Annotated in this window: 43 protein-coding genes; 21 read left to right on the top strand and 22 right to left on the bottom strand. The window is 72.2% G+C overall.

Going from position 1 to position 51,327, the window contains the following annotated elements; all coding sequences use genetic code 11:
• The 3 genes from ACZ5DC_RS28150 to glgB all read left to right on the top strand — a co-directional run.
• A partial coding sequence (locus ACZ5DC_RS28150) for an alpha-glucosidase C-terminal domain-containing protein (protein ID WP_356132224.1) occupies positions 1-515 on the top strand: 515 nt, incomplete at its 5' end.
• Positions 516-612: 97 nt separating this feature from the next.
• Positions 613-2,007, top strand: a complete 1,395-nt coding sequence (locus tag ACZ5DC_RS28145; protein ID WP_468657191.1) for a maltokinase N-terminal cap-like domain-containing protein — start codon at positions 613-615, stop codon at positions 2,005-2,007.
• Entirely contained in the window at positions 2,004-4,445 is a 2,442-nt protein-coding gene (gene glgB, locus ACZ5DC_RS28140; RefSeq protein ID WP_468657189.1) for a 1,4-alpha-glucan branching enzyme, read from the top strand. The genes ACZ5DC_RS28145 and glgB overlap by 4 nt, the downstream gene beginning before the upstream one ends.
• A gap of 442 nt (positions 4,446-4,887) precedes the next feature.
• Here the strand turns inward: glgB and ACZ5DC_RS28135 are convergent, their stop codons facing one another.
• The 3 genes from ACZ5DC_RS28135 to ACZ5DC_RS28125 form a co-directional block, all read right to left on the bottom strand.
• Complete coding sequence (locus ACZ5DC_RS28135; protein WP_468657187.1) at positions 4,888-7,128, bottom strand: HelD family protein; 2,241 nt, start codon at positions 7,126-7,128, stop codon at positions 4,888-4,890.
• A gap of 170 nt (positions 7,129-7,298) precedes the next feature.
• Positions 7,299-8,072 carry a DUF2127 domain-containing protein gene (locus tag ACZ5DC_RS28130; protein WP_468657185.1) on the bottom strand — a complete coding sequence of 258 codons (774 nt, stop codon included), beginning with the start codon at positions 8,070-8,072 and terminating at the stop codon, positions 7,299-7,301.
• A 104-nt stretch (positions 8,073-8,176) separates the two neighbouring features.
• Positions 8,177-9,850 carry an MFS transporter gene (locus tag ACZ5DC_RS28125; RefSeq protein WP_468657183.1) on the bottom strand — a complete coding sequence of 558 codons (1,674 nt, stop codon included), beginning with the start codon at positions 9,848-9,850 and terminating at the stop codon, positions 8,177-8,179.
• Between the two features lie 138 nt (positions 9,851-9,988).
• On the opposite strand from ACZ5DC_RS28125, the gene ACZ5DC_RS28120 reads away from it, so the two are divergent.
• Entirely contained in the window at positions 9,989-10,603 is a 615-nt protein-coding gene (locus tag ACZ5DC_RS28120) for a TetR/AcrR family transcriptional regulator (protein ID WP_468657181.1), read from the top strand.
• A 134-nt stretch (positions 10,604-10,737) separates the two neighbouring features.
• On the opposite strand, the gene ACZ5DC_RS28115 is transcribed toward ACZ5DC_RS28120, so the two are convergent.
• On the bottom strand, positions 10,738-12,126 hold the full coding sequence (locus ACZ5DC_RS28115) for a cation:dicarboxylate symporter family transporter (RefSeq protein ID WP_468657179.1): 1,389 nt from the start codon (positions 12,124-12,126) through the stop codon (positions 10,738-10,740).
• Positions 12,127-12,280: 154 nt separating this feature from the next.
• On the opposite strand from ACZ5DC_RS28115, the gene ACZ5DC_RS28110 reads away from it, so the two are divergent.
• Positions 12,281-13,900 (top strand): sensor histidine kinase, encoded by a 1,620-nt coding sequence (locus tag ACZ5DC_RS28110; protein ID WP_468657177.1) that lies wholly within the window; start codon positions 12,281-12,283, stop codon positions 13,898-13,900.
• Entirely contained in the window at positions 13,897-14,589 is a 693-nt protein-coding gene (locus tag ACZ5DC_RS28105; protein ID WP_468657175.1) for a response regulator, read from the top strand. The genes ACZ5DC_RS28110 and ACZ5DC_RS28105 overlap by 4 nt, the downstream gene beginning before the upstream one ends.
• Here the strand turns inward: ACZ5DC_RS28105 and ACZ5DC_RS28100 are convergent.
• A complete protein-coding gene (locus ACZ5DC_RS28100) occupies positions 14,471-16,663 on the bottom strand; it encodes a tetratricopeptide repeat protein (protein ID WP_468657173.1) in 2,193 nt (730 codons plus the stop codon). The two genes, ACZ5DC_RS28105 and ACZ5DC_RS28100, sit on opposite strands and share 119 nt — an antisense overlap.
• Positions 16,660-17,217, bottom strand: a complete 558-nt coding sequence (locus ACZ5DC_RS28095) for a hypothetical protein (protein ID WP_468657171.1) — start codon at positions 17,215-17,217, stop codon at positions 16,660-16,662. Before ACZ5DC_RS28095 ends, ACZ5DC_RS28100 begins: the two co-directional genes overlap by 4 nt.
• 36 nt (positions 17,218-17,253) lie before the next feature.
• Here ACZ5DC_RS28095 and ACZ5DC_RS28090 point away from each other — a divergent pair, with 36 nt between their 5' ends.
• The 5 genes from ACZ5DC_RS28090 to ACZ5DC_RS28070 all read left to right on the top strand — a co-directional run bounded on the left by ACZ5DC_RS28090 (position 17,254) and on the right by ACZ5DC_RS28070 (position 23,423).
• Positions 17,254-18,102, top strand: coding sequence for a 5'-methylthioadenosine/S-adenosylhomocysteine nucleosidase family protein (locus tag ACZ5DC_RS28090; RefSeq protein ID WP_468657169.1), 849 nt, complete (start codon positions 17,254-17,256; stop codon positions 18,100-18,102).
• 163 nt (positions 18,103-18,265) lie between these two features.
• Positions 18,266-20,176 carry a tetratricopeptide repeat protein gene (locus tag ACZ5DC_RS28085; protein WP_468657207.1) on the top strand — a complete coding sequence of 637 codons (1,911 nt, stop codon included), beginning with the start codon at positions 18,266-18,268 and terminating at the stop codon, positions 20,174-20,176.
• Between the two features lie 168 nt (positions 20,177-20,344).
• Positions 20,345-21,736, top strand: coding sequence for an extracellular solute-binding protein (locus tag ACZ5DC_RS28080; RefSeq protein WP_468657167.1), 1,392 nt, complete (start codon positions 20,345-20,347; stop codon positions 21,734-21,736).
• Positions 21,733-22,596, top strand: coding sequence for a carbohydrate ABC transporter permease (locus ACZ5DC_RS28075; protein ID WP_468657165.1), 864 nt, complete (start codon positions 21,733-21,735; stop codon positions 22,594-22,596). The genes ACZ5DC_RS28080 and ACZ5DC_RS28075 overlap by 4 nt, the downstream gene beginning before the upstream one ends.
• Positions 22,596-23,423, top strand: a complete 828-nt coding sequence (locus tag ACZ5DC_RS28070; RefSeq protein ID WP_468657163.1) for a carbohydrate ABC transporter permease — start codon at positions 22,596-22,598, stop codon at positions 23,421-23,423. The genes ACZ5DC_RS28075 and ACZ5DC_RS28070 overlap by 1 nt, the downstream gene beginning before the upstream one ends.
• 106 nt (positions 23,424-23,529) lie before the next feature.
• Here ACZ5DC_RS28070 and ACZ5DC_RS28065 read toward each other — a convergent pair whose 3' ends face one another.
• Entirely contained in the window at positions 23,530-24,555 is a 1,026-nt protein-coding gene (locus tag ACZ5DC_RS28065; RefSeq protein WP_468657161.1) for an ATP-dependent 6-phosphofructokinase, read from the bottom strand.
• Between the two features lie 192 nt (positions 24,556-24,747).
• Here ACZ5DC_RS28065 and pta point away from each other — a divergent pair, with 192 nt between their 5' ends.
• From pta to pyk, 3 genes are all read left to right on the top strand, one after another.
• A complete protein-coding gene (gene pta / locus ACZ5DC_RS28060; RefSeq protein WP_468657159.1) occupies positions 24,748-26,850 on the top strand; it encodes a phosphate acetyltransferase in 2,103 nt (700 codons plus the stop codon).
• Complete coding sequence (locus tag ACZ5DC_RS28055; protein WP_468657157.1) at positions 26,847-28,058, top strand: acetate kinase; 1,212 nt, start codon at positions 26,847-26,849, stop codon at positions 28,056-28,058. The genes pta and ACZ5DC_RS28055 overlap by 4 nt, the downstream gene beginning before the upstream one ends.
• Positions 28,059-28,142: 84 nt before the next feature.
• Entirely contained in the window at positions 28,143-29,570 is a 1,428-nt protein-coding gene (gene pyk / locus ACZ5DC_RS28050; protein ID WP_468657155.1) for a pyruvate kinase, read from the top strand.
• A gap of 97 nt (positions 29,571-29,667) precedes the next feature.
• Here the strand turns inward: pyk and ACZ5DC_RS28045 are convergent, their stop codons facing one another.
• From ACZ5DC_RS28045 to ACZ5DC_RS28030, 4 genes are all read right to left on the bottom strand, one after another.
• Entirely contained in the window at positions 29,668-31,143 is a 1,476-nt protein-coding gene (locus ACZ5DC_RS28045) for a hypothetical protein (protein WP_468657153.1), read from the bottom strand.
• Positions 31,144-31,237: 94 nt separating this feature from the next.
• Positions 31,238-31,828, bottom strand: a complete 591-nt coding sequence (locus ACZ5DC_RS28040) for a DUF6114 domain-containing protein (protein WP_468657151.1) — start codon at positions 31,826-31,828, stop codon at positions 31,238-31,240.
• Positions 31,829-31,945: 117 nt separating this feature from the next.
• The gene (locus tag ACZ5DC_RS28035) at positions 31,946-32,584 is read right to left on the bottom strand and encodes a DUF6230 family protein (protein WP_366751835.1); all 639 of its coding nucleotides are present in this window, start codon (positions 32,582-32,584) and stop codon (positions 31,946-31,948) included.
• A 624-nt stretch (positions 32,585-33,208) separates the two neighbouring features.
• Positions 33,209-34,180, bottom strand: a complete 972-nt coding sequence (locus ACZ5DC_RS28030; protein ID WP_468657149.1) for a tetratricopeptide repeat protein — start codon at positions 34,178-34,180, stop codon at positions 33,209-33,211.
• 210 nt (positions 34,181-34,390) lie between these two features.
• On the opposite strand from ACZ5DC_RS28030, the gene ACZ5DC_RS28025 reads away from it, so the two are divergent.
• Positions 34,391-35,071 (top strand): TetR/AcrR family transcriptional regulator, encoded by a 681-nt coding sequence (locus ACZ5DC_RS28025; RefSeq protein WP_468657147.1) that lies wholly within the window; start codon positions 34,391-34,393, stop codon positions 35,069-35,071.
• On the opposite strand, the gene ACZ5DC_RS28020 is transcribed toward ACZ5DC_RS28025, so the two are convergent.
• The 8 genes from ACZ5DC_RS28020 to ACZ5DC_RS27985 form a co-directional block, all read right to left on the bottom strand.
• Positions 35,068-36,768 carry an acyl-CoA mutase large subunit family protein gene (locus ACZ5DC_RS28020; protein WP_468657145.1) on the bottom strand — a complete coding sequence of 567 codons (1,701 nt, stop codon included), beginning with the start codon at positions 36,766-36,768 and terminating at the stop codon, positions 35,068-35,070. The genes ACZ5DC_RS28025 and ACZ5DC_RS28020 overlap by 4 nt on opposite strands.
• A gap of 75 nt (positions 36,769-36,843) precedes the next feature.
• Positions 36,844-37,182 (bottom strand): DUF3817 domain-containing protein, encoded by a 339-nt coding sequence (locus tag ACZ5DC_RS28015; RefSeq protein WP_366751839.1) that lies wholly within the window; start codon positions 37,180-37,182, stop codon positions 36,844-36,846.
• A gap of 42 nt (positions 37,183-37,224) precedes the next feature.
• Positions 37,225-37,734, bottom strand: a complete 510-nt coding sequence (locus ACZ5DC_RS28010) for a MarR family winged helix-turn-helix transcriptional regulator (protein ID WP_468657143.1) — start codon at positions 37,732-37,734, stop codon at positions 37,225-37,227.
• Between the two features lie 169 nt (positions 37,735-37,903).
• Positions 37,904-38,554, bottom strand: a complete 651-nt coding sequence (locus tag ACZ5DC_RS28005) for a TetR/AcrR family transcriptional regulator (RefSeq protein ID WP_366751841.1) — start codon at positions 38,552-38,554, stop codon at positions 37,904-37,906.
• Positions 38,551-39,231, bottom strand: coding sequence for a DUF4166 domain-containing protein (locus tag ACZ5DC_RS28000; RefSeq protein WP_468657140.1), 681 nt, complete (start codon positions 39,229-39,231; stop codon positions 38,551-38,553). Before ACZ5DC_RS28000 ends, ACZ5DC_RS28005 begins: the two co-directional genes overlap by 4 nt.
• Complete coding sequence (locus tag ACZ5DC_RS27995) at positions 39,228-39,980, bottom strand: hypothetical protein (protein ID WP_468657138.1); 753 nt, start codon at positions 39,978-39,980, stop codon at positions 39,228-39,230. Before ACZ5DC_RS27995 ends, ACZ5DC_RS28000 begins: the two co-directional genes overlap by 4 nt.
• A 141-nt stretch (positions 39,981-40,121) precedes the next feature.
• Positions 40,122-40,415, bottom strand: a complete 294-nt coding sequence (locus ACZ5DC_RS27990; RefSeq protein WP_133025253.1) for an MTH1187 family thiamine-binding protein — start codon at positions 40,413-40,415, stop codon at positions 40,122-40,124.
• Positions 40,412-40,756: a DUF3817 domain-containing protein gene (locus ACZ5DC_RS27985; protein WP_366751845.1), complete on the bottom strand. Its 345-nt coding sequence runs from the start codon at positions 40,754-40,756 to the stop codon at positions 40,412-40,414. The genes ACZ5DC_RS27990 and ACZ5DC_RS27985 overlap by 4 nt, the downstream gene beginning before the upstream one ends.
• 153 nt (positions 40,757-40,909) lie before the next feature.
• On the opposite strand from ACZ5DC_RS27985, the gene ACZ5DC_RS27980 reads away from it, so the two are divergent.
• From ACZ5DC_RS27980 to ACZ5DC_RS27965, 4 genes are all read left to right on the top strand, one after another.
• Positions 40,910-41,542 (top strand): AIM24 family protein, encoded by a 633-nt coding sequence (locus ACZ5DC_RS27980; RefSeq protein ID WP_468657205.1) that lies wholly within the window; start codon positions 40,910-40,912, stop codon positions 41,540-41,542.
• 1 nt (position 41,543) lies between these two features.
• Positions 41,544-42,194 (top strand): AIM24 family protein, encoded by a 651-nt coding sequence (locus ACZ5DC_RS27975; protein WP_468657136.1) that lies wholly within the window; start codon positions 41,544-41,546, stop codon positions 42,192-42,194.
• Positions 42,191-43,000 (top strand): AIM24 family protein, encoded by an 810-nt coding sequence (locus tag ACZ5DC_RS27970; protein ID WP_468657134.1) that lies wholly within the window; start codon positions 42,191-42,193, stop codon positions 42,998-43,000. The genes ACZ5DC_RS27975 and ACZ5DC_RS27970 overlap by 4 nt, the downstream gene beginning before the upstream one ends.
• A gap of 92 nt (positions 43,001-43,092) precedes the next feature.
• Positions 43,093-43,569 carry a MarR family winged helix-turn-helix transcriptional regulator gene (locus ACZ5DC_RS27965; protein ID WP_468657132.1) on the top strand — a complete coding sequence of 159 codons (477 nt, stop codon included), beginning with the start codon at positions 43,093-43,095 and terminating at the stop codon, positions 43,567-43,569.
• Positions 43,570-43,615: 46 nt separating this feature from the next.
• Here ACZ5DC_RS27965 and ACZ5DC_RS27960 read toward each other — a convergent pair whose 3' ends face one another.
• From ACZ5DC_RS27960 to ACZ5DC_RS27950, 3 genes are all read right to left on the bottom strand, one after another.
• The gene (locus ACZ5DC_RS27960; protein ID WP_468657130.1) at positions 43,616-44,893 is read right to left on the bottom strand and encodes an MFS transporter; all 1,278 of its coding nucleotides are present in this window, start codon (positions 44,891-44,893) and stop codon (positions 43,616-43,618) included.
• A gap of 668 nt (positions 44,894-45,561) precedes the next feature.
• Complete coding sequence (gene meaB / locus ACZ5DC_RS27955) at positions 45,562-46,518, bottom strand: methylmalonyl Co-A mutase-associated GTPase MeaB (RefSeq protein ID WP_366759177.1); 957 nt, start codon at positions 46,516-46,518, stop codon at positions 45,562-45,564.
• Positions 46,519-46,596: 78 nt separating this feature from the next.
• The gene (locus ACZ5DC_RS27950; protein ID WP_366751851.1) at positions 46,597-47,805 is read right to left on the bottom strand and encodes an acetyl-CoA C-acetyltransferase; all 1,209 of its coding nucleotides are present in this window, start codon (positions 47,803-47,805) and stop codon (positions 46,597-46,599) included.
• A gap of 149 nt (positions 47,806-47,954) precedes the next feature.
• Between ACZ5DC_RS27950 and mce the strand changes: the two genes are divergently transcribed.
• Both mce and scy read left to right on the top strand, forming a co-directional pair.
• Positions 47,955-48,395, top strand: a complete 441-nt coding sequence (mce, locus tag ACZ5DC_RS27945) for a methylmalonyl-CoA epimerase (RefSeq protein ID WP_366751852.1) — start codon at positions 47,955-47,957, stop codon at positions 48,393-48,395.
• Positions 48,396-48,601: 206 nt separating this feature from the next.
• Positions 48,602-51,327 (top strand): polarized growth protein Scy (gene scy / locus ACZ5DC_RS27940; RefSeq protein WP_468657127.1); only part of this gene is annotated, 2,726 nt, incomplete at its 3' end.

The raw sequence follows: 51,327 nt of genomic DNA, 5'->3' as shown, positions 1-51,327 counted from the left end.
ACGAGATCGGCATGGGCGACAACATCTGGCTCGGCGACCGCGACGCCGTGCGCACCCCCATGCAGTGGACCCCCGACCGCAACGCCGGCTTCTCGTCCTGTGATCCGGGACGCCTGTTCCTGCCCGCGATCATGGACCCGGTCTACGGCTACCAGGTCACCAACGTCGAGGCGTCCATGGCCTCGCCCTCCAGTCTGCTGCACTGGACCCGCCGCATGATCGAGATCCGCAAGCAGAATCCTGCCTTCGGACTGGGGTCCTACACCGAGCTGCCGTCGTCGAACCCGGCGGTGCTCGCCTTCCTGCGCGAGTACGAGGACGACCTGGTGCTGTGCGTCCACAACTTCTCCCGCTTCGCCCAGCCCACGGAGCTGGACCTGAGCCGGTTCGGCGGGCGGCATCCCGTCGAACTGTTCGGCGGGGTCAGGTTCCCGGCGATCGGCGAGCTGCCGTACCTGCTCACCCTCGCGGGACACGGCTTCTACTGGTTCCGGCTGCGCAGGGAACCCGTATAGCGCGGGCCCGGGTGGGGCGCGGCGGCGTTTCCACCGCCCCACCCGGGGCACGCAGTAGTAACACCCCGACGCCCCCCGGGGAAAGGACGTGACGCCCATGGCGGAAACGGTCACCACTTCCGGCACCACCGGTATCCTCCTCGCCTCGCTCGACCCCCTGCTGCGCGCCTGGCTGCCCCGGCAGCGCTGGTTCGCGGGCAAGGGCCGTCCGGTCACCGGGTTCACCCCCGTGTCCGTCACCGAACTGCTGCCTCCCGACGGCCGGCTGGGCCTCTACCACCTGCTGGTGCGCGTCCACCAGGCCGACGTGCCCGGAGCCCCGGCGCACCCGGGCGACTGCTACCAGCTCCTCATAGGCGTGCGCGAGGCGCTGCCGCCCCGGCTGGCGCCCGCGCTGATCGGACATGTGACCGAGGGCCCGCTCGCCGGACGCACGGTGTACGAGGCCCTGCACGACACCCGGCCCGCCGAAGTGCTCCTGGAGGCCCTGCGCACCCAGGCCCGCGTCGGCGGGCTGCGCTTCGAGCGAGACCCGGCGCAGGAGATCCGGGCCGGCCTCGTGCCCCGGCTGATGACCGCCGAACAGTCCAACTCGTCCGTGGTCTACGGAGATACGTTTATCCTGAAGCTGCTGCGCCGGGTGGTTCCCGGCGTCAACCCCGATCTGGAGCTCCCGCTCGCCCTGGCCCGCGAGGGCTGTCCGAGGGTCCCCGCGCCGACGGCCTGGCTGCACGCCGAGGTGGCGGCGGACACGTACGTCCTTGCCGTGCTCCAGCCGTATGTGAGCGGCGCCTCCGACGGCTGGGAGCTGGCGCTGCGCGAACTGGCCAAGGGCGAGGACTTCGCGGCCGAGGCCCGCGCGCTGGGCCGGGCCACCGCCGAGGTGCACACCGCGCTCGCCCGGGCCCTGCCGACGGTCACCCTCGGCCACGCCCAGCTGGAGTCGCTGGTCGACGGCATGACCGAGCGGCTGGCGGCGGCCGTGCAGGCGGTGCCGGCGCTGCGGCCGTACGAGGACGGGCTGCGCTCGGCGTACCAGGCGCTCGGCACGCTCGCCGCCGAGGGCCGCACCTGGACCGCCCAGCGCGTCCACGGCGATCTGCACCTCGGCCAGTGCCTGCGCTCGCCGTCCGGCGCCTGGTCGCTGATCGACTTCGAGGGCGAACCGGCCCGCCCGCTGGCCGAGCGGCGCATGCCGCAGCCGCCGGTGCGGGACATCGCGGGGATGCTCCGCTCCTTCGACTACGCGGCCCACTCGGCGACCCCGCCCACCCCGGACTGGGCGCACACCTGCCGGGCCGCCTACTGCTCCGGGTACGCGGAGGTGGCCGGCCGCGATCCGCGTACCGACCCGGTGATGCTGCGGGCCTACGAGACCGACAAGGCGGTCTACGAGGTCGTCTACGAGGCCCGGCACCGGCCCGACTGGCTCCCCGTACCGCTGAGCGCGGTGCGCCGCCTCGCCCTGCCCGACCAGGAGGCTCGTCCGTGACCCCCAAGGGACACAAGGAATCCAAGGCCCGCAAGGAAGCCAAGGCCAAGAAGGAGTCCGCGGCCAGGAAGAAGGCCGCCGCCGGGAAGCCGCCCGCGCCGGAGGTCCCCGCGCAGGCGGCGGCCCCCGCCGCGGAGGCGCCCGCGCAGACCCCGGCCGCGGAGGTCCCGGCGCAGGCCCCCGCGGTGGAGCCGCCCGCACGGACACCGGCCGTGGAGCCGCCCGCGCCGGCCCCCCTCGCGGAGGTCGCCGTGTCCCCGGCCCTCGACGCCGGCGACCGCGCGCGGCTGCTGCACGGCATCCACCACGATCCGCACTCCGTGCTGGGCGCGCACCCGGTGCCGGGCGGGGTGGCCTTCCGCGCGTTCCGCCCGTACGCGCGGGCGGTCACCGTGGTCTCGGGCGAGCTGCGGACGGAGCTGCACGACGACGGCGACGGCTTCTTCTCCGGCCTGCTCCCGCTCACCGAGGTCCCCGTCTACCGGCTGCTGGTGACGTACGACGGCACGGTCCACGAGACCGAGGACGCCTACCGCTTCCTGCCCACCCTCGGCGAGCTGGACCTGCATCTGATCGGCGAGGGCCGGCACGAGCAGCTGTGGCGGGCGCTCGGCGCGCACGTCACCACCCACCAGGGCGTCACCGGAACCCGGTTCGCGGTGTGGGCGCCCAACGCGCGGGGCGTGCGGGTCACCGGCGGGTTCAACTTCTGGGACGGCACCGGCTTCCCGATGCGCTCGCTCGGCGGCACCGGGGTCTGGGAGCTGTTCGTGCCGGGGATCGGCGAGGGCGAGCTGTACAAGTTCGAGATCACCCGCCCGGACGGCTCGCGCACCCTGCGCGCCGACCCGATGGCCCGCCGTACCGAGGTGCCGCCCGCCACCTCCTCGATCGTGCACGCCTCGCACCACGAGTGGGGCGACGCGGAGTGGCTGGCGCACCGGGCGGACTCGCCGGTGCACGAGGCCCCCTTCTCGGTGTACGAGGTGCACCTGCCGTCCTGGCGGCCCGGGCTGACCTACCGCCGGCTGGCCGAGCAGCTGCCGGCGTACGTGAAGGAGATGGGCTTCACCCACGTGGAGCTGATGCCGGTCGCCGAGCACCCTTTCGGCGGCTCCTGGGGCTACCAGGTCACCGGGTTCTACGCGCCGACGGCCCGGCTGGGCACCCCCGACGACTTCAAGTACCTGGTGGACAAGCTGCACCAGGCGGGCATCGGGGTGCTGATGGACTGGGTGCCGGCGCACTTCCCGCGCGACGACTGGGCGCTCGCGGAGTTCGACGGGCGTCCGCTGTACGAGCACCACGACCCGCTGCGGGCCGCCCATCCCGACTGGGGCACGCTGGAGTTCGACTTCGGCCGGCGTGAGGTGCGCAACTTCCTCGTCGCGAACGCCGTGTACTGGTGCGAGGAGTTCCACATCGACGGGCTGCGCGTGGACGCGGTCGCCTCGATGCTCTACCTGGACTACTCGCGCGAGCCGGGCCAGTGGACGCCCAACGAGCACGGCGGCCGGGAGAACCTGGACGCGGTGGCCTTCCTCCAGGAGATGAACGCCACCGTGTACCGGCGCTGCCCGGGCGTGGTGACCATCGCGGAGGAGTCCACGGCCTGGGACGGCGTCACCCGGCCCACCCACCACAAGGGCCCGAGCGGCTTCGGCGGGCTCGGCTTCGGACTGAAGTGGAACATGGGCTGGATGCACGACTCGCTCCAGTACATGAGCCACGACCCCGTGCACCGCGCGTACCACCACCACGAGATGACGTTCTCGATGGTGTACGCCTACAGCGAGAACTACGTCCTGCCGATCTCCCACGACGAGGTCGTCCACGGCAAGCGGTCCCTGGTGTCGAAGATGCCCGGCGACTGGTGGCAGCAGCGGGCCAACCTGCGCGCCTACCTCGGCTTCATGTGGGCCCACCCCGGCAAGCAGCTCCTCTTCATGGGCCAGGAGTTCGCCCAGGGCGCCGAGTGGTCCGAGGCGCACGGCCCCGACTGGTGGCTGCTCGACCCGGCGTACGGCGCCGAGGCGGACCACCGGGGTGTCCGGGACCTCGTCCGGGACCTGAACGCCGTATACCGGGCGACCCCGGCGCTGTGGCAGCGGGACACCGACCCGGCGGGCTTCGAGTGGATCACCGGGGACGCGGCGGACGACAACGTCTTCGCGTTCCTGCGCCACGACGCCGAGGGCGCCCCGCTGCTCGCGGTCTGCCACCTGGCCCCGGTGGTCCGCCCCGACTACCGCCTCGGGGTGCCGGAGGAGGTGCCGGCCTGGGTGGAGGTCCTCAACACCGACGCGGCCCGCTACGGCGGCGGCGACGTGACCCGCCCGGACGTCGTCAAGCCCGAGCCCCAGCCCTGGCACGGCCGCCCGGCGAGCATCCGGCTGACCCTGCCCCCGCTGGCGACGGTGTGGCTGCGCCCGGCCTGACCGGGTGGCACGCGCCTGGCGTGTGCCGTGGCCGCTCTCCTGCCGGGCGGCCGCGGCACCCAGGTGACGTGGCGGGGCGGAGGGGCGCCTCCCACGGCCACCGGACCGGTCCCGTGGACCCTCGCGGAGCCCTTCCAGGTCGTCGCCGCCCGGATCGGCGCCGGCCACGCTGATCGCCGCCGGCGCCCCCATGCACACCTGCCGGGGCGCCGGGCACTGCGACGGCGGCCTTGCCGGCTCCTCCCGGCCGGGCGACCGCTGGTTCTTCCGGGCGGAACCCGCGGGCTGGAAACCGGTCTTCGAGAGCGCTGCCGGGGGCTCGGGGCGGTCCGGCGCCACGTCCCGCGGTTCCCGGTCGCGCCGTGCGCGGAGCCGGCCCCGCCGTCCGCCACGCCGCACCCGAGCCACCCACCGGCGGCGGGTGGCGGCTCCGCCCCGGCCGCTACGGCGCGGTGACGCCCGTGGCCAGCCCGTCCGGGAGCTCGTCCGTGTAGAGGACCCCGAGCCGCTGGGTGGCCCGGGTCAGGGCGACGTACAGGTCGCTCGTGCCGTAGGCGCCCGGCTCGACCACCAGGACGGAGTCGAATTCGAGGCCCTTGGACTGCCGGGGGTCGAGCAGGACGACCGTCCGGGTCAGGTCGGGTTCGGCGCCGGCGGTGACGCCGTCCAGGCGGGCGGCGAGGGCACGGTGCAGACCGCGCGGGGCGATCACCGCCAGCCGGCCCTCCGCCGGGGTCAGCTCGGCGACCGCCTTGGCGACCGCGCCGGGCAGGGCGTCGGTGACCTGCCGCACCCAGGGGCGCTCACCGGTGGAGCGGACGGAGCTCGGCGGCGCGAAGCCCGGGTCCTCGGCGCGGACCACGGCCGCCGCCAGGTCCATGATCTCCGCCGGGGTGCGGTAGTTGACGCCCAGGCGGGTGTGCTCCCAGCGGTCCTCGACGTAGGGCGCGAGGATGTCCGCCCAGGAGCCGACGCCGGCCGCCTCCGCCGTCTGCGCGGGGTCGCCGACCAGGGTCATCGAGCGGGTCGGGCTGCGCCGCATCAGCAGCCGCCAGGCCATCGGCGACAGCTCCTGCGCCTCGTCCACGATGATGTGCCCGAACGCCCAGGTGCGGTCGGCGGCGGCCCGCTCGGCGGCGCTGCGGTGGTCGGTCTCCTCGTGCCGCTCGGCGAACCGCTCGGCATCGATGATGTGGTGCGCGGACAGGACCTCGGAGGCGTCCGGGTCGTCCTCCTCCTTGTCCTCGAACTCGTAGGTGCGGGAGGCGTAGGAGACGTCCAGGACGCCCTGGGCGTAGGCCACCTGCGTCTCGCGTTCGCGTTCGGCGCGGGCGCGCGCCACCCGGTCGTCCTCGCCGAGGAGTTCGGCCGCCTCGTCCAGCAGGGGCACGTCGGCGACGGTCCAGGCGCGGGTCACCGGGCGGCGGATCGCGTCGGCGTCCTGCTTCGGCAGGTAGCCGTCGGGCTCGGCGAGGAAGTCGGCGACCAGCCGCTGCGGGGTGATCCGCGGCCAGAGCTGGTCGACGGCGTCCCAGACCTCGGGGTTCTCGGCGAGTTCGTCCCGGATCTGGGTGATGTCGGAGGCGTCGAGCAGGCTGCTGCCGTCGTAGGGGTCGGTGCCCACGCGCTCGGCGTACAGCTCGGTGAGGGTGTTGAGGATGTGCCCCTCGAAGTACTCGCGGGCGGCGTTGTGTGGCAGCTTGGCGGCGCGGGTGCGCTCGCGGGCGACGTTCACCAGGCCGTCGTCCAGCATGAGGACCTCGCGGTCGTGCTCGATCGCGATGACCGGGTCGGGCAGGGCCTGCCGGTCGCGTACGACGGCGGCGAGCACGTCGGCCATGCCGGCGCGGCCCTTGACGGCGGCGGCCTCGGGGGTGTCGGCGGCGGTGGCCTTCACGCCGGGGAACAGCTCGCCGACCGTGGCCAGCAGCACTCCGGTCTCGCCGAGGGAGGGCAGCACCTCGCCGATGTAGCCGAGGAAGGCCGGGTTCGGGCCGACGATGAGGACCGCGCGGCGGGCCAGCAGCTCGCGGTGCTCGTACAGCAGGTAGGCCGCGCGGTGCAGGGCCACCGCGGTCTTGCCGGTGCCGGGGCCGCCCTCCACGACCAGCACGCCCCGGTGCGGTGCCCGGATGATGCGGTCCTGGTCGGCCTGGATGGTCTGCACGATGTCGCTCATCCGGCCGGTGCGGGCCGAGTTCAGCGCGGCCAGCAGGACGGCGTCGCCGCTCGGGTCCTCGTGCCCGGTGCGGGTGGCGTCGCCGAGGTCGAGGATCTCGTCGTGCAGGGAGGTGACGGTCCGGCCCTCGGAGGCGATGTGCCGGCGGCGGCGCAGGCCCATCGGGGTGTGGCCGGTGGCCAGGTAGAAGGGGCGGGCGACGTCGGCCCGCCAGTCGATGAGGACCGGGGTGCGCTCGGCGTCGTCCTCGCGCAGCCCGATCCGCCCGATGTGGTGCTTCGTGCCGTCGGCGAGGTCGATCCGGCCGAAGCAGAGCGAGCCGTCCACGGCGTTCAGCGCGGCGAGCAGCCCCGAGCGCTCGGCGACCAGGATGTCCCGCTCCAGCCGGGCCTGCATGGGCTTGTCGCCCTGGGCGAGCGCGTCGGCGACGGAGGTCTCGGCCTCGCCGCGCAGCACGTCCACGCGCGCGTACAGTCCGTCGATGAATTCCTGCTCGTGTCGCATTTCATCATCTGGAAAGTCGGTGTTTGACAATTCCGCTCCCGCCCGGATATACTGTGCTCAGTGAATTGCTTCGGGACTCCTGAAAAACGAAGTCACGAATCACTGAATATACGCACAGCAATCCCCCGGGCGCAATTGCCCAGGGGATTTTTTGATGGGCCGGGCCGGGTCTACAGCGGTGCGTGCGCCATGCCCGCCGACTCCTCGACCTCCATCAGCGAGGCGCTGTGCCGTTCCTCCTCGAACTTACGGCGCCCGCCACGCAGTCCGAAGAGCCGCTTGGTCAGGGCGATGTACAGGACCGCGAGGACGTTCAGCACGAGCGTGGCGATCTTCAGCCAGCTGATGTGCTCGGTGAGTTCGTAGATCTCCAGTGGCAGGAAGGCGGCCGTCGCGACCACCGTCAGGTATTCCGCCCACCGCTTGGCGTACCAGAGGCCGACCGCCTCGATCAGTTCGATCAGCGCGTAGGCCAGCAGCAGTCCGGCGACCAGCAGCAGGGTGGAGTGCCGGTAGCCGAACGCCTTCTGCACGGACCCGACGACCGGCGAGTGGTCCAGGTCGTAGTGGAAGTGCCGGAAGACCGGCCGGAAGACGTCCAGGTACTCGTCGAACAGGCGGCGCACCGCGTCCTGGCTGTTGCTGAACTTCCACACCGCGACCGCGACCAGCACGATGAACACCCCGCGCACGGCACGCTCGACGGCGAGGAAGCGCAGGACGAACAGGTCGCGGAGCACCGTGCCGCGCGGCACCAGCGGCGCGTCGGCGGCCGGTCCCGAGCCGCGCGGCTCGCCGAGCACGAAGTCACCGCAGCGCAGGCACCGCCAGACGTCCCCGAGCGCGGTCCGCGCGTGCAGCCGGACGCGCAGCCGGGGGTCGTCCGGCGCGTAGGTCACATGGCCCTTGCGCGCGCAGGTCCGCCGGTCCCAGTCGATCTTCATCCGCCACGCCTCCGCACTCGTATGGACACCACCCGTACGGACGTCATACACGAACGTGCCGTTCCGGTTGACCCGGAACGGCACGGACGAGGGGAGGCGGGCGGTCACTCGGCCGCGCTGTCCACCAGTTCCCGCTCCTCGGTCGCGGCCTGCCCGGCACCGGCCTCGCGGCCCGGCAGCAGGACGGCCACCAGGACGGTGCCGACGCCGAGGATCACCGCCCCGACCAGACTGGTGTGGGCGACCGCGTCGGAGAAGGCGGAGCCCACCGCGTCGGCCATCTGCCGGGCGCCGGCGGCCAGCTCACCGGCCTGCTGCTTGAGCTGCGCGGCCTGCTGCGGGTCGCTCGCCTGCTGGGCCCGCGCGGCGGCCTGCTGCGCCTTCTCGCCGATGCCCTGAGCGACGGCGTACCCGGCGCCGACCGAGTCCTGCGCGGTGTTCAGGGCGCTCGCCGGGAGCTTGCTGCCGGCCGTGGCGTCGGACAGGTGGTCGCCGTACGACGTGGCCAGCAGCGAGCCGAGGATCGCGATGCCGAGCGAGCCGCCCAGTTCCAGCGAGGTGTCGTTGACGGCGCCGCCGACGCCCAGCTCGGACTCCGGGAACGCGCCCATGATGGCGTCGGTGCAGGGCGAGAGGGCGAGGCCGATGGCGAGGCCCAGGATGACCAGGGGCGCCACGAAGTCGCCGTAGCCGGAGCCGGCGTCCACCCGGGTGAGCAGGGCGAGGGCGGTCGTGCCGCCGGCCATGCCCGCGCCGACGGTCCACCTCATGCCGACGCGCGGGGTGAGCCAGCCGGTCAGGGCCGAGCCGACGAAGACGGCGCCGGCGAGCGGCAGCATGCGCACACCGGTCTGAAGGGCGTCGTAGCCGAGGACGAACTGGAGGTGCTGGGTGAGGTAGTAGAAGGCGCCGAAGACGGCGAGGAAGAACAGGGCGACGGCGAGGTTGGAGCCGGCGAAGCGGCGGCCGGTGAAGCGGCGCACGTCCAGGATCGGGCGCGGGTGGCGCAGCTCCCACAGCACGAAGGCGACCAGGCCGACGCCCGCGACCACCGCCGCCGCGACGGCCTTGGCGCCCCAGCCGAAGTGCGGCCCCTCGATGATCATGTAGACGAGCGCGCCGGTCCACAGCACCGACAGCAGTCCGCCGACGTAGTCGATGCGGTCGTGGTGGCCGGCCCGCGAGGGCGGGACGAGGACGAGGGCGGCGACGAGCGCGACGGCCGCGACGGGCACGTTGATCAGGAAGGTCGAGGACCAGCCGTGGTCGCGCAGCAGGGCGCCGGCGACGACCGGCCCGGCGGCGATGGCGAGCCCGGCGGTGGCGGTCCACAGCGTGATCGCCTTGGCCCGCTCGGCGCGCGGGAAGGTCGCGGCCAGCAGGGAGAGCGTGGCGGGCATGATCAGCGCGGCGCCGACGCCCATCACGGCCCGGGCCGCGATGACGGTGGCCGCGCTGTCGGCGAGGTACCCGAAGACGGCCCCGCCGCCGAACACCAGCAGGCCGAGGACGAGCGCCCCGCGCCGGCTGTACTTGTCGCCGATGGCGCCGAGCAGCAGCATCAGCGCCGCGTAGGGGACGGTGTAGCCGTCGATCACCCACTGCAGGTCGGCGCTGGAGAGCCCGAGGTCCCGGGTCATGTCGGGGGCCGCGACCGTGAGGGCGGTGTTCGCCATCACGATGATCAGCAGGCTGAGGCAGAGCACCAGCAGCGCCCACCACCGGCGGGCGTAGGGGCGGTCCGTCCTTTCGACCGGTTCGGTCATGACGAGTCGCATGGCAGGGGTCGCCTTCCTCGGGTACGCGACAGGACTTGCACAGCGGCGTGCAATTGCACAACCATGTGCAATGTACGCTGCTGCACAACACTGTGCAAGTCGACCGGATGACGCCCGGCAAACCTCCGGGGAGGCACAATGACCGCCATGACCACGGGTAACACCAGCCGCGCCGATGCCAACCGGCGCCGCATCCTCGACGTCGCCCTCGCCGAGCTGCTGCGCGATCCGGACGCCTCCATGGACCAGATCGCCCGCGCGGCCGGGGTCGTGCGGCGGACGGTCTACGGCCACTTCCCCAGCCGTGAGGCGCTGATCAGCACCCTGGTCGACGGAGCCGTGGAGGCGCTGGCGGACGCGGACTCCCGGGCCTGCGCCGGCGTGAGCGACCCTGCGGAGACGGTGGCCCGCTCGGTGCTCGCCCTGTGGCCGGTCGCCGACCGCTACCGGCTGCTGATCGCGCTCGCCCAGCGCACGGTCACCGTGCAGGGCATCCGCGAACGCCTCGCGCCCCTGCGCGAGAACAAGATCCGGCTCCTCCAGCGCGGCCTGGACGAAGGCGTCTTCAGCTCCCCGCTGCCCGCGCCGGCCCTGGCGTACGTGCACGAGCAGATGCTGTTCGCGGTGATGGAGGCGGTGAACGACGGGCTGCTGGCAGCGCGGGAGGCGGGCCGCTCCGCCACGGTCGCCGTCCTGACCGCGGCGGGCGTGCCCGCCGCACGGGCCACCGAGCTGGTGGCCGGGGTGTCGTAGCGGAAGCAGGTCCCGGAGCCGGAAGAGGGAGCCGGGCGGCCGGGGCACGGGGGGAGCCTCGGCCGCCCGGCGGCGGTACCCGGACGCCCGGCCCGGGTTCAGGCGGGGCCGGACGTCCGGAACTACGGGGTGGATCAGGCCTTGGCGAGTTCCTTCTCGCCGTCCTCCCGGGGCTCGGGAACCTCCCGCACCCCGGCCTCGCCCTCGTCCAGCAGGGTGGTCTCGTCGAACGGCAGCTCGCCGGCCAGCACCCGCCGCACCCGGACCTTGTCGATCTCCTTGGTCCACGTGCCGACCAGCACCGTCGCGACCGCGTTGCCCGCGAAGTTCGTCAGCGCCCGCGCCTCGCTCATGAACCGGTCGATGCCGACGATCAGCCCGACCCCGTCCACCAGCGCCGGCTTGTGCGACTGCAGACCGCCGGCCAGGGTGGCGAGGCCGGCGCCGCTGACACCGGCCGCGCCCTTCGAGGCCAGCAGCAGGAACAGCAGCAGCGGGATCTGCTCGCCGACCGACATCGGCGTGCCCAGCGCGTCCGCGATGTACAGCGACGCCATGGTCATGTAGATCATCGTGCCGTCGAGGTTGAACGAGTACCCGGTCGGCACGGTGATGCCGACGACCGGCCGGCTGACGCCCAGGTGCTCCATCTTCGCGATCAGCCGCGGCAGCGCGGACTCCGACGAGGAGGTCGACAGGATCAGCAGGAACTCGCGGGCGAGGTACTTGAACAGGGAGAAGACGTTCAGGCCCGCGACGGCCCGGAGCAGCGCGCCGAGCACGACGAAGACGAACAGGAAGCAGGTGACGTAGAAGCCGAGCATCAGCACGGCGAGGCTCTTGAGCGCGTCGACGCCGGCCGAGCCGACCACCGCCGCGATGGCGCCGAACGCACCGATCGGCGCCGCCCACATCACCATGGACAGGATGCGGAAGACGAGCCGCTGGATGTGCTCGATGCCGCGCAGCACCGGCTGTCCGGCCGAGCCCATGGCCTGGAGCGCGAACCCGGCGAGCAGGGCCACCAGCAGCGTCTGGAGCACCTGGCCCTCGGTGAAGGCGGAGACGAACGTGGTGGGGATGATCGACAGCACGAAGTCCACGGGCGGCAGCGCGTCCGGGGACACCTGGCCGTGCCCGGTCGCCTTGATGGCGTTGGTGATGTGCAGCCCGTCGCCCGGGTGCAGCACGTTGCCGACGACGAGCCCGATGGCGAGCGCGACGAGCGACATCACGAGGAAGTAGCCGAGGGCGATGCCGCCGACGGCACCGACCTTGGCGGCCTTCCGTACCGATCCGATACCGAGCACGATCGTGCAGAAGATGATCGGCGAGATCATCATCTTGATCAGGTTCACGAACCCGGTGCCCAGCGGCTTCAGCTCCATGGCGGCATCGGGCCAGATCAGGCCCACGCCGATGCCGAGCGCGACCGCCACGATCACGGCGATGTACAGGTAATGGGTCCGGTCCCGCTTCACGCGGGGTGCGGCAGGTGCCGTATCGGGGGTGCTGGCGGCCACGACTGCCCTCCTTGACGTCTTCGTCGGCGAACAACCGGCGTGCGGCTCACGTCCGGGCGTTTCTGGGGAATGCCGTGACTATCTCCCGGCCTGTGAGGGCGGTCACCCTTCCGTTCATTTAGTTCACGCTTAACCGGAGAGGCACACTGCTGACATGCGCCTCCCCACCCTCCCGCGGCCCCGGAGCCTGGCCGGCCAGCTGTTCGCCATGCAGGCCGTGCTGATAGCGGTGGTCGTGGCCGGGTACGCGCTGTTCACCTACGTCAGCGACCAGCGGCAGGCCGAGGACGCCGCCGCCCGGCAGGCCACGGCGGTGGCCCGGTCGATCGCCGACTCCCCCTCGGTCCGCGAGGCGATCCGCACCCCCGACCCCACGGCCCGGCTGGAGCCGTACGCCCTCCAGGTCATGCGGGACGCCAACGTCGACTTCGTGACGATCATGAATCCCTCCGGCATCCGCTGGACCCACCCCGACTGGAACGAGATCGGCAAGCGCTTCCTCGGCAACATCGGTCCCGCGCAGCACGGCCGTACCTTCACCGAGACCTACACCGGCACGCTCGGCGCGTCCGTCCGCGCGGTCACCCCCATCTCGGACAACGGCCGGATCGTCGGCCTGGTGAGCGCCGGCATCAAGGTGGAGACCATCAGCGCCCGGGTCCAGGACCAGGTCACGGCCCTGCTCGGGGTGGCGGGCGTGGCCCTGCTGCTGGGCGCGGTCGGCACGTACGTGATCAACGCCCGGCTGCGCCGCCACACCCACGGCATGAACGCCACCGAGCTGAGCCGGATGCACGACTACCACCAGGCGGCGCTGCACGCCGTCCGCGAGGGGCTGCTGATGCTGGACGGCCGGTACCGGGTGGCGCTCATCAACGACGGCGGCCGGGACCTGCTGGGCGTGGGCCCCGAGGAGGACGTGGTCGGCCGCTCGGTGGCCGACCTGGGCCTGCCCGCCCCGCTGACGGGCGCCCTGCTGTCCTCCCAGCCCCGGGTGGACGAGGTGCACCTGACGGCGTCCCGGGTGCTCGTCGTGAACACGTCCCCGGTGTCGGGCGGCGAACACCGGGGCACGGTCGTCACGCTCCGCGACGTCACCGAACTCCAGTCGCTGATGGGCGAACTGGACTCGGAGCGGGGCTTCACCCAGGCGCTGCGCTCGCAGGCGCACGAGGCCGCCAACCGCCTGCACACGGTCGTCTCGCTGATCGAGCTGGGCCGGGCCGAGGAGGCCGTGGAGTTCGCCACGGCCGAGCTGGAGCTGGCGCAGGCCCTGACCGACCAGGTGGTGGCGGCGGTCGGCGAGCCGGTGCTGGCCGCGCTGCTGCTCGGCAAGACCGCGCAGGCGAACGAGCGGGGCGTGGAACTCGTGGTCTCACCGGACAGCCGCCTGGACGACGGCCTGCTCCCGGACAGCCTGTCCGCCCGCGACCTGGTGACCATCCTCGGCAACCTGATCGACAACGCCGTGGACGCGGCGCAGGGCGGCGTGCGGGCCCGGGTGACCGTGACGGCGTACGCTACGGCCGCCGAAGTGGTGCTCCGGGTGTCGGACACCGGCCCGGGGGTCGACCCCGCCCACGCCGACCTGGTGTTCCAGCGGGGGTTCTCCACGAAGCCGGCCGAACCCGGCGGCCGGGGACTCGGGCTGGCCCTGGTCCGGCAGGCGGTGAACCGCCACGACGGCACGCTCACGGTGGCCGAGGCGGAGGAGGGCGGAGCGGTGTTCGAGGTGCGGTTGCCGTTGCGCGCGGCCACGGGCGGCGCCGCATGACGGACGAGCAGCGGCCCATCCGCGTCCTCGTCGTCGAGGACGACCCGGTGGCCGCCGACGCGCACGTGATGTACGTCGGCCGGGTGCCGGGGTTCGTCGCGGTCGGGAAGGCGCACACGGGGGCGGAGGCACGGCGCCTGCTGGACCGCACGCCGGTCGACCTGCTGCTGCTCGACCTGCACCTCCCCGACGTCCACGGCCTGCAACTGGCCCGGTCCCTGCGGGCGGCCGGGCACCACGCGGACGTGATAGCGGTGACCTCGGCACGCGACCTGGCGGTGGTACGGGAGGGCGTCTCCCTGGGCGTCGTCCAGTACGTCCTGAAACCGTTCACGTTCGCCACGCTGCGCGACCGGCTGGCCCGGTACGCCGAGTTCCACGCGGCGGTGGGCGAGGCGAGCGGCCAGGACGAGGTCGACCGCGCCCTGGCGGCCCTGCGCGCCCCCACACCGGCGGCCCTGCCGAAGGGTCTGAGCGGGCCGACGCTGGAACGGGTGACGTCCGCGCTGCGCGAGGCGGCGGACGGCCTCACGGCGGCCGGGGTCGCCGAGGCGGTGGGCATCTCCCGCATCACCGCGCGACGGTACCTGGAGCACCTGGTGGACGCGGGACGGGCCGGGCGGAGTCCGTTGTACGGGCAGGTGGGGCGGCCGGAGCTGGTGTACCGCTGGGTTTCCCAGGGGCGGTGAGGGCGGCGGCCGCGGCACGGGCTTCGGCGGCTTCCCCGGGAGCGTTGGCCCGGGCGAAGGCGTCGGCGGCCTGGAGGTAGTGGACGCGGGCTTCGGCCGGGTGGTGGGCGTCCCGGTGGGCGGCGGCCAGGCCGATGAGGATCACGCCCATGCTGTGCCAGTCCTCCAGCCCCTCATGTGTGTCCCGCGCCCTGCCGTACGCCGCGATGGCCTCCTCCGGCCGGCCCGCCTTCCACAGGGTGAGGCCGAGGTTGTGCCACGCCATGCCCTCTCCGTGGCGGTCCCCCAGCGAGTGGAAGAGGACGCGGACGCGTTCGTGGACCTCGATCGCCTCCTCCACCCGGTCCAGTTGCACCAAGGCGATCGCCAGATTGCCCCACGCCTTCACCTCACCGTGCCGTTCCCCCAGCTCCCGGTACAGGTCGCGGGCACGCCCGTGCGCGTCGATCGCCTCCTCGGCCCGGCCGACCGCACGGAGCGCGAGGCCGAGGTTGTTCCACGCGACCGCCTCGTGCGCGCGGTTCCCGAGGCCCCGGCACAGGTCGCGGGCACGCGCGTGGGCGTGGATCGCCTCCTCGGCCCGGCCGGCCTCTCGAAGCGCGAGACCGGCGCTGTTCCAGGCGATCGCCTCGCGGTGTCGGTCCCCGGCACGGCGAGCGGCGTCCTGTGCGGCCTGAGCGACGGCGATCTTGTCGTGGAACTGCCGTCGCAAGGAGAGGTAGTCCGCCAGGGCGAGCGCGAGCCGCATCGCCGCAGCCGCGTACCGGTCCTCACGGGCCCACAGTGCCGCGGCCACGAGGCCCGCGCGCTCCTCGTCCAGCCACGCCAGGGCCTCCGCCCGGCCCCTGAACCCGCGTCCGTCATCCGGTCCCGGCGACCACTGGAGCCACGTGCCGGCCGCGACGGTCCACCAGGTGTAGCACGCGAGCACCCGTTCCCGCGCCGCTTCGCCCTCCTCCCGCAATGCCGCGTCACCGGCCGCCAAGCTCGCCCCGAAGACCCGCACCAGGTCGTGCAGCCGCCACCGGCCCCGCCGGCTGCCCCGCTCCACCAGATGTGCGCGCGTCAGCGTCCTGAGGTCGCGCAGCGGCGCCTCCTCGGCCCCGGCCAGGGCGGCCACGACCTCCTCGCCCACCTCGGTCCCCGGCGCCAGGGCGAGGAGCCGCAGCAACCGGGCCGGCCCGGCGGGCAGGCGCCGGTACGAAAGGTCGAAGGCCGCCCGGGCGCTGCGCTCGCCGTCGTCCAGGGCGGTGAGCCGATCGCGCGCGCCGGTGAGTCCGGCGACCAGGTCCGCAACCGGCTGCTCGGCATCCTCCACCAACAGCGCTGCCGCGATCTGGAGGGCCAACGGCAGGTACCCGCACAGCTCGGCCAGCCGTGCCGCCGCCTCCGGCTCCTCCACGACACGGCCGTCCGCCGGGTCGGCGATCCTCAGCGCCCGGTCGAGGAGCCCGTACGCCGCCTCGGCTGTGAGCTGACCCAACGGCACCAGCCGCGCCCCCAGCTGAGCCAGCCGATCCCGCGAGGTGACCAGCACCCGGTGCCGCGAGCCCCCCGGCAGCAACGGCCGCACCTGCTCGGGCGACGACGCGTTGTCGGCGAGGACCAGCACCGCCTCCCGCTCGGCCAGCACCGACCGGTACAACGCGGCCCGTTCGTCGGCCGTGGCCGGAATGTGCTCCGGCTCCACACCCAGCGCCCGCAGCAGGGACTGCAACGCCTGGTCCGCCGTGACCGGGGCGTCGTCGTAGCCGTGCAGGTCCACGAACAGCACCCCGCCCGGGAACCAGCCGGCCTCCCGCGCCGCGTACGCCGCCTGCACCGCCAGCGCCGTCTTCCCGATGCCGCCGAGCCCCGAGACGGCGGTGACGAGGACGGCCTGTCCGCCACCGGGGTCCGAGGGGTCGAGCGCGACCCGCAGCCGGTCCAACTCCTCGTCCCGGCCCGTGAATCCCGCCGCCCTCGGCGGCAACGCGTCCAGGGCCGTCGGCGCGGGGGCCTGCTGCCGGTACTCCGCCTTGCCGATGACCGGCCCCCGGAACTCCCCGCCCCGGAAGTCGACGACGTCGCTCACCCGGCCCCGCCCCCCGCCCGGAACGGCACCGCGTACTGCACCACGCACACCCCCAGCCCCACGACCGCCACCGCCTCCACCAGCGACACCACCGCCAGCCCGGCCGAGACGTCCCCGCTCGCCCAGTACACGACGAGCGCGCTCAACGGCACGACACAGAAGGCCAGCAGGTCGACCACGCACTGCGTGACCTTCCGGGAGACGCGCCGGGAGTCTCCCCGGTGAGCGGCCTCCCACCTGAAGACCTCGCCGCTCTCCGCCTGGGCCAGTGCGGCGAGCCGCGGCCCCAGGTCGCCCCGCACGTACGCCCCGATCGCCGAGATCTTCTGGTCGTTGACGAGGTAGGTCCAGCCGAGGACGACGCACACCGGCGGCAGTGCGAGCAGCATGGATGTCTGCCTGGCCTGGGCCGCGGCGGCGATGACGGCGGCCACGACGGTCAGGGTGACGTACAGCAGGTTGTCCCGGAACCCGATCCGCGTCTTCTGCTCGTCCTTGACGGTCTGGTACTCGGTGAGCAGCAACTGCCCCACGGTGACGTCTCGTTCCGGCACGTGTGTCCCTTCCCCCGGCGGTACCGGCAGTACCTTATGAGTGTGCCGGAGACTCACCCCACCGTTCTCGTCCTGACCGCGCTGCCCCTGGAATACGCCGCTGTGCGGTCGTACCTCCCCGAGCGGGAGGAGGTCGTCCACCCCAAGGGCACCCGTGTCGAGACGGGCCGGCTGCCGGACAGTTCCTGGCACCTGGCGATCAGCGAGCTGGGCGTGGGGGCCGAGCGTGCCGCCGCGCTCACGGCCCAGCTCATCGACTGGCTGCACCCCGAGGCCGTCCTGTTCGTGGGGGTCGCGGGGAGCCTGAAGGACGACATCGAGATCGGCGATGTCGTGGTGGGGACGCAGGTCTACGAGATCCACGGCGGCAAGCAGGCCCACGACGGTTTCAAGGTCCGCCCGAGGGCCCTGCCCGGCTCGCACGCGCTGGAGCAGGCGGCGCGTTCCGCGGCACGGGACCTGCCGGAGATACGGGTGCACTTCGCGCCGATCGCAACGGGTGATGTGGTGCTGGCCGACTCCGGGTCGGACATCGCGCGGCACCTCGATGTGAACTACAACGACGCGGGCGCCATCGAGATGGAGGGCTCCGGAGCCGCCCAGGCGGCCCACCTGAGCGGACAGGTGGACGCCCTCGTCGTGCGGGGCGTCAGCGACCGCGCGGACCGGAACAAGCGCCGGGCCGACGCGGGCGGTTCGCAGCAGCGGGCGGCCGCGCACGCGGCGACCGTGGCGGTGGCGATGCTGCGCAAGCACCAGCCCCGCCGCACCGGCCCCGCCGACTCCGAGGAGGGACCCCAAGCACGCCACGGGGGCGACCACATCGACTTCCGTGGCGGGACCTTCCACGGAACGGTCATCGGCAAGCAGGCCGGAGGCCGGTAAGGGCACGGTCCACGGCCCGGTCCCACGCGCGACCGCCACGCTCCCGCCCCGGCCCCTCGGCTTCACCGGCCGGTCGGCGGAACTGGACCGCCTGCTTCCCCGTCTCGCGCCCGGCGAGGACGGCACGACCGCGCTTCCCCTGCTCATCTCCGCCGTCACCGGCATGGGCGGCATCGGCAAGACGGCGCTGGCCGTGGAAGCGGCTCACCGGGCGCGCGCGCAGGGCTGGTTCCCGGGCGGGACGCTCTTCGTGGACCTGCGCGGGTACGACGACGACCCGGTCACGGCCGATCAGGCGGTCCTGGCCCTGCTCGACGCGCTCGGCGTACGGGACCGGGACCTGCCGCCGACGGCCGAGCGCCAGTACGACGCCTACCGTGCGCTCCTCGCCGAACGGCGGGACCGGATGCTCCTGATCCTGGACAACGCCTCGGACCCGTCCCAGTACGTGCCGCTGCTGCCCGGCACGGACCGGCACCGGGTCCTCATCACCTCCCGGGACCGTCCCGACGCCCTTCCGATACGTCTGATCGACCTGGAGACACTCGATCCGGACGACTCGGTGGCCCTGGTGACCCGAGCCCTGCACGACACCGACGAGCGCGACGACCGTCCGGTACGCGAGCCGGCCGCACTGCGCGAACTGACGGGCCTGTGCGGACACCTGCCCCTCGCGCTCCAGGTCGCGGCGGGAATGCTGCGCCGACGCCGACACCGGGAGATCGCGTCGGTGGTGACCGAGATCCGGGACGCCGGAGACGCGACCGCCGTCCTTGACCACGGCAGTCCCGGAGCGGACCTCTACGGACGCTCACTCGTCCTGCGTCCCGTGCTGGAGACCTCTTACCGCCGCCTGCCGCCCGACCAGGCCCGCCTGCTGCGCCTGCTCTGCCTGGCTCCGGGTGCGGAAACCGGGACGGAGGCCGTCGCGGCCCTCGCCGACCTGAGCACGCGGTCCGTGCTGTCACTGCTGGAGGACCTGGCCGCCGCCCATCTCGTCGGACCGGTGCGGGGCAACGGGACGGCATCTGCGCTGCGGTGGCGGTTGCATGACTTGGTGCGGGGGTTCGGGGCGGGTGTGGTGGCGGGGGACGCGGGGTTACGGGAGGAGGGGGAGACGGCACGGGAACGGGTGCTGGGGTTCTACCGGCGGTGGGCGGATGCGGCTGACGACCGGTTGCGGTGGTTGCCGGGGAAGGCGGAGCCGGAGCGGTTCGGGGACAGGGGGGAGGCGCTGGCGTGGCTGGACGGGGAGCGGGCTGGTCTGGTGGCAGCGGTGGAGTGGGGCAGGGAGGAGAGGTTCGCGAACGCGGCGGTGGAGCTGGCCGCGTCTCTAGGGGAATACCTGGCCTGGCGACGGTATTTCGACGACTGGATCACTGCTGCGAAGGCGGCCCGGGAGGCTGCCCGCCTTGTCGGGCACCGGCTGGGCGAGGCCATCTTGTGGGACCATGTCGGCATCGCTCTGCGGGAGACGGGCCGGGTCGAAGAGGCCATCGACGCCCACACCAACGCCCGTGACATGTTCCAGACTGCCGAGGACCGTCACAATGAAGCCATGGCGTGGAGCAACCTTGGCACCGCCCTGCTGGAAGCGGGCCGTGTGGAAGCGGCGATCGATGCCGACACCCGGGCCCGCGACCTGTTCCAGACCGAGGGGGACCACCAGCGCGAGGCCAGCACATGGGACAGCCTTGGCCTCGCGCTGCGGGAGGCGGGCCGGGTCGAAGAGGCCATCGACGCCCACACCAACGCCCGTGACATGTTCCAAGCCGCCGGAGACCGCCACGGCGCCGCCGGCGCGTGGAACAACCTCGGCATCGCCCTGCGGACGGCGGACCGAGTGGAAGAGGCGGTTGCCGCGTACGGCGAGTCGCTGGGGCTCTGCCAAGAGTTCGAGGACTGGTACGGCGAGGGCACGACCCTCCACAACCTGGCCTTCGCCCACGCGGCGGCCCACCGCCTCGCCAAGGCCCGCTCCGCCTACCTCCAGTCCGCCGACGCCTTCACCCGCGCCAACGCCCCCGACCGAGCCGCCCAAGCCCGCGCCTCCGCCGCCGAACTACCGAACTGACGAGCCCTTCCGCGCCGAAGGCGACACCTGCTTCCGCAGAGGCACCGACCCCGTCCTGTAACCCGCCGGGGATCAATCCCGCGCACACACATTGACCTGACTAGACCACTCCTCTTACCTTCACACGGCAGTCATCTCCGCGCCACCCCCACGTGTGCTCAGGAGGTCATGCCCGTGCGTCCCACCGCCGCCCGCTCCCGCCGCCTCCCTCTCCCCCTCCTCCTCACCGCCGCTCTCGCCGCCACCGCCCTCAGCGCCTGCGGCAGCGGTTCCGGCAGCAGCCCGGACACGCTCAAGGTGTCGTACAAGCAGTCCACCGACAACTCGGTCAAGGTGATGGACACCTACCTCGCCGGGATCAAGAAGCAGTTCGAGCACGAGTACCCCGGCAAGAAGGTCGAGTTCGTGCCGATCAAGGCTCCGGACTCGGAGTACTACACCAAGCTCCAGCAGATGCTGCGCTCGCCGAGGACCGCTCCGGACCTGGTCTACGAGGACACCTTCCTCATCAACTCCGACATCACCAGCGGGTATCTGAAGCCGCTCGACCCCTACCTCGCCAAGTGGCCGGACTGGGGACAGTTCATCGGCACCGCGAAGGCCGCGGCCAAGGGTCAGGACGGGAAGACGTACGGCGTCCCGGACGGGACCGACACCCGCGGGCTCTGGTTCGACAAGCGGGTGTTCAGCAAGGCCGGGCTGCCGCTGGACTGGCAGCCGAAGACCTGGGACGACGTCCTCGCCGCCGCCCGGACCATCAAGCGGAAGGTCCCCGGCGTGATCCCGCTCAACGTCTACACCGGCAAGCCGGCCGGCGAACGGGCCACCATGCAGGGCTTCGAGATGCTCCTGTACGGCACGGGCGACGGCACACGCGATCCGCTGTACGACAGCGGCAGCAAGAAGTGGATCACCGGGTCGCGGGCCTTCGAGGACTCCCTCCGCTTCGTGGAGACGGTCTACCGGGACAGGCTCGGCCCCGACGTCTCCGACGCCCTGGACCCGAACTTCAACACCACCGTCAACGGCGAACTGCTGCCCCAGGGCAAACTCGGCATCGCCCTCGACGGCTCCTGGCTGCCGCAGGCCTGGCTGCCGGGCAGCGGGCACGAGTGGCCGGACTGGTCGAAGCGGCTCGGACTCGCCGCCATGCCGACGCAACACGGTCAGGCGCCCGGCAAGGTGAGCATGTCCGGCGGCTGGACCTGGTCCATCCCGGCCAAGGCGGCCCATCCCGGCCTCGCCTTCGACTTCGTCCGGACGATGCAGACGAAGGACAACGCCCGGAAGTGGTACATCGCCAACTCCGGGATCGCCGTCCGCGAGGACGTCGCCGCCGATCCGAAGTACGCCGGCGCCCAGCCCGGCATCAAGTTCTTCACCGATCTCGTCGCGAGCACGCACTACCGGCCGGCGTACCCGGCGTACCCGAAGGTGTCGACCGCCGTGCAGGAGGCCATGGAAGCGGTCACGACCGGCGACCTGTCCGTGGAGAAGGCGGCGAGCGCGTACGTCGCCACGGTCGAGGACGTCACCGGCGGCCAAGTGGTCCGGAGGTGAGGCGCCGGTACCCGGCCGTCCGGGTCCTCCCGGTCGCCCCCGCCCTGGTCCTGCTGCTGCTGTTCCTCGCCGGGCCGATCGCCTACTGCGTCTGGATCGCCTTCACCGACCTCCAGCTGACCGGCCAGGCCCACTCCTCCTTCGTCGGCTTCGCCAACTTCCGCCGGGCGTTCAGGGACGACGCGTTCCTGAACGCCGTCTGGCTCACGCTGGTGTTCACGGTGCTGTCCTCGCTCGTCGGGCAGAACACGCTCGGGCTGGCCCTCGCCGCGCTGATGAAGCGCGCGTCGAAGCCCGTCCGCACCCTCACCGGCGGGGTCGTGGTGACCGCGTGGGTGCTGCCGGAGGTCGTCGCCGGGTTCCTGCTCTACGCGTTCTTCCGGCGCGAGGGCACCCTGAACGCGATCCTCCACTGGCTGCACCTGCCCCGCCAGAACTGGCTGTTCACGCTGCCGATCCTCGCGGTGTCCTTCGCCAACGTCTGGCGCGGGACGGCGTTCTCGATGCTGGTGTACTCCGCCGCCCTGGACGAGATCCCCGCCGAGATCACGGAGGCCGCCGAAGTGGACGGGGCCGGCGGCTGGCGGCGGCTGTGGCACATCACGCTGCCGATGATCCGGCGCTCCATCGGCACCAACCTCATGCTCAACACCCTCCAGACGCTCTCCGTCTTCGGGCTGATCTGGGTGATGACCCGAGGCGGGCCCGGCGACCGGAGCCAGACGCTGCCGCTGTTCATGTACGAACAGGCCTTCCAGAACAGCATGATCGGCTACGGCACGGCGATCGCCCTGCTCCTGCTGGTCGTCGGCTCCCTGTTCTCCGTCGTCTATCTGCGGCTGCTGCGGACGGAGGTCTGATGGCCCGCAACCGTGCCTCGCGGCGGTTCGCCGCGGACGTCTCGCTGCTGGCGGTGACCGCCGCCTTCGCGCTGCCCCTGGCCTGGGTGCTGCTGTCCGCCGTGGACCCGCACGCCGGGCTGCGGGTCAAGGTCCCCGACGGGCTCACCCTGGCCAACTTCGACGCCGTCCTGACCCCGGACATCACTTACACCCCGCTGCTCAACAGCCTGATCCTGTGCGGGGGCGCGACGGCGCTGACCGTCGGCTGCGCCACCCTCGCCGCGTATCCGCTGTCCCGGTTCCGGTCCCGGCTGAACCGGCCGTTCCTGCTGACGATCCTGTTCGCGACGAGCCTGCCGATCACGGCGATCATGGTGCCCGTGTACGCCCTGTTCGTGCGGGTGAACCTCATCGACACCCTCCAGGGCACGATCCTTTTCTTCGCCGCCTCCCAACTGCCCTTCGCCATCTGGCTGATGAAGAACTTCATGGACGGCGTGCCGGCGGAGCTGGAGGAGGCGGCCTGGACGGACGGGGCCTCGGCGGCGCAGTCCCTCGTCCGGATCGTGCTGCCGCTGATGGGGCCGGGGGTCGCCGTCGTGACCGTGTTCTCGTTCGTGATGATGTGGGGGAACTTCTTCGTCCCGTTCATGCTGCTGCTCACCCCGGAGCAGATGCCGGCGTCCGTGAGCATCAACGACTTCTTCGGCAACCGGGGCATGGTGGCGTACGGCCAGCTCGCCGCGTTCTCGGTGATCTACTCGACGCCGGTGATCCTGCTGTACCTCCTGGTGGCACGGCGGCTGGGCGGCGGGTTCGCGCTCGGCGGCGCGGTCAAGGGGTGAACCGGAAGGGTGTTGCGCCCGTGCCGCCGGCACGGGCGCGCCGGTGTCCGCGCACGCCGAACGCGCCGGCCTGCCGCGCGGTGCGGTGACCGAAGGAGCGGACCCCCTAGAAGACCGACTCCGCCTCGTCCATCCGGTCCTTCGGCACCGTCTTCAGCTCGGTGACGGCCTCCGCCAGCGGCACCATCACGATGTCGGTGCCGCGCAGCGCGGTCATCTTGCCGAACTCGCCGCGGTGGGCGGCCTCGACGGCGTGCCAGCCGAAGCGGGTGGCGAGGACGCGGTCGTACGCGGTGGGGACACCGCCGCGCTGGACGTGACCGAGGATGACCGGCTTGGCCTCCTTGCCCAGGCGCCGCTCCAGCTCGTACGCCAGCGCGGTGCCGATGCCCTGGAAGCGCTCGTGGCCGTACTGGTCGATGTCGCCCTTGCCGTAGTCCATGGTGCCCTCGGCGGGGTGGGCGCCCTCGGCGACGCAGATGACGGCGAACTTCTTGCCGCGGGCGAACCGCTCCTCGACCATCTTGACCAGGTCGGCGGGGTCGAAGGGGCGCTCGGGCAGGCAGATGCCGTGGGCGCCGGCGGCCATGCCGGACTCCAGGGCGATCCAGCCGGCGTGCCGGCCCATGACCTCCACGACCATCACCCGCTGGTGGGACTCGGCGGTGGTCTTGAGGCGGTCCATGGCCTCCGTCGCCACGCCGACGGCCGTGTCGAAGCCGAAGGTGCGGTCGGTGGAGGAGATGTCGTTGTCGATGGTCTTGGGCACGCCGACGACGGGGAGGCCCGCGTCGGAGAGCATCCGGGCGGCGGTCAGGGTGCCCTCGCCGCCGATCGGGACCAGCGCGTCGATGCCGAACTCCTCGACCATGTCGGCGGCGCCCTCGCACGCCTCGCGCAGCCGGTCGCGCTCCAGCCGGGAGGAGCCGAGGATGGTGCCGCCGCGGGCCAGGATGCCGCTGACCGCGTCCAGGTCGAGGGTGCGGTAGTGACGGTCGAGCAGACCCCGGTAGCCGTCCTCGAAACCGATGACCTCGTCGCCGTACTGCGCCACCGCCCGGTGCACGACCGACCGGATCACGGCGTTCAGGCCGGGGCAGTCGCCGCCTGCGGTGAGAACTCCGATGCGCATCGTGCTGTGTCTCCTGCTCGCTGAGTGTGCCGGTGAGCCGGTGTCGATTCTTTCACGTCCACCGGGCCTGCGAGATCCTGACGGGCGCCTTATCCGTCGACAGGGGTACTGTCAAGAGGGTTCTGCTCACCTCGGTGAGCGATTTTTATGCCTTGAAGGCGACGAAAGCGACATGAGGAACGGAGTGGACACGTGACGCGCAGCGTGTACGTGACCGGGATCGACCGCGGTGACGGACGCCAGGTCGTGGAGCTGGGGGTGATGGAACTCCTGACCCGGCAGGTCGACCGGGTGGGCGTGTTCCGGCCGCTCGTCCACGACGGCCCGGATCGCCTGTTCGAGCTGCTGCGGGCCCGGTACCGCCTCGCGCAGGACCCCGCGACCGTCTACGGCATGGACTACCACCAGGCGTCCGCGCTCCAGGCCGAGCAGGGCACCGACGAGCTGGTCTCCGCCCTGGTCGACCGCTTCCACCTGGTGGCCCGGGACTACGACGTGGTCCTCGTCCTCGGCACCGACTACGCCGACACCCAGCTGCCGGACGAGCTGTCGCTGAACGCCCGGCTCGCCAACGAGTTCGGCGCCTCGGTCATCCCGGTGGTCGGGGGCCGCGGGCAGTCCGCCGAGTCCGTGCTGGCCGAGACCCGCAACGCCTACCGCGCCTACGACGGCCTCGGCTGCGACGTGCTCGCCATGGTCGCCAACCGGGTGGCCCGCGAGGACCGCGACGAGATCGCCGGGCGGCTCGCGGACCGGCTGCCGGTGCCGACGTACGTGGTCCCCGACGAGCCCGCCCTGTCCGCCCCGACGGTCGCGCAGATCGCCCAGGCGCTCGGCGCGAAGGTGCTCCTCGGTGACGACTCCGGGCTCGCCCGGGACGTGCTGGGCTTCGTCTTCGGCGGCGCGATGCTGCCGAACCTCCTCGGCGCCCTGACCCCGGGCTGCCTGGTCATCACCCCGGGCGACCGCGCCGACCTGGTCGTCGGCTCGCTCGCCGCGCACAGCGCCGGCACCCCGCCGATAGCCGGTGTGCTGCTCACCCTGAACGAGGTCCCGAGCGACGAGATCCTCACCCTCGCCGCCCGCCTCGCCCCCGGCACCCCGGTGCTGTCGGTGTCCGGCAACAGCTTCCCCACCGCCGAGCGGCTGTTCTCCCTGGAGGGCAAGCTGAACGCGGCCACCCCCCGCAAGGCGGAGACCGCGCTCGGCCTGTTCGAGCGGTACGCCGACACCACCGATCTGGCCCGCCGGGTCTCGGCGCCGAGCAGCGACCGGGTCACCCCGATGATGTTCGAGCACAAGCTGCTGGAGCAGGCCCGCGCCGACAAGCGGCGGGTCGTCCTGCCGGAGGGCACCGAGGAGCGGGTGCTGCACGCCGCCGAGGTGCTGCTGCGCCGGGGCGTGTGCGACCTGACCCTGCTCGGCCCGGTCGACCAGATCCGCAAGAAGGCCGCCGACCTCGGCATCGACCTCGGCGACACCCGGCTGATCGACCCGGCCACCTCCGAGCTGCGCGACTCCTTCGCCGAGAAGTACGCGGCCCTGCGCGCCCACAAGGGCGTCACGGTCGAGCTGGCCTACGACGTCGTCTCCGACGTCAACTACTTCGGCACCCTGATGGTCCAGGAGGGCCTGGCCGACGGCATGGTGTCGGGCTCGGTGCACTCCACCGCGGCCACCATCCGGCCCGCCTTCGAGATCATCAAGACCAACCCGGAGGCGTCGATCGTCTCGTCCGTGTTCTTCATGTGCCTGGCCGACAAGGTGCTGGTCTACGGCGACTGCGCGGTCAACCCGGACCCGGACGCCGAACAGCTCGCCGACATCGCCATCCAGTCGGCGACGACGGCCGCGCGGTTCGGCGTGGAGCCGCGGATCGCGATGCTGTCGTACTCCACGGGCACGTCCGGCTCGGGCGCCGACGTCGACAAGGTGCGCGAGGCCACCGAGCTGGCCCGCTCGCGCCGGACCGACCTGAAGATCGAGGGCCCGATCCAGTACGACGCGGCCGTCGAGCCGTCCGTCGCCGCCACCAAGCTGCCCGGCTCCGAGGTCGCCGGGCAGGCCAGCGTGCTGATCTTCCCCGACCTCAACACCGGCAACAACACCTACAAGGCCGTGCAGCGCTCGGCCGGCGCGATCGCCGTCGGCCCGGTGCTCCAGGGCCTGCGCAAGCCGGTCAACGACCTGTCCCGGGGCGCGCTCGTCCAGGACATCGTGAACACCGTCGCCATCACGGCGATCCAGGCCCAGGGCCCCGCCCGGAACCCCAGCGAGAAGGCGTCCCAGCAGTGACCTCCCCCACCCGTGTCCTCGTCCTCAACTCCGGTTCCTCGTCGCTGAAGTACCAACTGCTGGACATGCGGGACAGCAGCCGGCTCGCGGTGGGCCTGGTCGAGCGGATCGGCGAGCAGACCTCCCGCATCGAGCACACCTGCCTCACCGGCGGCGCCACCCGCGAGCACACCGGGCCGATCGCCGACCACGACGCCGCCCTGAAGGCGGTCGCCGAGGAGCTGACCCGGGACGGCCTGGGCCTGGACTCCCCCGAGCTGGCCGCGATCGGGCACCGGGTGGTGCACGGCGGAATGTTCTTCACCGAGCCCACCGTCATCGACGACGAGGTGCTCACCGAGATCGAGCGGCTGATCCCGGTCGCCCCGCTGCACAACCCGGCCAACCTCACCGGCATCCGCACCGCGCGGGCGCTCCGCCCGGACCTGCCCCAGGTCGCCGTCTTCGACACCGCGTTCCACACGACGATGCCGGAGCCGGCGGCGCGCTACGCGATCGACCCGAAGATCGCCGACCGCCACCGCATCCGCCGCTACGGCTTCCACGGCACCTCGCACGCGTACGTCTCGCGTCAGACCGCGCGGCTGCTGGGCAAGGACCCGTCCGAGGTCAACGTGATCGTGCTGCACCTGGGCAACGGCGCGTCCGCCTCCGCGGTCGAGAAGGGCCGGTGCGTGGACACCTCCATGGGACTGACCCCCTTGGAGGGACTCGTGATGGGTACGCGCTCCGGTGACCTGGACCCGGCCGTCATCTTCCATTTGGCCCGGGTTGGGGATATGTCCATGGACGAGATCGACACTCTTCTCAACAAGAGGAGCGGTCTGTTCGGTCTGTGCGGGGACAACGACATGCGGGAGATCCGCCGCCGGATCGACGAGGGCGACGAAGAGGCCGCGCTCGCCTTCGACATTTACATTCACCGGATCAAGAAGTACATCGGCGCCTATTACGCCGTGCTCGGCACGGTGGACGCGGTGGCCTTCACCGCCGGGGTCGGCGAGAACGCGGCACCGGTGCGGGAGGCGGCGGTCGCGGGCCTGGAGGGCATGGGCCTGGCGGTCGACCCGGAGCGGAACGCCGTGCGCGGCGGCGGACCGCGGCTGATTTCGCCGCAGTCCGCCCGGGTGGCGGTCGCGGTGGTGCCGACGGATGAAGAACTGGAGATCGCGACGCAGACCTACGCACTGGTCGGAAAGAACAACTGAATAGCACCTGAGCGGTGTGGCACTCATTTGTATCTTCCGCCAGACGGAATATTCCGTAGCGAAACAAACCGATAGGATCGCCCCATGCGCCGTTCGAAAATCGTCTGTACTCTCGGCCCCGCGGTCGACTCCCACGAGATGCTCGTCGCCATGATCGAGGCGGGCATGAACGTGGCCCGGTTCAACTTCAGCCACGGCACCCACGCCGAGCACCAGGCGCGGTACGACCGCGTCCGGGCCGCCTCCAAGGAGACCGGCCGTCCCATCGGCGTCCTCGCCGACCTCCAGGGCCCGAAGATCCGCCTGGAGACCTTCGCCGAGGGTCCGGTCGAGCTGGAGCGCGGTGACGAGTTCGTCATCACGACCGAGGACGTGCCGGGTGACAAGCACATCTGCGGTACGACGTACAAGGGGCTGCCGGGCGACGTCTCGCGCGGCGACCAGGTCCTGATCAACGACGGCAACGTCGAGCTGAAGGTCGTGGACGTCGAGGGCCCGCGGGTGAAGACGATCGTCATCGAGGGCGGTGTCGTCTCCGACCACAAGGGCATCAACCTGCCCGGCACGGCCGTCAACGTGCCCGCGCTGAGCGAGAAGGACGTCGAGGACCTGCGCTTCGCCCTCCGCATGGGCTGCGACCTGGTCGCGCTGTCCTTCGTCCGGGACGCCAAGGACATCCACGACGTCCACCGCGTCATGGACGAGGAGGGGCGCCGCGTCCCCGTCATCGCCAAGGTGGAGAAGCCGCAGGCGGTGGAGAACATGGAGGACGTCGTGATGGCGTTCGACGGCGTGATGGTCGCCCGTGGCGACCTCGCCGTCGAGTACCCGCTCGAGAAGGTCCCCATGGTGCAGAAGCGCCTGATCGAGCTGTGCCGGCGCAACGCCAAGCCGGTGATCGTCGCGACCCAGATGATGGAGTCGATGATCACCAACTCCCGTCCGACCCGCGCCGAGGCCTCCGACGTCGCCAACGCGATCCTGGACGGCGCCGACGCGGTCATGCTGTCGGCGGAGTCCAGCGTGGGCGCGTACCCGGTCGAGACGGTCAAGACCATGTCGAAGATCGTCACCGCGGCCGAGCAGGAGCTGCTCTCCAAGGGCCTGCAGCCCCTCGTCCCGGGCAAGAAGCCGCGTACGCAGGGCGGTTCGGTGGCCCGTGCGGCCGCCGAGATCGCCGACTTCCTCGGCGGCAAGGGCCTGGTCGCCTTCACGCAGTCCGGTGACACCGCGCGCCGGCTCTCCCGCTACCGCGCGATCCAGCCGATCATCGCCTTCACCACGGACGAGGGCACCCGCAACCAGCTCACCCTGAGCTGGGGCGTGGAGTCGCACGTCGTGCCGTTCGTGAACACCACCGACGAGATGGTCGACCTGGTGGACCAGGAGATCGCGCGGCTCGGCCGGTTCGAGACGGGCGACACCCTCATCATCACCGCCGGCTCGCCCCCCGGGGTCCCCGGCACCACCAACATGCTCCGCGTCCACCACCTGGGCACCCAGAGCAAGTGACCCGTCCCGCGAGGGACTTGCAAGGCACCGAGGGCGCCCCCCGCGACGGGGGGCGCCCTCGGTGTTCTGCGGCTCCCGAACCGGCTTGTACGACCGCTCAGTCGGTCGTGTACACGTGCATGCCGGGCACGTGCAGGTTGCCGCCGAACTGCGCCGCCTGGACCACCTTGACGTTGGTGAAGTAGATCAGCGGGATGTTCAGCGGGGGCGGGCTGTCGGGGCTGAAGGTCACCGGGATCAGCCCGAACAGGTTGCCCGAGATGCTCTCGGTGTACATCACCGTGTCGCCGCCGGTGATGGTGGACGTCGAGCCCTTGGCGGCCTGGACGTGGTACGTCTTGCCCGCCTGCGCGTCCTTCACCGTCTGGTGCAGGTCGCCGATGTCGGTGCCGCCGGAGATGACGTACTTCAGCGCCTTCTTGGTGGTGCCGCCCGCCGTCTTCACCTCGACGATGCCCTGGTAGTCGGCGCCCTTGAGGAGCAGGGAGCTGGCGTTCAGGTACCAGGGGTCGTCCGCCACCAGCACCTTGTTGTCGACGCCGCCCTGGTCGTCCGTGGCCACCGGGCAGTCGTCGGCGGAGGCGGACTCGCTCGCGGACGGGCTCGGCGTGGCCGAACCGGTCGCGTCACCGGCCGTCTTCGCGGCGTCCCCGGCCGTCCTGGAGACGGTTCCGGTGGTGCCGCCGACGGTGTCCTGGACCGTGTCCGTGGCCTTCTTCACCGTGTCCTCGACGGTGCCGGAGGTGCCGCCGGACCCCGTGCCGCCGCCCGGCTTCGTGCCCCCGCCGGACTTCGTGTCCCCGCCCGGCTTCGTTCCCCCGCCGGACGGGGTGTCCGTGGACGGGGTGTCCGGGGACGGGGTGTCCGGGGACGGGGTGTCCGGGGTCTGCGTGGCGGACTGGGACGCGGACGGTGCCGGGGCCGGCGTCTGCGACGACGTGCCGGAGCCCTTGCCGCCGCCGGTGAGCAGGTCGCCGAGCGTGTCGCCCAGCGTGTCGCCGATGGTGTCGAGGACGGTGCCGCCGCCGCTCCCGGTCTGGGTGGCCGCGTCACCGGCGGTCGTGTCACCGCCGGAACCCGAGCCCGAACCGGAGTCCGAGCCCGACGACCCGGAGCCCGACGTACCCGAACCCGCCGACCCGGAACCCGAAGACCCGGAACCCGAGGAACCGGAACCCGAAGAACCGGAGTCCGAGGAGCCGGAGCCCGAACCGGAGCCGGAGGACCCCGGGGTGGCGGTCGGCGCGGGCGTGTCCTTGTCGCCGGAACCTGAATCCGGCGAAGAGGTGCCGCCCGCGTCCTGCGTCTTCCCGCTCCCGGTGGTCTCCGACGGCGACGGCGCGGCCGTCGTGCTCGGGGACGCGGACGGCGACGGCGTGGCCGAGGGGTCCTTGGAGCCGTCGGCCAGCGCCTTCACACAGTCCTTGTACTCGTCGGCCGTCAGGCTCTTCGCCGACGTCGACGGGGACGGGCCGCCGTTGTTGTCGGCGAGGGCGAGCGTGGAGGTGAAGCCCATGCCCATGAGCACCGCCGTGGGCATGGCCACCGAGGCTATCGCCTTGCCGGCCGGCATGTGGAACCTGGTGAACAGCGGCTTTCTGGGGGCCGCGTGGCGGGGCCCGGTTCTCGCGCGGGACCCGTCCACGTCGGTCCCGCGGGTCACCTCGTCAGCCGGCACTGTGCCTCCCGTTCGCCCCGTTGGCCGGGCTCGTTCCTGACAGGTCGTTCTCCCACGGCGCCTTGTACGGCCCGGCCGGGGCCGCACCGGCCGCCGGGTCCGTGCCCTGGTGCGGCAGCGGGGCCGCGTCGGGGGCGCCGCCCTCGTCCGGGGCGGCCTCGGCCGGCGGCTGCTCCTGCGGGGGCGTGCCCGGCGCCCAGGCCACGGCCAGCGCTCCGCCGACCAGGGCGAGCAGGAAGCCGATGACGAAGCCGCCGAAGTTGGACACGGGGATGGACACCAGCGCCAGCAGGATCGCGGCGACGCCCGCGAAGGTCCGTACGTGCTTCTGGAACCAGAGGCTGAATCCCAGGACGATGAGCAGCACACCGATGATCAGGGACCCGGCTCCCGCGGTGGTCGCCATGGCCAGCGTCAGGTGCCCGAGCTGCAGATGGGCGTACGGGAAGTACATGATCGGAAAGCCGCCGAGCATGACGAACAGACCGGCCCAGAACGGCCGCGTGCCCCGCCAGGCGCGGAACTGCAGCCTCCGGCGGGTGAACTGGCCGGGTGCGGCGGCAGGAGTCTCGGCGCTCATGGAAAACAGCTCCCTGGTGCGGCGTTGCTGTGGTGGTGATGTGTGCCGCGTGTGAGAACGCGGCCGGAGTGTGGACGGGCGGGGGCGCCACCGGCTCCCCCGCCCGTCACCGAGTGCTTAGTAGCACTCCTTGGCACCCGTCGCCAGCGACATCTTCAGGCCGCTGAGCTTGAAGGTTCCGGCGGTGGTCGCCCACGCCGTCTGCTTCACGCCGACCAGCGTGGCCTTGTCGGCCTGCTGGGCGAACCCGTACGGGTTGGCCTGCTCGGCCCCGCCCTTCATGCCCGGACCCTTGGAGGCGTCCTTGGCGGCCACACCGATGTCGATGTTCTCGAACGTGGCGTCGGCGTTCAGGTCGGCGACGTCGATGTAGATGTTGTCGGCCTGGACCTTGTCGGCGCCCGCGCCGCCGGCCCGCAGGATCAGGCTGACGCTGCCGAAGATCGGCACGTCGGGCGTGACCACGGACTGGCACAGGTTGGTGATCTCGGCGTGCTTGAACGCCGAGACGGCCACCGGGTGCGCCGTCTTCTTGCCGTCCAGCGTGTAGCCGCTGTCGATGGCGCCGTACTGCGAGAAGCCGGTGCCGACGAGCTGGTCGGCGGACACCTTGAACGACTGGCCGGACACGCTGAACGAGGCGGCCAGAGCACCCTGCGCGAGGGCGACACCTATACACGCCGTGGCGGCCACGCTGGGCACCATGACCACAGCGAACCGCTTCCATCTGGTCCCGCCACGCACCTGGGACTCCATATTTCCTCCTTCTCGGACGTACATCTCCTGCCCCGGGCTCGCCCCCGAATGAGCGGCTCAGCCGGGCAGGGATGGGAGAAGTGCTACGTCCTCGGGAAGGAGAGCGCCCGCGCTCGGCGGCGCGAACCGCGCCCGAATCACCGGCGATCACCCCCGAGCGACAACCACTGGTCGCGCCTGACACGCATCACGCACAACCCTGCTGGACAGGCTTCGCCGGCCGGCGAAGACCCCCCTGCCCTAGACCCGGCGCCACTGCCGCCGGCTCTGCTCGGTGGGGACCCAGAGTCTCCCGGTGACCCGGCCGGCTGCCGGGGTACGGGAATGGACCGAGCGTCGCCGATCGTGGTGCATTCTCGGCCCTGACACAAGGGGGTTCGTTACTGGCTAGTAACGGCGGGATAACCGGAGGACGACCGACCGGTCTCGGACCGCGACGCTGGGTGCCACCGAAGGGCAGAGCAAAGCCGTTGATCCCTGGACGAAACCAGACAGACCAACGGCCTCGATTTACTCGGAGTAACAGCGACCGCCATTACCAAGATTTGGTAAAGCGCGGTCGCCGTGACGCGTGTCGGCGAACCTTTCACCCCGGCATCACACGCCGGGGCGTTTAGGGACTGGTCAGAACAGGGCGCGTGCCAGGGCCCTGCGTGCGCCCACCACGCGCGGGTCCTCCTGACCCACGACCTCGAACAGCTCCAGCAGCCGGAGGCGTACCGCCTCGCGGTCGTCACCCGCCGTGCGCTGCACGGTCTCGATGAGCCGTCCGAAGGCGTCCTCGACGTGCCCGCCCACCAGGTCCAGGTCGGCGGCGGCGATCTGCGCCTGCGGGTCCTTCGGCTTACCCGCGGCCTCCTGACGCACCCTCTGCGGGTCCATGCCCTGCACCCGCTGGAGCAACTCGGCCTGCGCCAGGCCCAGTTTGGCCTCCGGGTGGGCCGGGTCGTCGGCCAGCACGTTCTTGTACGCCTGGACGGCCCCGCCCAGGTCGCCGGCGTCCAGCGCCTGCGCGGCGGCGTTCAGCGCGGCGTCGTACGGCCCTTCGGCCACCGCGGTCCGCGGGGCGTCACCCGGCTCCGCGTCCGGGTCGACGGTCAGGCCGGTCAGACCGAAACGCTGTTCCGCGACGGCCACCAGCTGGTCGAGGGTCTCCCGGATCTGCTGCTCGGCGGCCACCCCCTGGAAGAGCGGCAGCGCCTGGCCCGCCACGACGGCGAACACGGCCGGGATGCCCTGGATCCCGAACTGCTGCATCAGCATCTGGTTGGCGTCGACGTCGATCTTGGCGAGGAGGAAGCGCCCGTTGTACTCGACGGCCAGCCGCTCCAGGACCGGGCTCAGCTGCTTGCAGGGCTGACACCACTCGGCCCAGAAGTCGATGACGACCGGGACTTCGGCGGAGCGCTGCAGGACGTCCCGCTCGAAGCCCGCCTCATCGACGTCGATGACGAGATCGGCCGGGGAGACGGCACTCGTACCGCCCTGCCGGGCCGCTTCGGCGCGCGCCTGCTCCGCCTTGGCCTTGGCCTCCTGGGCCGCCTTAACCGCGGCGAGGTCGACGACACCGCTCATGGACATGTTCCGTGGCTGCATGCGTCTATCCTCCCCCGATCCCGCGCCTGATGGAAAAAAGCGATGTGCGGCGCCGGGTCCCCACCCCACGCCTGGCGGTCGTCGCCCGTGTACGTCCCTCACGAGCTTTCGCTACGACCCGTAGCGTAATGCCTCGGGGGCAGCGCGCGACACCACTCCCCGGTGATCTCCCTCACGACCGCACAGATCCCGCCGGTTATGGTCGGGGGCATGCAGAGCCGCACTCCCGCCAGCCGTACGGGGCGCCCGCGCAGCGCCGCCGCGGACACCGCGATCCTGGCCGCCACCCGGGAGGCTCTGGTCGAACTCGGCTGGTCGAAACTCACCCTGGGGGACGTCGCCACGCGGGCCGGGGTTGCGAAGACGACGCTCTACCGCCGCTGGGCCGGCAAGAACGAGCTGGTCGTGGACGCGGTGGCGGAGCTCTTCGACGAGCTGCAACTCCCCGACCGCGGCAGCCTCGCCGCCGACATCGAGGGCGTCGTCCTGCAGTTCGCGGCCATCCTGGCCCGCCCGGAGGCCAAGAGCGGCCTGATGGCGGTGGTCGCCGAGGCCACCCGCGACGACGCCCTGCGCGAACGCATCCGCGCCTCCATCGTGGACCGCCAGATGCGGCTGGTCCTGGCGGGCCGCGCACGGGCCCAGCGCCGCGGCGAACTCCCCCCGGAACCGGACCCCGGCGAGTCCGCCCGCACCGTCGACCTGATCTTCGACGTGGTCGCGGGCGCGGTGGTCCACCGCACCCTGGTCAGCGGCAAACCGGCGGACGAGGACTGGGTCCGCGGCTTCACCCGCCTGCTGCTGCCGGGCCTCACGTCCCAGCCGGCCGAGCAGACGGCCACGGCCCCCTCCCGGCCCGCCGGGCACGGGACGACGGCCGACGGCGTCTAGAAGCCCGCCGGCTCCGTGTACACCCCCCACTCGTCCCGCAGCACCCCGCAGATCTCGCCCAGCGTCGCCTCGGCCCGCACGGCCTCCAGCATCGGCTCGATCATGTTGGCCCCGGACCGGGCCGCGGCGAGCATCGCGTCCAGCGCCCCCCGCACGGCCGCCTCGTCCCGCGCCGCCTTCCGCTCGGCGAGCACCCGCACCTGCTCCCGCTCCACCTCGTGGCTGACCCGCAGGATCTCCAGGTCCCCGGTGACGGACCCGGTGTGGACGTTGACGCCGACGACCTTCTTGTCCCCCTTCTCCAGCGCCTGCTGGTACCGGAAGGCGGACTCCGCGATCTCCCCGGTGAACCACCCGTCCTCGATGCCGCGCAGGATGCCGGACGTGATGGGCCCGATCGGGTGTCGCCCGTCCGGGTGAGCCCGCAGCCCCCGCTCCTTGATCTGTTCGAAGATCTTCTCCGCGTCCGCCTCGATGCGGTCCGTCAGCTGCTCGACGTACCAGGACCCGCCCAGCGGATCGGCGACGTTGGCGACCCCGGTCTCCTCCATCAGCACCTGCTGCGTGCGCAGCGCGATCTCGGCGGCCTGCTCGGAGGGCAGGGCGAGGGTCTCGTCGAGCGCGTTGGTGTGCAGCGAGTTGGTCCCGCCGAGCACGGCCGCCAGCGCCTCCACCGCCGTACGCACCACGTTGTTGTATGGCTGCTGCGCGGTCAGCGAGACACCCGCGGTCTGCGTGTGGAACCGCAGCCACTGCGCCTTCTCGGACTTCGCGCCGTACACGTCCCGCATCCAGCGCGCCCAGATCCGGCGGGCCGCCCGGAACTTGGCGATCTCCTCGAAGAAGTCGACGTGCGCGTCGAAGAAGAAGGACAGGCCGGGCGCGAAGATGTCGACGTCGAGACCGCGGCTGAGGCCCAGCTCGACGTACCCGAACCCATCCGCCAGCGTGTACGCCAGCTCCTGCGCCGCCGTGGCCCCGGCCTCCCGGATGTGGTACCCGGAGACGGAGAGCGGCTTGTACGCCGGGATCCCCGCCGCGCAGTGCTCCATCAGGTCGCCGATCAGCCGCAGGTGGGGCTCGGGCTGGAACAGCCACTCCTTCTGGGCGATGTACTCCTTGAAGATGTCGGTCTGGAGGGTGCCGTTGAGCACCGCCGGATCGACGCCCTGCCGCTCGGCGGCGACCAGGTACATGCAGAAGACGGGTACGGCGGGCCCGCTGATGGTCATCGAGGTCGTCACATCCCCCAGCGGGATGTCCTTGAACAGCATCTCCATGTCGGCGGCCGAGTCGATGGCGACCCCGCAGTGCCCGACCTCGCCGAGGGAGCGGGGATCGTCGGAGTCCCGCCCCATGAGCGTCGGCATGTCGAAGGCGACGGACAGGCCCCCGCCGCCGGCGGCGAGGATCATCTTGTACCGCTCGTTGGTCTGCTCGGCGTTGCCGAACCCGGCGAACTGCCGGATCGTCCACGTGCGGCCGCGGTAGCCGGTCGGATGGAGCCCGCGCGTGAAGGGGTACTCCCCGGGCCAGCCGATCCGCTCGAATCCCTCGTACGTGTCACCCGGCCGGGGCCCGTACACCGGCTCCACGGGGTCGCCGGAGAGCGTGGTGAAATCCGCGTCGCGCTTGCGCGCGGCGTCGTACCGGGCCTGCCAGCGTCGGCGGCCCTCCTCGATGGCGTGAGCGTCCATACCCCCGAATTTACTTGGACGTCCTAGTAAATGTCGATGGCAGACCGCCGCACGGCGTCCGTACGGCGGTACCCGCTACGCCTTGGCGACGGCCGGGGCCCCGTCGGCGACCCGGGACTCCAGCTCGCGGCTGATCTTGCGCTCGACGAAGAACGCGGCGGTCGGGATCGTCCCCGCCAGCAGCACCCAGAGCTGGCGGCCGACCGGCATCTTGGCCTTGGAGCCCAGGTCGAACGCGAAGATCAGGTAGACGACGTACAGCCAGCCGTGGGCGATGGCGACGACCCGGGTGAAGTCGGCGGCACCGTCGACGTCCAGCCCGTACTTCGCGATCATGCTCAGGCAGAGCAGCACCAGCAGCACGCCGGTGGTGTAGGCCATGACGCGGTAGCGGGTCAGCACGCTTTTTTTCATGGAGCGAGCGTAACCACCCGTTCCGGGAGATCTTGCCCCGGGTCACCGCTCCTCGAAGTCGTGTGCCGCGATCCGCAGCGGGCGCAGCAGCGCGAAGATCTCCTGGCACTCCTCGGCGTCGTACGCCCCGAGCCCGAAGTCCATGGCCATCAGGTCGCGGGTGGCCGCGTCGACCACCTCGCGCCCCTTGTCGGTGATGACGGCCAGCGTGCCGCGCCCGTCGTTGGGGTTGGGCCGCTTGGCGACCAGCCCGGACCTCACCAGCCGGTCCACCGTGTTCGTCACGGACGTGGGGTGCACCATCAGCCGCTCACCGATCTTGGACATCGGCAGCTCGCCGGCCTTGGAGAAGGTGAGCAGCACCAGCGCCTCGTACCGGGCGAACGTCAGCCCGTACGGCTTGACCACCGCGTCCACCTCGGCGAGCAGGATCTGCTGGGCCCGCATGATCGAGGTGATCGCGGCCATGGACGGCACCTTGCCCCACCGCTGCTTCCAGAGTTCGTCGGCGCGGGCGATGGGGTCGAACGGGAGGCTGAGAGGCTTCGGCACGTCATCAGACCCTACCGGCCGGTCATATGCCGGTCAGCTCCGTCTCGCCTTTCGGTCTCCGGCCGCTCACGAGCGTGTGCCGAGGCCCCCCGGTGGGGCGGCGGACCCGCGCGTACGGCAGGCCGCCACGCGCCCGCACCCGCCCGCGGAGCGCCGGCCGTCCGGCCCGTCAGCCGCGTCCCCGGCGCCGCAGATGGTGCCGGACGGCCCGCTGGGCGACCGGGCCCAGGGACTCCACCGCGGCCACGAGCGCCCCCAGCTGCTCCAGGGCGTCCAGCGCCGCGTGCGCCCCGGCCTCGTCCACTCCCTCGTACAGCTCGACGCCGACGAACGACGCGGCCACCGCCCGCGCCAGGCCCGCCGGGTCGGCGAACTCGCCGAACGGGGTCGTCGCCAGCACGCGCCGGAGCACCTGCTCGATCTCGGTGATCCACAGCCGCAGCCCGTCGGCCGTCGCCGGACCCAGTGCCGCGTGCGTCGGGGCGCCGGCGAGCAGCTGGCCGAGGAGGGCCACATGGCCGCCGGCCCGCTCGTGCTCATGGATCTCGCGGCCGACGGCGAGGAGTTCGGAGAGCGAGTCCACCGCGGCTAGGCGCTCGCGGTACCGGGCGACGGCCTTCTCCGCGCCGTACCGGCAGGCCGCGGCGAGCAGCTCGTCCACCGATCCGAAGTGGTAGAAGACCAGTGCCTGGTTGACCCCGGCCGCCGCGGCCACCGTGCGGGCCGACGTCTTGGCGATGCCCTGCTCGGTGAGCGTGCGCAGCGCGCCCTCCAGCAGCTTCGCCTTGGTCTCCTGCGCCTTCGCGGTCTCCGGGCTCACGCGCGCGCCTCCTCCCGCACCGGCCGCAGCCCGGGCCGTACGCCACGGGCGCGGACGTCGGTGTACGACGCCGTGAAGGAGCCCTCGTAGCCGAAGAGGGGACCGAACCAGCGGTTCACCACGCGGACGCGGACCCGGAAGCGGCCGGCCGTCTCGTCGTACGACTCCCGTACCTCGGCCGTGGCGCCGACGAGTTCGGGGACGCGAACGTCCACGGGGCCCTCCCGGAACCGGTGGGCGCCGGAACGGATGAGCAGGGAGCCGTCGGGCTCGGCGTGGAAGTGCAGGTCGGTCGCGAGGTGCTGGTGGGTGCCGAGGTAGTCGAGGACGCGGTCGCCCCGCGGGCCGAGCACCATCTGGGCGTCGAAGCGGCGGGCGCGGCCGGGCAGGTGGAAGGTGCGCACGAAACTCACCGTCTCACGCCCGAAGGTGTCCCGGTACGGCACGTTCTCGATCACGAAGGGGACGTTCCGGCCGGCCCTCGGGACCAGGATGTTCCGGGCGGCGCCCAGGGCGAGGAACGGTTTCACGAAGGCCGGTCCGTGCCAGATCCGGTCCATCACGCCCCGGCCGGTGCAGGCCTCGCCGCCGGTGAGGCCCACCGAGAAGCGGCGCCGCAGGGCGGGGTGGAGGCGCTGGAACTCCGGCCCCATGGCGGTCTGGAAGATCGAGGTCATCCGTGCTTCTCCAGGGTGCGCAGGACGCGGGGCGCGCGGGTCCGGGTGGCGGGGGCGCGCAGGCAGCGGCGGGCGGCCGGGGTGCCGGCGAGCGGCGCCTTGAACAGGGCCAGGAAGACGCCGAGCAGGAGCAGGAGCGGGCAGAGGAAGGCCAGCGCGTCCGCGAGGGGGCCGGCCGGGCCGGGGAGCGAGCCCCGACCCAGTCCGGTCAGGCACAGGGCGAGGAGGAGCGCCCGGACGGTCAGTTCCGCCAGCCAGCGGTACAGCGCCCGCTCGGGGGTGATGCCCCGCTCCAGCCAGAGGCGGAGCCGGTCGAAGGACCAGGCGGTGGCCCAGCCCATCAGCGGACGGAACACCAGGCGGTCGGCGAGGGCGCCGGGGGCTCCCCAGCGCGGGCGGTAGTCGTAGCCGGTGAGGAAGCGGACGCCGTGGGCGTCGGGGACGTAGCGCCAGTAGCCGCTGCCCTCGGCGATCAGGGAGAGCGGGTGCGGGGAGGAGAAGCGCAGGGCCGAGGTGCGGGTGCCGTCGGGGCGCTCCCTCTCGCCGGCGGCCACGCCGGTGCCGGAGACGGTGAGGAACGGCAGCACGCGCGTGGCGTACCGGAAGCGCTGCGGTTCGCCCTCCGCGCGCGGGAGGTACTCGATCTCGGTGAAGCGCAGGTCCCAGCGCCGGTGGCGGGCGGGGTCCTGGGTGCGGGCCCACACCTCGTCGAGGTCGGCGCGGATGTGCGTCTCTCTGTAGAGACCCATGTGTTCCCCCACGTGAGCACGGAGTTTGAGCGACCGCTCAAATCGTCTGGCGCCGAACGTACACTCTTTTGAGCGATCGCTCAAAGATGCGGTACGACAAAACCCCGGCCCTGGGGACCGGGGTTCCGACGACGGGTGCGGCTACCGGGCGAGGTGCCGTTCGACGGTCTCCACCTTGGACGTGAGCCCGTCGGTCACCCCGGGGCGGATGTCGGCCTTGAGGACGAGCGAGACGCGCGGGGCACGCGCCTCGACGGCGGCGACGGCCCGCCTCACGACGTCCATGACCTCGTCCCATTCGCCCTCGACCGAGGTGAACATGGCGTCGGTGCGGTTGGGCAGGCCCGACTCGCGGACCACGCGCACGGCGTCGGCGACGTACTCCCCCACGTCCTCACCGACGCCGAGGGGCGTCACGGAGAAGGCGACGATCATGCGTTCACGACCCCTTCCTGGCGGGCACGGGCGGCGATGACGGCGTCCTCGGCCTCGCGGCGCAGCTTGCGCTCGGCGAAGAAGCCGCCGGTCGGCAGCACCGAGAGGACGAAGTACAGGGCCGCCGTCCGCAGCGGCCACTTGGCGCGGTTCCAGGCGTCCGCCCAGAAGATCACGTAGAGGACGAAGAGGACGCCGTGGACCGCGCCCATCACGGGGACCGCGTTGAAGTCCGTGGTCCGCTTCAGCACCGAGCAGAGCAGCAGGATCAGGAAGGACACGGCCTCGGGGGCCGAGACCAGCCGGAGACGGCGGAGGGCGGTGGCTGTCTTGATGTCCACGGGTCACCTTCGGTGGGAGAGTCATTTGTGAACGCACGCACAAGCGTTCCCCCATTGTGGCAAACCGCGCCCGTAGGGGTCCGCTCAGGGTGGGTCTCCACCCATGGGCCCTGTTCCGTCCACCCGCCCGGCCGCTACTTTCACAGCGTGGCGATGTTCCGGCTCCAGGGGAGCAAGGTCCTCGCCGTCGACATGACCGGGGACGCCGTGAAGGCGAAGAACGGCTCGATGGTCGCGTACGACGGGCGGATGGCCTTCAAGAAGCTGAGCGGTGGCGGCGAGGGGCTGCGCGGGATGGTGACCCGGCGGCTCACCGGTGAGCAGATGACGGTGATGGAGGTGAAGGGACACGGGACCTGCTGGTTCGCGGACCGTGCGTCGGAGATCAACCTGGTGAGCCTCCAGGGCGACAAGCTCTACGTCGAGGCGGACAACCTGCTGGCCACGGACGCGGGGCTCAGAACGGGCACGACGTTCACGGGGCTGCGCGGGGCCTCGCAGGGCAACGGCCTGTTCACGACGACCGTGGAGGGCCACGGCCAGGCGGCGATCGTCTCGGACGGGCCGGCGGTCGTGCTCCGGGTCAGCCCGCGGTACCCGCTGATCGTCGACCCGGGCGCCTACGTGGCCCACCAGGGCGACGTCCGGCAGACCTTCCAGTCCGGTGTGACGTTCCGCACGCTCCTCGGGGAGGGCGGCGGCGAGGCCTTCCAGATCCGCTTCGAGGGCGACGGGCTGGTGTACGTGCAGCCGAGCGAGCGGAACACGATCGCGGGGGACCTGTGAGATGACCTTCCGAGAGATCAACTCCAAGATGGTCGAGGCGACGGTGGCACCGGGGCAGCGGCTGTTCAGTCAGCGCGGCGCGATGCTCGCCTACAAGGGGGACGTGTCCTTCACGCCCAACGTCCAGGGCGGACAGGGCGGCCTGATGTCCATGATCGGGCGCCGGGTGGCCGGCGAGGCGACCCCGCTGATGACCGTGGAGGGCAGCGGCACGGTGTTCTTCGGGCACGGCGGCCACCACGTCCACGTGATCACCCTCGCCGGCGACACGCTCTACGTCGAGGCCGACCGGCTGCTCGCCTTCGAGGGCACGCTGCGGCAGGGGACGATGTTCATGGGCTCCCAGGGCGGGGTCATGGGCATGGTGCGCGGGCAGGTCACAGGCCAGGGCCTGTTCACGACGACCCTCCAGGGCCAGGGCTCGGTGGCCGTGATGGCGCACGGCGGGGTCTTCGAGATCCCGGTCACCCCGCAGCGCCCGGTCCACGTCGACCCGCAGGCCTACGTCGCCCACCACGGCGACGTCCGCAACAAGCTGTCCGCCGCGCTCGGCTGGCGCGAGATGGTGGGCCGGGGCTCCGGCGAGGCGTTCCAGCTGGAGCTGAGCGGCAGCGGCACGGTGTACGTCCAGGCGTCGGAGGAGAAGCTGTGAGCACCTACGCGAGCCCGGGCGCCGGGCCGGTCGTGCACGACCCCATGACGCTGCCCGCCGACGACAACGTGAACAAGTACACCTTCTGCGTGGAGCTCAAGGGCGGGCAGTGGTTCCTCCAGAAGGGGAAGATGATCGCCTATTACGGGACGATCGAGTTCAACGGCATCGGGCACGGGCGACTCGACCGACTTGTCCGTACGTCCTTCCATTCGCCACTGCACGCGAGCGACTGGGTCGTGGCCGGGGGCTCCGGCAAGATGCTGCTGGCCGACCGGGCCTTCGACGTCAACTCCTACGACCTGGACGACGGGAACTTGACCATTCGCGCGGGCAACCTGCTTGCTTTTCAGCCAAGTCTCGCGCTCAAGCAGTCGATCGTGCCGGGTTTCCTCACCCTTGTCGGAACCGGAAAGTTCGTGGCCGCATCTAACGGGCCGGTGGTGTTCATGGAACCTCCGATCCGGGTCGACCCGCAGGCGCTCGTCGGGTGGGCCGACTGCCCGTCCCCGTGCCATCACTACGACCACGGATACATGACGGGTGTGCTGGGCGGCCTACGTGCGATGACGGGCCTCGGCGGGGTATCCGGGGAGGAGCACCAGTTCGAGTTCGTGGGCGCCGGGACGGTGCTGCTGCAGTCGACGGAGACCCTGATGGCCGAGGGGGCGACGGGAGCCGTTCCTCCCGGACCGGGGGTGCCGGACGGTGGCGGAACGGGGCCGGTCGGACACGGTCCGCAATCGTCCGGCGTACCGCGCCTTCCCGGACAGCTGGGGGACCTCCAGCGTCGCTTCGGGCTGTGAGCGGTAGTCTGCGGAGTGTGACGTCGAACGCGTGCGCACTGTCACACCACCCGAAGTAGTTCGCCATTCAACTTCTTAGGTAGACTTCATTCATGGAGACCGAGACGGCCACGCGCTGGCTGACCGATGCGGAGCAGTGCGCCTGGCGCACCCACCTGGAGGTCAACAGGCTGTTGACGTACCAGCTCGAGAAGGACCTCCAGCCGTTCGGCCTGACGATGAACGACTACGAGATCCTGGTGAACCTGTCCGAGTCGGAGGACGTGCGGATGCGGATGAGCGACCTCGCCTCCGCGACGATGCAGTCCAAGAGCCGGCTCTCGCACCAGATCACGCGCATGGAGAACGCGAACCTGGTGCGCCGGGAGAACTGTGACACGGACCGGCGAGGGCTGTACGCCGTGCTCACGGATCACGGCCTGGAGACGATGAAGAAGGTCGCGCCGCACCACGTCGCGTCGGTGCGGCGCCATTTCATCGACCTGCTGTCACCGGACACGCTCATGGAACTCGACAAGGCGCTGAAGCCCATCGCCGAGCATCTGCGGGGGCAGCGGGGGCGCCTGTGACCCAGGCCGGCCGGCCGGAATCGCGGTAGCCGGGCGGGGGGCGCGCTCACCGGCGCAGGCCGGACGCCGCGCCCACCCGCACCGCTCCCGCGACACGACTGGCCGCGGCCGCGGCGGCCAGCAGCGTGCATCCGCCCGCCAGGGTGAAGCACACGGGCAGCGGCAGACGGCCGATCACCAGCCCGGCCGCCAACGCCCCGCCCGAGCTTCCCGCGTTCACCGCCATGTTCACCCACGCCCCGGCCTGCGTACGGGCGCTCCGCGGGGCCGACTCGTCGGCCAGCAGATAGGCCGTCGTCAGGACCGGGGCGATGAACGCTCCCGCGCAGGCCATGGCCGCCGTGAGGGTCCACAGGCCGGGGGCCAGGCCCGCCGCCGCCAGCACCAGACCGAGGCCCGCCGCGAACCGGCACAGGCGGGTCCGGGCGCTCGTGCGCCATCGCACCACCCCGTTGGCCAGGCCGCCCAGCGCGCTGCCCGCCGAGAGCGCGCCCAGGACCCAGGGGACCAGGGCGGGGTCGTAGGAACGTTCCGTGGCGAAGGCCAGCACCAGCAGCTCCACGGCGCTGAGGGCCAGTCCCGCACCCAGCGCCACCACGACCGAGGGCAGCACGCCCCGGACCAGAACGGCCCGTGCCCGGCCGGGCTGCGCGCCGGTGACCCCTTCCCCCGCGAGCGGTGCCCCGGCGGCCTCCTCCTTCCGGGGCGACGGACGCTGGGCGGCCATCGCCGGGGAGGTGACGAAGGCGCACGTGCCCCCCACGTTCAGGGCCGCGCTGAGGAGGATTCCCGCGGCCGGCGGGGCGAAGCCCCCGAGCAGGGCGATCAGGGCCGGTCCTGAGACGTAGAGCAGTTCCTCCGCGACGCCGTCCAGACCGTAGGCGCGCTGCAACAGGTCCCGGTCCGTCACCAGTTCGGACCACAGGGCGCGCATCGTCGGGCCCAGCGGGGGCGCGCAGCCGCCCGCGAGGGCGGCGGTGAGGCCGATCGCGACGGCCGACGCGCCGGGACGCCAGGTCAGGACGGCCAGGACGCCCAGCAGGGCGCCGTACAGCGCGGACATGGGCGGCAGGGCCCGGCGCGGGCCGTGGCGGTCGATCAGCAAGGCCCGCAGCGGCATCAGGAAGACCGTCGTGGCGCCGAAGAGGGAGAGAACGGTGCCGGAGACCGCGTAGGACCCGGTAGCACGGGTGACGGACAGCAGCACCGCCAGCGAGACCGTGCCGTAGGACAGGCGGGCGGCCAGGGCCGCGGTGAAGGTGCGGCGCGCGTGCGGGACGCGCAGGACGGCGGCGTACGAGGGCCGCGAAAGGGGCGTGGACACGCGGGGTTCCTCTGGGAGAGGCGCAAGAAAAGGGGGCACCGAAGGGCGCGAAGGCCGTCCGTCCGGCCCCGCGATCCCGGGTGCGCCTTACGCCAAGGAGAGGAACATGCGGGTCAAGGTAGCAGCGCGATCATCTCTCCGGCGACCCCCGGCACTCGTCACGCCCGCGACCGGCTCGCCCGCCGCACGGCACGGGACCCGTGCGCCACTGGGCCCCGCGTCTCGCCGGCACCCCTGCGAACAGCTCGTCCGCCGCACGGCGGGCGCCTCCCGTGCGGGGGCGGGCTGGGCGCCGTGAGCATGCCTCTGGCGCCGGGGACGGGCTGGGCGCGGCCGGTGGACCGGCGACGCCACCCCCAGCCGACCGCCCGCCCCGCCCAGCGAGCCCACCCGCACGGAAGCGAGGGGTCCAGCCCCCGGCGCCCACCCCTCGTGAGCCCAGCTCGCCGCCCGGCCCGGTCCCGGCGCCCACCGCTCCTTGAGCCCAGCCCGCCGCCCGGTCGCCCCGCTGCTCACCGCGCCCCTGCTGTGGCTGGGCGCGGCGGCGCACCGGCGACGGTCGCGCGGGTCGCGTGCGGTGAGCGGCGGGGTCATCCGCCCGGCGAACCCCCGCACCGGCGGGCTCGGCGGTAACCGTTCGCCCGCTGCTCGCCGCTCCCGAGGTGCGCTCAGCTTTCCGTCAGGCCCGCGACGAGTTCGTCCGCCGCGCGGTACGGGTCCAGTTCGCCGGTGACGATGCGTTCGGCGAGGGCGCTGAGGCGGCGGTCGCCGTGCAGGTCGCCGATGCGCTCGCGCAGGGCCGTCACCGCGATGGTCTCGACCTCGCGGGCCGCGCGGGCCTTACGGCGCTCCGTGAGGATCCCGCGCTCCTCCATCCAGGCCCGGTGCTTCTCCAGGGCCTCCACGACCTCGTCGACGCCCTCCGCGCGCGCCGCGACCGTCTTCACGATCGGCGGGCGCCAGTCGCCGGGGCCCCGGGCCTCGCCCAGGCCCAGCATGTGGTTCAGTTCGCGGGCGGTGGCGTCGGCGCCGTCCCGGTCGGCCTTGTTGACGACGTACACGTCGCCGATCTCCAGGATTCCCGCCTTCGCCGCCTGGATGCCGTCGCCCATGCCGGGGGCCAGGAGGACGACGCTGGTGTCCGCCTGCGAGGCGATCTCCACCTCCGACTGGCCCACACCGACCGTCTCGACCAGGATCACGTCGCAGCCCGCCGCGTCCAGCACCCGGATGGCCTGCGGGGCCGCCCAGGCCAGGCCGCCGAGGTGGCCGCGGGTCGCCATGGAGCGGATGTACACGCCGGGGTCGGAGGCGTGCTCCGACATCCGGACCCGGTCACCGAGCAGGGCGCCGCCGGAGAACGGCGACGAGGGGTCGACGGCCAGGACGCCGACCCGCCTGCCCTGCTTGCGGTACGCGGTGACGAGCGCGGAGGTGGAGGTGGACTTGCCGACGCCCGGCGAGCCCGTCAGGCCGACCACGTACGCGTTGCCCGTCAGCGGGGCCAGCGCCGCCATGACCTCCCTCAGCTGCGGGGACGCCCCCTCCACGAGGGAGATCAGCCGGGCCACGGCCCGCGGCCGGCCTTCCCTGGCCTGGGCCACCAGAGAGGAGACGTCCTGCATCACAGCTCCGTTCAGTTCACCACGTACCGGACACCGGCGTACCGGAAACAGACCTTCGGGTCTCAGGCCGTTCGGGTATCAGGCCTTCGGTACCCGCACGATCAGCGCGTCACCCTGGCCACCGCCGCCGCACAGCGCCGCCGCGCCGACGCCGCCGCCGCGCCGCTTGAGCTCCAGGGCCAAGTGGAGCACGAGCCGGGCGCCGGACATGCCGATCGGGTGACCCAGGGCGATCGCGCCGCCGTTGACGTTCACCTTTTCCGTGGAAACGCCGAGGTCCTTCATTGACTGCACGGCGACGGCGGCGAACGCCTCGTTGATCTCGATGAGGTCCAGGTCGGACACCTCCAGGCCCTCCTTCTTCAGGGCGTGCAGGATGGCGTTCGACGGCTGGGACTGCAGCGAGTTGTCCGGGCCGGCCACGTTGCCGTGCGCGCCGATCTCGGCGAGCCAGGTCAGGCCCAGTTCCTCCGCCTTCGCCTTGCTCATCACGACCACGGCCGCCGCACCGTCCGAGATCTGCGAGGAGGAGCCGGCGGTGATCGTGCCGTCCTTGGCGAAGGCCGGGCGCAGCTTGGCCAGGGACTCGGCGGTGGTGTCGCCGCGGATGCCCTCGTCCTTGCTGAACAGCACCGGCTCGCCCTTGCGCTGCGGGATCTCCACGGGGGTGATCTCGGCCTCGAACAGGCCGTTCTTCTGGGCGGCGGCGGCCCGCTGGTGGGACAGGGCGGCGATCTCGTCCTGCTCGGGGCGCTTGATGCCGAGGCGGGTGTTGTGCTTCTCCGTGGACTCGCCCATCGGGACGTTCTCCCACGGGTCGGTCAGGCCGTCGTAGGCCATCGCGTCGAGCATCTGGACCGCGCCGTACTTGTACCCTTCGCGGGACTTGGGCAGCAGGTGCGGGGCGTTGGTCATGGACTCCTGGCCGCCCGCAACGACGATGTCGAATTCACCCGCGCGGATCAGCTGGTCGGCGAGGGCGATGGCGTCGAGGCCGGAGAGGCACACCTTGTTGACGGTGAGCGCCGGGACGTTCATCGGGATGCCGGCCTTGACGGCGGCCTGGCGGGCCGGGATCTGGCCGGCGCCGGCCTGCAGGACCTGGCCCATGATCACGTACTGCACCTGGTCGCCGCCGATCCCCGCACGGTCGAGGGCGGCCTTGATCGCGAAGCCGCCCAGGTCGGCTCCGGAGAAGGACTTCAGCGAGCCCAGCAGCCGCCCCATGGGCGTCCGGGCGCCCGCGACGATCACCGAGCTGGTCGTTCCAGAAGATCCAGAAGACATGAGGTGCGATCCCCTTCCAGCTGCACACAGCCGAGGAGTGAACGAGGGTTTACTTCGAATGTACTGAGCGGTTGGACACGGCGTCATCGGCCCGTCGGTGTGATCGCGCGCACGTTGCGTAACCATCCCGGGAGCGCTGCACTGAATCCATGCTGACGCGAATCGACCACATCGGGATCGCCTGCCACGACCTCGACGCGACCGTCGAGTTCTACCGGGCCACGTACGGCTTCGAGGTGTTCCACACCGAGGTCAACGAGGAGCAGGGCGTGCGGGAGGCCATGCTCAGGATCAACGGCACCTCGGACGGCGGAGCCTCCTACCTCCAACTGCTGGAACCGGTCCGTGAGGACTCCACCGTCGCCAAGTGGCTCGCGAAGAACGGGGAGGGCGTCCACCACATCGCCTTCGGTACGGCGGACGTCGACGGGGACGCCGCGGACATCCGCGCCAAGGGCGTCCGGGTGCTGTACGACGAGCCACGACGCGGCTCCATGGGGTCGCGGATCACCTTCCTGCACCCCAAGGATTGCCACGGCGTTCTGACAGAACTCGTCACTTCGGCCCCTGTTGAGTCACCTGAGCACTGACCCCCGTACATAAGGGCCGGTAGGGTTGGGGGCGGTCGTCCCTGAAACGGGGACGGCCGCATGCCGGGGTCCGGGTTTCGGGGGACGAGCGTCGGGGCAGCAGCCCGTGCTCCGCCGTCTGTCTGACACCATTCCCCGGGGGCCCCGTTCGGCGGATGGACGGAGCTCGTTGCAGAAGCTGACCAGGGGACGGATGGGACCGCGCAGTGCGGGGCTACGAGAGCCAGGAGCGAGAGCCGGCGGCTGACGTCGACCACCTCTCTCGGTTCGAGGCCGAGATGAAGCGGCTGAGGACCGAGCGCGAGAAGGCGATCCAGCACGCCGAGGACCTCGGCTACCAGGTCGAGGTGCTGCGCGCCAAGCTGCACGAGGCGCGGCGCACCCTGATGACCCGGCCCGCCTACGACGCGGGTGACATCGGGTACCAGGCCGAACAGTTGCTCCGCAACGCCCAGATGCAGGCCGAGCAGCTGCGCCAGGACGCCGAGCGGGAGCTGAGCCAGGCCCGCGCGCAGACCCAGCGCATCCTCCAGGAGCACGCCGAGCAGGCCGCGCGCCTCCAGGCCGAGCTGCACCAGGAGGCGGTGACCCGGCGCCAGCAGCTCGACCAGGAGCTGGCCGAGCGCAGGGCCACCGTCGAGTCGCACGTCAACGAGAACGTGGCCTGGGCCGAGCAGCTGCGCGCCCGTACCGAGCAGCAGGCCCGCCGGCTGCTCGACGAGTCCCGCGCGGAGGCCGAGCAGGCGATGGCCGCCGCCCGCGCTGAGGCCGAACGGCTGACCCGGGAGGCCCGGGAGCGGCTCCAGAGCGAGGCCGAGTCGGCGCGCGCGGAGGCCGAGCAGATCCTGCGCCGGGCCCGCGCGGACGCCGAGCGGCTGCTGAACGCGGCCTCCACGCAGGCGCAGGAGGCCACCGAGCACGCCGAGCAGCTGCGCACGGCCACGGCCACCGAGTCGGACGCGGCCCGCCGGCAGGCCGCCGAGCTGAGCCGGGCCGCCGAGGAGCGGATGACGGCGGCCGAGGAGGCGCTGCGCAAGGCGCAGGCCGAGGCCGAGAAGGTGGTCACGGAGGCGAAGGAGGCCGCCGCCAAGGCCCTCGCCACCGCGGAGGCCGCCAACGAGACGCGGACGCGCACCGCCAAGGAGCAGGTCGCCCGGCTGGTCGAGGAGGCCACCAAGGAGGCCGAGCACACCAAGTCCGAGGCCGAGCAGCTGGTCGCGGACGCCCGCGCCGAGGCCGAGAAGCTCGTCGCCGAGGCCGCCGAGAAGGCCCGCTCGATCACCGCCGAGGAGACGGCCACCCAGCTGTCCAAGGCGGCCAAGACCGCCGAGGACGTCCTCAACAAGGCGTCCGAGGACGCCCAGAAGACCACCAGGGCCGCCGCCGAGGAGGCCGAGCGGATCCGCTCGGAGGCCGAGGCCGAGGCGGACCGGCTGCGCGCCGAGGCGCACGACATCGCCGAGCAGCTCAAGGGCGCGGCGAAGGACGACACCAAGGAGTACCGCGCCAAGACGGTCGAGCTCCAGGAGGAGGCCCGCCGGCTGCGCGGCGAGGCCGAGCAGCTGCGCGCCGACGCGGTCGCCGAGGGCGAGTCGATCCGCGCCGAGGCCCGCCGGGAGGCGGTGGCGCAGATCGAGGCGGCGGCCAGGTCCGCCGAGGAGCTGCTGGCCAAGGCCAAGGCGGACGCCGACGAGCTGCGGCAGACCGCGACCGCCGACAGCGAGAAGGTCCGCACCGAGGCCATCGAGCGGGCCACCGGCCTGCGCCGGCAGGCCGAGGAGACCCTGGAGCGCACCCGCAAGGAGGCCGAGCGGCTGCGCGCCGAGGCCGCCGAGCAGGCCGAGACGGTCCGGTCGGACGCCGAGAAGGCCGCGCGGGAGCTGCGCGAGGAGACCGAGAAGGCCGTCGAGTCCCGGCGTGCCGAGGCCGCCGAGGAGCTGGGCCGCCTCCAGACCGAGGCGCAGGAGCGGCTGGCGTCGGCCGAGCAGGCGCTGACGGACGCCCGCGCCGAGGCGGCCCGGATCCGCCGGGAGGCCGCCGAGGAGACCGAGCGGCTGCGCGCGGAGGCCGCCGAGCGGATCCGTACGCTCCAGCAGCAGGCCGAGGCCGAGGCGGAGCGGCTGCGGGACGAGGCCGCGTCCGACGCGTCCGCCTCCCGCGCCGAGGGCGAGGCCATCGCCGTACGGCTGCGGTCGGAGGCCGCCGCCGAGGCCGAGCGGCTGAAGGCGGAGGCGCAGGACACCGCCGACCGGGTGCGCGCGGAGGCGCAGGCCGCCGCCGAGCGCCTCGGCACCGAGGCGTCCGAGACGCTGGCCGCCGCCCAGGAGGAGGCCGCCCGGCGCCGCCGCGAGGCCGAGGAGCTCCTCGGCGCCGCCCGCGAGGAGGCCGGCCAGGAGCGGCAGCGGGCCCGCGAGCAGAGCGAGGAGCTGCTGGCCTCCGCGCGCAAGCGCGTGGAGGAGGCGCAGGCCGAGGCCACCCGGCTGGTGGAGGAGGCCGACCGGCGCGCCACGGAGATGGTCGGCGCCGCCGAGCAGCACGCGCAGCAGGTGCGGGACTCCGTCGCCGGGCTGCACGAGCAGGCGCAGGAGGAGATCGCCGGGCTGCGTTCGGCCGCCGAGCACGCGGCGGACCGTACCCGCCGGGAGGCCGAGGAGGAGGCGGACCGGGTCCGCGCCGACGCCTACGCCGAGCGGGAGCGGGCGAGCGAGGACGCCTCCCGGATCCGGCGCGAGGCGAACGAGGAGTCGGAGGCCGCGAAGGCGCTGGCCGAGCGGACGACGGCGGAGGCCATCGCGGAGGCCGAGCGGCTGCGCGCGGACGCGGGCGAGTACGCCCAGCGGGTGCGCACCGAGGCGTCGGACGCGCTGGCCGAGGCCGACCAGGCGGCGGCCCGCACCCGGGCGGACGCCCGCGAGGACGCCAACCGCATCCG

Source organism: Streptomyces sp. NPDC031445 (assembly GCF_055581365.1).
This window is presented reverse-complemented; position numbering and strand designations above follow the sequence as displayed.

Bases quoted from the DNA above. Each gene is read 5' to 3' on its own strand.
- ACZ5DC_RS28125 (WP_468657183.1), bottom strand. From the start codon at position 9,850: ATGCGACTCGTCATGACCGAACCGGTCGAAAGGACGGACCGCCCCTAC.
- ACZ5DC_RS27990 (WP_133025253.1), bottom strand. From the start codon at position 40,415: ATGATCGTCGCCTTCTCCGTGACGCCCCTCGGCGTCGGTGAGGACGTG.
- ACZ5DC_RS28040 (WP_468657151.1), bottom strand. From the start codon at position 31,828: ATGAGCGCCGAGACTCCTGCCGCCGCACCCGGCCAGTTCACCCGCCGG.
- ACZ5DC_RS28045 (WP_468657153.1), bottom strand. From the start codon at position 31,143: ATGCCGGCCGGCAAGGCGATAGCCTCGGTGGCCATGCCCACGGCGGTG.
- ACZ5DC_RS28000 (WP_468657140.1), bottom strand. From the start codon at position 39,231: ATGACCTCGATCTTCCAGACCGCCATGGGGCCGGAGTTCCAGCGCCTC.
- ACZ5DC_RS27980 (WP_468657205.1), top strand. From the start codon at position 40,910: ATGTTCCGGCTCCAGGGGAGCAAGGTCCTCGCCGTCGACATGACCGGG.
- ACZ5DC_RS28110 (WP_468657177.1), top strand. From the start codon at position 12,281: ATGCGCCTCCCCACCCTCCCGCGGCCCCGGAGCCTGGCCGGCCAGCTG.
- ACZ5DC_RS27975 (WP_468657136.1), top strand. From the start codon at position 41,544: ATGACCTTCCGAGAGATCAACTCCAAGATGGTCGAGGCGACGGTGGCA.
- pyk (WP_468657155.1), top strand. From the start codon at position 28,143: ATGCGCCGTTCGAAAATCGTCTGTACTCTCGGCCCCGCGGTCGACTCC.
- meaB (WP_366759177.1), bottom strand. From the start codon at position 46,518: ATGCAGGACGTCTCCTCTCTGGTGGCCCAGGCCAGGGAAGGCCGGCCG.
- ACZ5DC_RS28030 (WP_468657149.1), bottom strand. From the start codon at position 34,180: ATGCAGCCACGGAACATGTCCATGAGCGGTGTCGTCGACCTCGCCGCG.
- ACZ5DC_RS28105 (WP_468657175.1), top strand. From the start codon at position 13,897: ATGACGGACGAGCAGCGGCCCATCCGCGTCCTCGTCGTCGAGGACGAC.
- ACZ5DC_RS28120 (WP_468657181.1), top strand. From the start codon at position 9,989: ATGACCGCCATGACCACGGGTAACACCAGCCGCGCCGATGCCAACCGG.
- ACZ5DC_RS28080 (WP_468657167.1), top strand. From the start codon at position 20,345: ATGCCCGTGCGTCCCACCGCCGCCCGCTCCCGCCGCCTCCCTCTCCCC.
- mce (WP_366751852.1), top strand. From the start codon at position 47,955: ATGCTGACGCGAATCGACCACATCGGGATCGCCTGCCACGACCTCGAC.
- ACZ5DC_RS27950 (WP_366751851.1), bottom strand. From the start codon at position 47,805: ATGTCTTCTGGATCTTCTGGAACGACCAGCTCGGTGATCGTCGCGGGC.
- ACZ5DC_RS28020 (WP_468657145.1), bottom strand. From the start codon at position 36,768: ATGGACGCTCACGCCATCGAGGAGGGCCGCCGACGCTGGCAGGCCCGG.
- ACZ5DC_RS28135 (WP_468657187.1), bottom strand. From the start codon at position 7,128: ATGCGACACGAGCAGGAATTCATCGACGGACTGTACGCGCGCGTGGAC.
- ACZ5DC_RS27995 (WP_468657138.1), bottom strand. From the start codon at position 39,980: ATGGGTCTCTACAGAGAGACGCACATCCGCGCCGACCTCGACGAGGTG.
- ACZ5DC_RS28035 (WP_366751835.1), bottom strand. From the start codon at position 32,584: ATGGAGTCCCAGGTGCGTGGCGGGACCAGATGGAAGCGGTTCGCTGTG.
- ACZ5DC_RS27965 (WP_468657132.1), top strand. From the start codon at position 43,093: ATGGAGACCGAGACGGCCACGCGCTGGCTGACCGATGCGGAGCAGTGC.
- ACZ5DC_RS28090 (WP_468657169.1), top strand. From the start codon at position 17,254: ATGAGTGTGCCGGAGACTCACCCCACCGTTCTCGTCCTGACCGCGCTG.
- ACZ5DC_RS28070 (WP_468657163.1), top strand. From the start codon at position 22,596: ATGGCCCGCAACCGTGCCTCGCGGCGGTTCGCCGCGGACGTCTCGCTG.
- ACZ5DC_RS28145 (WP_468657191.1), top strand. From the start codon at position 613: ATGGCGGAAACGGTCACCACTTCCGGCACCACCGGTATCCTCCTCGCC.
- ACZ5DC_RS28015 (WP_366751839.1), bottom strand. From the start codon at position 37,182: ATGAAAAAAAGCGTGCTGACCCGCTACCGCGTCATGGCCTACACCACC.
- ACZ5DC_RS28130 (WP_468657185.1), bottom strand. From the start codon at position 8,072: ATGAAGATCGACTGGGACCGGCGGACCTGCGCGCGCAAGGGCCATGTG.
- ACZ5DC_RS28065 (WP_468657161.1), bottom strand. From the start codon at position 24,555: ATGCGCATCGGAGTTCTCACCGCAGGCGGCGACTGCCCCGGCCTGAAC.
- ACZ5DC_RS28025 (WP_468657147.1), top strand. From the start codon at position 34,391: ATGCAGAGCCGCACTCCCGCCAGCCGTACGGGGCGCCCGCGCAGCGCC.
- ACZ5DC_RS28085 (WP_468657207.1), top strand. From the start codon at position 18,266: ATGGGCGGCATCGGCAAGACGGCGCTGGCCGTGGAAGCGGCTCACCGG.